This window comes from Nonomuraea typhae, assembly GCF_009760925.1.
Classification (GTDB): domain Bacteria; phylum Actinomycetota; class Actinomycetes; order Streptosporangiales; family Streptosporangiaceae; genus Nonomuraea; species Nonomuraea typhae.
Genome location: NZ_VRLV01000010.1, coordinates 330928 through 388305 on the forward strand (window position 1 = coordinate 330928; position 57378 = coordinate 388305).

The following is a 57378-nucleotide window of genomic DNA, read 5'->3' on the forward strand; positions in this document are numbered from 1 at the left end:
TCAGCGCCACCGCGTGCAGGCAGGCGCCGGTGAATCCGATGACCCCGCCGATCCACCAGCGCGGCCGTTTCATCAGCTTGAGCGTCGCGCCCTGGGCAACCGCCTCATACTGCTGCAGTGCCGCGCCGAGCGCGTATCCCAATGCCCCTGCCAGAGCAATCGCCAGACCGACCCACGTCATGGGCGCCCGCACAGGCGCATGGAACCTTTCAAGAGCATTGACCCAGCTTATGGCCCGGTGTCCGCTCCCGGATCAGTCTTTAGGAGGAGGGGCACACGCAAAAGAGATGCCCTTCGGGATCCTGCAGGACCACCCAGCGCGTCCCCTCGTCCGTCACACCCGGCTGGAACGCGGGCCTGGTGGCCCCCAGCGCCACGTACTCCCCGACCGCCTTCTCCACGTCCGGCACCCGGAAATCGAAGTGGAACTGCTTGTCCGGGCTGGGCCAGGAGACCGGCTTGCGGTCGGGGACGCGGCCGAAGTAGATGCTGACCGTACCGTCGCCGACGGCCGCGTACTCGTCCTCGGAGTACTGGATCTCGAAGCCGAGGACCTGGTGATAGAACGCGGCGAGCTTCTTCGGCTCGGCGCAGTCGAGCGTGATGGCCAGGAGGCTGGCTTTCGTCGTCATGTCCGTCATGGTGTCAGCCATACCTGCCATCTCTTGTCAGGTACTAGGGTGAGCCTCGTGCATCGGAATCCGATCTGCTCCCCGCCGCCCGCGCGCTAGCGGGCGGCCGATCTCCCGATTTTTCCGGACCTCGGTGGTTCCGGTGGTGATGGCTGCCCGCCCACGGGCCCCCTTTTCACCACCTCCCCGATCCGGAGAGATCATCCATGCACCCGATTTCCGCGCGCCGTGGCGCGGTGTACGCCTCCATCGCCGCGGCGGCCTGGGGCACCGGCGGTGCCGCCGGCTCCCTGCTGTTCGCCTCGCTCGACCCCGTGGCCGTCTCCTTCTGGCGCCACCTCCTCGGCGCCGCCTTCCTCCTGCCGTTCCTCCTGCGCCGCCCCCTGATCCGCGCCAGGGGCTGGGCCGGGCACGTGCTGATCGTCGGCGCGGGCATGGCCGTCTACCAGGCCGCCTACTTCACCGCCATCGCCGAGTCCGGCATCGCTCTGGCCACCGTCGTGACCATGGGCGCCACGCCGGTCTTCACCGCCCTCGGCGGCAGGCTCCTGCTGGGCGAGCGCCTCGGGCGAGCCGGCGCGGGCGCGATGGCCGCCGCGATCACCGGGCTCGTCCTGCTCACCGGCCTCAGCCACGCGGGCACCGGCGCCGGCGTCACCTGGTCGCTCCTCTCCGGCCTCGGGTACGCGGGCGTCACCCTGTACTCCCGGCGCCACCACGGCGACCCGGAGGCGACCGCGGTCGGCGGATTCGCGGTGGCCGCGCTCTGCCTCCTGCCGTTCGCGCTGGCCGGCGGCATCCTGCCGGAGTTCACCCTGCTGTCGGCCGGGGCGCTGCTCTTCCTGGGCGCGGTGCCGACGGCCCTGGCCTACGGGTTGTTCTTCCGTTCCCTGACCGCGCTCAAGGCTACGACGGTCTCGGTCATCTCGCTGGGCGAGGCGGCCGGCGCGGCCCTGCTCGGCGTCGTTCTGTTCGGGGAACGGCTGACTCCTCTGGCCTGGTCGGGAGGGCTTCTCTTGCTGGGCGCGGTCGTGGTTCTGACCGTGCACGGGCAAAGGTGAGTTAGGGTCCGGTACGGCGGTGCCTGCCGTACCGGACCCCTTTTGGGGGCATCAGGGGGAACGGTGCCGACGGAGCGCGCGTTGGAGGAACCGTGGCCTCGATTTCGGGAATGCTGAGGAATCTCCTGGACCGTCCAGGAGGGGTGAGCCTCAGCCCGTTCATGAAGATCGTCAAATCGGCGAACACCCGCGCCGACCGGATCGGCAAGCTCGAGGAGCTGCCCGAGCCGTCGATGGACGATCTGGCCGAGTTCTGCGCGGTCGCCCGCGAGGCCGCCGATCGCACCCTCGGGCTGCGGCCGTACGACGTGCAGTTGCTGGGCACGCTGGCGCTGCTGCACGGCCACGTGGCCGAGATGGCGACCGGCGAGGGCAAGACGCTGTCGGGCGCGATGGCGGCGGCCGGGTACGCGCTGCAGGGCAAGCGGGTGCACGTGATGTCGGTCAACGACTACCTCGCCCGGCGTGACGCGGAGTGGATGGCGCCGTTCTACGAGGCCATGGGCGTCACGGTCGGCTGGCTGGGGCAGAACTCGACGCCCGAGGAGCGCCGCGCGGCCTACGCCTGTGACGTCACCTATGGGCCGGTCAGCGAGATCGGGTTCGACGTGCTGCGCGACCGGCTGCGCACCGGCCCGGACGAGATCCTCGTGCCGGAGCCGGAGGTGGCGCTGATCGACGAGGCCGACTCCGTTCTCGTGGACGAGGCCCGGGTGCCGCTCGTGATGGCGGGGGCGGCCGACGCGGGCAGCGCCGTACCCGAGATGGCGGCGCTGGTGCGCACGCTGGTGCGCGGCTACCACTACGAGATCGACGAGGGCGCGCGCAACGTCTATCTCACGCCCAAGGGCGCCGACAGCGTGGAGAACATCCTCGGCGTCGAGCTCTACGACGAGAACGAGCCCGGCACGCTCATCGAGCTGAACCTCGCCCTGCACGCGCACGCGCTGCTGGCCAAGGACGTCGACTACATCGTGCGCGACGGCAAGGTGCAGCTGATCAACCCCTCGCGGGGCCGGGTGGCGCTGCTGCAGCGCTGGCCCGACGGCCTGCAGGCGGCCGTGGAGGCCAAGGAGGCGCTGCCGCCGAGCGAGAAGGGCGAGATCCTCGACTCGATCACCATCCAGGGCCTGATCCGCCGCTATCCCAAGATTTCCGGCATGACCGGCACGGCGGTGGCCGTCAGCGAGCAGCTCGGCGAGTTCTACGGCCTCAAGGTCGCCGTCATCCCGCCCAACACGCCCTGCGTGCGCGAGGACGAGCCCGACCGCATCTACCCCACGGTCCCCGACAAGGACGCCGCCCTGGTCGAGGAGATCCAGCAGGCGCACGAGAGCGGCCGCCCGATCCTCATCGGCACCCTCGACGTGGCCGAGTCGGAGAACCTCGCCAAACTCCTGCAGCGGCGCGGCCTGGAGCCCGTCGTCCTCAATGCCAAGAACGACGCGGAGGAGGCGGCCATCATCGCCAGGGCCGGCGAGCCCGGCGCCATCACCGTCTCCACCCAGATGGCCGGCCGCGGCACCGACATCCGCCTCGGCGAAGGCGTGGCCGACCTCGGCGGCCTCTACGTCATCGGCTCCGGCCGCCACGCCAGCAGCCGCCTGGACGACCAGCTCCGCGGCCGCGCCGGCCGCCAGGGCGACCCGGGCGCCTCCGTCTTCTTCGTCAGCATGCAGGACGACCTCATCACCCAGTTCGTCCCCGACGAGCGCCCGCCCGCCGCCGACCCCGACGGCCTGGTACGGCACCGCCGCGGCGCCTACCTGGTCGGCCACGCCCAGCGGGTGGCAGAAGGCGTCAACCTGGAGATCCACCGCAACACCTGGCGCTACACCCGCCTGCTGGAGCACCAGCGCGAGCTCATCCTGGAGTGGCGCGACAAGGTCCTGCACACCGACGCCGCCGCCACCGCCCTGGCCGAGGCCGACGCCGGACGCTGGGCGGAACTCCCCGAGGACACCCGCGACGAGACGGCCCGCCAGATCGTCCTGCACGCCATCGACACCTGCTGGACGGAGCATCTGGCCTTCCTCACCGACCTGCGCGAGGGCATCCACCTGCGGGCGCTGGGCCGGATGAGCCCGATCGACGAGTTCCACCGGGAGGCGGTGGCCGAGTACAAGTCGCTCCAGGCCGAGATCGAACGCCGCTCGAAGGAGTCGTTCGAGGCGCCGGAACCCGACCTGAAGCGCCCCTCGGCGACCTGGACCTACCTGGTGCAGGACAACCCGTTCGGCACCGAGTGGGACCGCATCCTCAAGCGCGTCACCTCCGCCGCGCGCCGCGGCTAGGACAGGCCGCGGAAACGGCCGAAACCTACAAGACCACGCGCGGCGGCGGGCGGAGGATGGGTTCATGACCGTCAACCTGACCGCGGCCGCCGAGTTCATGGCCACGCACGCCCGTGTGCTGGACCGGCGCCGCTTCGACTTCCTGCTCGGCTCCGGTGACGCCGCCGGAGCGCTGTCCGCCCTGGACGCCTACCGCAACCCGGACGGCGGGTACGGCTGGGGCCTCGAACCCGACCTGCGTTCGCCGGAAAGCCAGCCGGGCGCCGCGCTGCACGCGTTCCAGGTGTTCGAGGAGATCTCCCCGCAGGCCGCCCCGCGGGCGGCCGCGCAGGCAGAGGGCCTGGCCGGCTGGCTGGCGTCGGTGACGCTGCCCGACGGCGGCCTGCCGTTCTCGCTGCCCCTGACCGTGCGCGCCGGAACCGCGCCCTGGTGGTCGGGGGACGACCACACCACGTCGTCGCTGCAGATCACGGCGGTGACCGCGGCGGCGGCCCACCGGGTCCCGTCGCTGGCCGGGCACCCGTGGCTGGCCAGGGCCACCCGGTACTGCCTGGACACGATCGCCGCCCTGGACGAGCGTCCGCACGCGTACGTGCTCTCCTTCGCCGTCCATTTCCTGGACGCCGTGCACGCCACCGAGCCCGAGGCGCCGGCGCTGCTGGAGCGGCTGGCGACGTTCATCCCGGAGAGCGGGGAGATCCAGGTGGAGGGCGGCACCGCCGACGAGAAGCTCACGCCGCTGGACATCGCCCCCTACCCCGGCCGCCCGGCCCGCGCCCTGTTCACGCCCGACCGGATCGCGGCCGACCTCGACCGCCTGGCCGCCGGGCAGCGCGAGGACGGCGGCTGGACGGTGGAGTACGCCAAGATCTCCCCGGCCGGCGCCCTGGACTGGCGCGGCGCGGTCACGGTCGGAGCCGTCACCGTGCTGCAGCGGAACGACCGCCTTTGACCGGCGGCCCCGCCGAGGGCCGATAAGCTCGCGGGATGACCCCTTCTGACCGGCCTGTCGTCGTGCCGTACGATCCCGCCTGGCAGGAGGACGCGGCGGCGTTGTGTGCCGGGATCCGCGACGCGCTCGGGCCCCTGGCGCTGCACGTGGAGCACATCGGCAGCACCTCGATCCCGGGCATGGCGGCCAAGCCGATCTTCGACGTCCAGGTGAGCGTGGCCGATCTGGACGCGGCCGAGAAGGCGTTCGGCGGGCCCCTGGAGGCGCTCGGGTTCGGGTTGTCGCGTTACCGGCGTGACCACGTGCCGGAGGGGCAGGCCGATGAGCCCGGGCGGTGGGCCAAGCGGCTGTGGGTCCGGCCCGGCCGGGTCAACCTGCACGTGCGGGTGGCCGGCGCGCCCAACGACCGGCTCGCCCTGTTGTTCCGTGACTGGTTCCGCGCCCATCCGGAGGCGGTGCCGGCGTACGCGGAGTTCAAGCGGCGCCTGGCCGGGGTGGCGGGCGGCACGGGCGCGTACGCCGACACCAAGGACCCGGTGGTGGACCTGGTGATCGTGGTGGCCGAGCGCTGGGCGGGCGCGACCGGGTGGAGCCCGCACTAGGGTTTGCGCGCGACACCGCCGAGCAGGAGGCGTTCCCAGGTCGCCAGGGGGCCCGGGCTGCTCTCCGGCCGCCATTCCGGCAGGTGGACGACACCCGGGCGGACGAGTTCGAGGCCGTCGTAGAAGCGGATGATCGACTCTCGGCTGCGGAAGTAGCCGGTGCCCATGGTGGCCTGGAGCATCGCCTCCAGCGCCTTGGCCTTGGGGTTGTCGGAGGACATCATGATGGCCGCGGCCAGGTGGCTGCCTCTGGGCAGGGCGTTCATGTACGCCTTGACCAGGCCGTGGGGGTGGTCCCGGTCGGGGAAGAGGTGCAGGAGGCTCATCATGAGCAGCCCGACCGGCCGGGAGAGGTCGATCAGGTTGGCCAGGTCGGGATGGCAGAGGACGGCCTTCACGTCCATCGCGTCCGCGGTGATGGCCGTGGCCCGCAGGTTGGTGCGCAGGATGGAGCGGGCGTGCGGCTCGACCATCGGGTCGAGGTCCACGTAGACGACGCGCGCCTCGGGGTTGGCGAACTGGGCCACCTCGTGGGTGTTCTCGACGGTCGGCAGCCCCGAGCCCAGGTCGATGAACTGGAGGATCCCGGCCTCCCGCACGAGGTAGTCGACGACCCGGCCGCTGAAGGCGCGGTTGCACCAGACGAGGTCCACCACTTCCGGCACGGCGTTGGTCAGCCGCTCGACGACCTCGCGGTCCACGCCGAAGTTCTCCGTCCCGCCCAGCAGCGCGTCGTAAACGCGGGCGAGGCTCGGCCGGGTGGGGTCCACTCCGGGTGGGATCCATTCATGGTGCATCGGCGGCTCCCGGCCAGCGGTCCGTTGCCGCGGATGCTATCAAGGACGTTGCCGTACATGGAGTCCCATGTCACGGGTAGCGCGAGAAAACATGACGCAAACGGACGAGTCACACAAAGATCGGGTCAACCGCGAGCTTCAGGAATTGCTCCAGGGCCTGCGCGTGGCCGTCACCGGGGTGCAGGTGCTCTTCGCGTTCCTTCTGACCGTGCCCTTCCAGATGGGCTTCAGCAAGATCGACACCGTGGGGCTGTGGCTGTTCTTCGTCGCCCTCATGAGTTCGGCGATGGCCTCGGTGTGCTTCATCGCCCCGGCCGCCCAGCATCGGCTGATCTTCCGGACGGGACTCAAGGAGCGCATGCTCAAGCGGGCCAACCGGCTCGGGGTGGCGGGGGCGGCGTTCCTGCTGGTCGCCATGACCGCGGCGGTGGCACTGGTGGCCGAGGTGATCCTGAACGCCTGGCCGGCGACTCTTTTCGGCGCCGCGGTGGCGCTCACGGCCGGGTGGTTCTGGCTGATCCAGCCCCTGGTGGACATTCGCCGGGCCAAGGGGGAGTTACAGCTCGAGACCTGAGGGCAGCAGAATGCCATGGCTACACTTCTCTGGATCATCGCCGTTATCCTCGTCGTCGCCGGGATCTACGTGATCCTGGCCCGACGTGACATTCTGTGGGGCATCGTCCTCATCGTCCTGGGCTTCCTCGTGGGGCCCGGTGGAGTCAGCATTTTCAATGTGTGAGGTACGGCGGGCCGGGCCGACCGGCCCGCCGTCTCTCACCGCGACGCTTCCCAGGTGCTGAGGTACGCCTCGGCACCCTGGGCCATGTCCTGGACGAACGCGTCGCCGGCCAGCGACCTGACGTCCTCGAGCCAGTCGGGGACCAGGCCGTAGTTGGCCACGCCGTCCACGTTGTAATCCCATGTGCGCTGCCCGGTGGCGTGCCGGCCGAAGCTGACCGAGCCGTCGTAGGAGCTGAAGGGGTACGGCACGGCGCTGCCGGCACGCGGCGCGGGCAGCCTTCCGAGCCCGTTGGCGTCCAGGCCGTATCCGAAGCCGGGGCGGCCGGTCGCCTCGCGCAGCGGCTTGGTCTCCCGCCAGGCGTCGGCGAAGCCCTCGGCGCCGTGGCCGTAGGAGGTCACCATGCCGCCCAGCCGGTAGATGCGCGCGTAGTTGGCCGGGTCGGTCCAGCTGTGCGAGGAGATGACGCCCGGGTAGCTCGCCTGCTCCAGCAGGTTCAGCGTCGCCGTGGCCGCCTTGACGCTCATGTGGTCGATCTCGATGAGCATGCCGCGTTGCATCATGCCCTTGACCATGTGCTCGCCGAGCGAGGTGAGCCCGCGCCGGTTGCAGTGCGGTCCCGGCGGGTAGACAGGCAGGCTGACGCCGGGCGGCAGCCACCTGGCCAGTTCGGGCGGAAGGACCGCGGGGGAGATCGTGTTGTCGCGCTGCGGGCCGGTGCACGCCTCGACCTGCCAGAAGCGGCCGGAGGACAGGAAGTTGCCCAGGTTGACGATGGCGCCCTGGGCGCCGGAGTCGAAGCGCACGCCGCACAGGGCGTTGTCGTACTTGTGGCAGACGAACATGGACCGCACGCCCAGGGCGTACATCTCGTCGAGGCCGCTGTCGATCTGCGCCTTGGTGCAGTGCGGGATGCCCAGCGTCTGGCGGCAGCCGAACGGCTCGGAGGTCTCGATGCCGAGGACGACGGCGAGTTTGCCGGCGGCGATGACCGCGCGGGCCTCCTCCGGCGTCTTCACCACGCGGAACCAGCCCTGGCCGGGTCCGCCGCTCTGCTGGTCGATGTAGTCCTGCATCTCGAAGGTGCGCTGGGCCTCCAGGCGGATGGAGCCCATCTCGTCGCAGGGGTTGGACCTGATCGGGTAGATGGCGCAGAGCTGCCGGTTGGCCACGAGGTCGTTGACCATGATGCGCAGCCCGCCGCGCCAGGCCCGCTCGATCCAGGTGTAGTATGCCTGCTGGTGGGTGAGCGAGTCGGCGGCGGGCCAGCTCTTGAAGGTCGGCCAGCCGACCGGGTCGTGGGTGCCGGTCGGCGAGCCGGTGCGGGTGAAGTTCTCGAACCAGGCGGCTTCGCCGTTCGGGAGGTGGTCGAGGCAGTCGACCAGCGCCCTGGCGATGCCGCCCGGGTCGAACGGCTTGCCGCAGAGCAGCTTGCCGCCGAAGGCTTCGTAGGACATCAGGTGGCTGTGCGCGTCGATGAAGCCGCTCACGGGCTGCTCGCTGCGGGATAACGCGGGGGTGGGTAACGCGAGCAGGGCGATGGCGACCAGGACGGCGAGAATGCGGCTGATCACGCCCCAAGACTGAGCTTCTTACACAGCCCGGTCAAGGCCCAATGTGAGCCCTACTCGCCATTGATGTAGACCTCGCCGCCACGCTCGGCGAACTCCGTGGACTTCTCCTTCATGCCCGCCTGCAGCGCCTCCGTGTCGGTCAGGCCGTGCTCCTCCGCGTACCTCCTGACGTCGTGAGTGATCTTCATCGAGCAGAACTTCGGGCCGCACATGCTGCAGAAGTGCGCCGTCTTGGCGGGCTCGGCCGGCAGCGTCTCGTCGTGGAAGGCACGGGCCGTCGGCGGGTCCAGCGAGAGGTTGAACTGGTCCTCCCAGCGGAACTCGAAGCGCGCGTCCGACAGCGCGTCGTCCCACTCCTGCGCCCGCGGGTGCCCCTTGGCCAGGTCCGCGGCATGGGCGGCGATCTTGTAGGTGATGACCCCGGTCTTGACGTCGTCCTTGTCCGGCAGGCCCAGGTGTTCCTTCGGGGTGACGTAGCAGAGCATGGCGGTGCCGTACCAGCCGATCATCGCGGCGCCGATGCCCGAGGTGATGTGGTCGTAGCCCGGCGCGACGTCGGTCACGAGCGGGCCCAGCGTGTAGAACGGCGCGTCGTCGCAGATCTCGCGCTGCAGGTCCACGTTCTCCTTGATCTTGTGCATGGGCACGTGGCCGGGACCCTCGATCATCACCTGCACGTCGTGCGCGTGCGCGATCTTGGTCAGTTCGCCGAGCGTGCGCAACTCGGCGAACTGCGCCTCGTCGTTGGCGTCGGCGATCGAGCCGGGACGCAGGCCGTCACCCAGGGAGAAGGCGACGTCGTAGCGGGCCAGCAGCTCGCACATCTCCGCGAAGTTCTCGTACAGGAAGCTCTCCCGGTGGTGCGCCAGGCACCACGCCGCCATGATCGAGCCGCCCCGCGAGACGATGCCGGTCTTGCGGCGGGCGGTCAGCGGCACGTACTTCAGCCGCACGCCCGCGTGCACGGTCACGTAGTCCACGCCCTGCTCGCACTGCTCGACCAGGGTGTCCCGGTACACCTCCCAGGACAGGTCGGCGGCCACCCCGTTGACCTTCTCTAGCGCCTGGTAGATGGGCACGGTCCCGATCGGCACCGGCGCGTTCCTGATGATCCACTCACGGGTCGTGTGGATGTTGCGGCCCGTGGACAGGTCCATGACCGTGTCGGCGCCCCACCGGGTGGCCCAGGTCATCTTCTCCACCTCCTCGCCGATGGAGGAGGCGACGGCGGAGTTGCCTATGTTGGCGTTGATCTTCACGTGGAAGTTGCGGCCGATGATCATCGGCTCGCTCTCCGGATGGTTGACGTTGGCCGGGATGATCGCCCGCCCGGCCGCCACCTCCTCCCGCACGAACTCCGGCGCCACCCCCTCCCTGACCGCGACGAACTCCATCTCCTTGGTGATCACGCCCCGCCGGGCGTAGGCGAGCTGGGTCACCGGCGCCCCGGTGGCCCGCAGGGGCTTGCGCCCGTCTCCGGGGAACACCTCGACGTTCCTGCGCGCCCAGGCGTCCTGCTCCTTGAAGCCGTCGTCGATCGGCTGGACCTGCCGCCCGCCGTACCGTGCGACGTCACCGCGGTCCAGCACCCACTCCTCCCGCAGGCGCGGCAGGCCGCGGCGGATGTCGGGGTTACCGGGACCGGAGGTGTCGTACAACGTCACCGACGTGCCGTTGCTCAGGTGCACCTGACGCATGGGCACCCGCAGCTCACCGATGTGGACCTTGGAAAAGCGCGCGTCGCTCATCGCGCAAACTCCCTTCGCCGGCATTACCCGGATCAGGTTCTGGCGGTCGGCGGCTGCGATAGCCGTCCTCTCAGCCCGGTGGCACCGGGCTCCCGCGTTGGACGGCGCCACCGTACCCCGGCCACCCCGGGGGGGCGCAAGCCCCCCTACAGAGGCGGCTCGTCCGTACGGCGGCGCTCCTCGTAGACGGTCGTGGTACGGCGGGCGTGGGGATCCTCGTAAACCGGCTCCTCGATGACCCGGCGGGTAACGTGCATGCGGTAGAGACCGAACAGCAGGCCCACCAGACCACCGATCATGAGGACGATGCCGATCACGTTGATGTCGATCCCGGCGAGGTCGAATTCCACGGCCCAGGTCAGGATCGCGCCGAGCATGATGAGGATGATGCCTCCGGCGATAGTCATGACACACCTCCAGAGGAAGTCTCTATCCCCATGTCGAAGAACAAACCTGTCGTCGTGATCGGGCTGATGGGCTCGGGCAAGACCACGGTCGGCGCGCTGGTCGCGCGGGCGCTCGGCGTGCCGCTGCGCGACAGCGACCCGTTCCTGCGCGAGCGCTACGGCAGGAGCGCCGCCGAGATCGCGGCGGCCGAGGGCGCCGATGCGCTGCACCGGCGGGAGTCCGAGCACGTGCTGCACGCGCTGGCCGAGCGCCCGCCTCCGGTGATCGCGGCGGCGGCGAGCACGGTCGAGGATCCGGAGGTGCGCGCGGCGCTGGGCGGGGCGTTCGTGGTCTGGCTGGACGCGCCGGACACGATCCTGGCCCAGCGGATGCGCTCGTCGGACCACCGGCCGGACTTCTCCCCCGCCGCCATGCGCGCCCGGCGCCAGCCATTCTTCGAACAGGTCGCGGACCTGCGGCTGGACGTCTCCACCGCGACCCCGGAGGAGAGTGCGAAAATCATTTGCGACGCTCTATAGGTTGGAGGAATGTTCGCCAGCAAACCCACTCTGACCGGCGACCGGGTGACCTTGCGGCCGGTCGGTCCCGAGCACGTCGAGGGGCTCGTCGAGCTGTGCGCCGACCCCGAGGTCGGCAGGCTGACCGGCTCGCACACGCACACCGATCTCAGCGCCGAGGCCGCCCTGGAGTGGTACTCCACCCGGAGGAACCACCCCGACCGGCTCGACCTGGCGATCATGGCCGGGGCGGAGTACGTGGGCGAGGTCGTCCTCAACGAACTGGACGCCGACAACCTGTCCTGCAACCTGCGCATCGCGCTGGTCGGCCGGCGGGCCTTCGGCAAGGGCTACGGCACGGAGGCGATCCGGCTGGTCCTCGGCCATGCCTTCGCCACCACTCCGCTGCACCGCATCCACCTGGGCGTCTACGCTTTCAATGCGCGTGCCCGGCACGTCTACGAGAAGGTGGGCTTCGTGGAGGAGGGCGTGGAGCGTGACGCCCTGCTGTGGGAAGGCCAGTGGTATGACTCGGTCCGGATGTCCGTGCTACGTACGGAGTGGAAACCCCTGCAATAATGATCATGACGCACGGGTCCCCCGAGGCGCGCGGGGGACCTGTGACGTTCCAATGCCAACCAAATGCCCGTTGTGCGCATCTAAGGGGCAGTGACGATGCGCTTGGTGCCTGGGGACCCCGAACGCCTTGGCGGCTACTGGCTGGCAGGCCGCATCGGCGCGGGCGGCCAGGGCGTCGTCTACGACGCCTACGACGGTGACGGCCGCCGCTTCGCGGTCAAGGTCCTGCACGGCGGCCTGACCGGGCAACTGGCCAAGGAGGCGGGCGCGGCCCGGCGGGTCTCCTCCTTCTGCACCGCCCGCGTGGTCGAGGTCAACCTGGAGGCCGAGCGGCCCTACATCGTCAGCGAGTTCGTCGAAGGGCCCAACCTGCGCCAGGCCGTCGAGCGCGACGGCCCCTACGGCGGCGACGCGCTGCTCCGGCTGGCGATCGCGCTGGCCACGGCGCTGGCCGCGGTCCACGCCTCCGGCGTCGTCCACCGCGACCTCAAGCCGGAGAACGTGCTGCTCGGCCCCGACGGGCCGCGGGTGATCGACTTCGGCGTGGCGCGCACCGCGGACGCCTCCAGCACCAGCTTCATCGGCGGCACCCCCACCTACATGGCGCCGGAGGTCTTCACCGGCCGCCGCGCCGGGCCGCCGGCGGACGTGTTCGCCTGGGGCGGCGTGGTCCTCTACGCCGCCTGCGGCGCGGACCCGTTCCAGGCCGACAGCCTCGGCGGCGTCATGCACCGGGTGCTGACCGTGGACCCCGACCTCGGCGCGCTGGCCGAGCCGCTGCGCCCGCTCGTGGCCCGCGCCCTGGCCAAGGACCCGAACCTGCGCCCGTCCGCCACCGACCTGCTCCTCGGCCTGCTGGGCAGCGCCGAGCCGAGCGCCGGGGCGGAGCTGGCGGCCACCGTCCAGCCGCCCGCGGGCCTGCCCGGCCGCCGCCCGCTCGGCGAGGTCGCCGAGGAGGTCTACGCCTCGCTCACGCCCGAGCAGCAGCAGGCCGTCCCCGGGCTCCTGCTGCGGATGCTCGACGGCGACGGCATCCGCCGCATCCCCCGCGAGGAGGTCGAGGACCCCGGCGTGCTGGCCCGCTTCGCCGAAGCCGGGCTCCTGGTACGGCGCAGCATCAGGGTCAGCCCGCAGGACACCGAGACCGGCAGGCTGGTGGCCGTCTCCGACGACCAGGTGGCCCCGGCCAGCGCCGCGCTGTATCACGCCTGGCCACGGCTGCGCGGCTGGGTGGCCGACGACCAGGCCGGCCTGGCCGTGCACGGCAGGTTGCGCGATGCCGCGCTCACCTGGCGGGCCCACCGCCGCCGCACCGCCGACCTCTACCACGGCAGCGCCCTGGACACCGCGCTCGGCTGGGCCGCCACCACCCGGCGCCACCTGGGACTCAACGCCCTCGAACGCGAGTTCCTGGACGCCAGCGCCGCGCTGGGCCGCCGCCGGCGGCGCCGCCGTGGCATGGCGCTGACCGCGATGGCCGCGCTGGCGGCGGTCGCCGTCTCGGCGTCGGTGCTGGCCGTACGCCAGAGCGGTGACCTCGCCATGCAGTTGTCCGAGGCGAACGCGCGGGCGGTGGCGGCGCGGGCGGAGGCGCTGCGCACCACGGACCCGCGGGCGGCGATGCGGCTGAGCGTGGCGGCGTGGTCGCTGTCGCCGGTCTTCGAGGCCCGCACCGCGCTGCAGCACTCGCTGGCCCAGCCCGAGGTGGGCGTCTTCACCGATCCGGAGATCGTGGCCTCGGCCGAGTACCGTCTGGCCAGCGACGGGGTGAGCCTGGTCAAGCGCTCCGGCGACCAGATCGTCACCTGGGACGTGGCGGCCGGCAAGACCACCGGCCGCATCCGGGTGCCGGGCGGCGGCAAGGTCGAGGCGGTCAGCGAGGACGGCAAGAAGGCGGCGGTCGCCGACGGCTCGCGCGTGCGCACGATCGACCTGACCACGGGCAAGCAGATCGGCGCCGAGCGGCCGCAGGGCGACGTCACCGAACTGGCGGCCGACGGCCGGCTGCTGACCGTCTCCTACGCCGGGCGCACCGTGCTCTACCCGGAGCAGGGCCCGGCCTTCGCCTTCGACCTGAGCGGCCGCAGCTACACCGTCTCGCGCGACGGCCGGTGGGCCGCGTTCGACTCCCGCGGCGGCAGCGGCAGCAGCGTCGAGCTGTGGGACCTGCGCGCCCGCAAGCGCACCGCCCGGGTGGCGGCCGACCCGCCGGCCACCAAGAGCGGCGTGGCGCTGCCGGTCGCGTTCAGCCCGGACGGCTCGGTGCTGGCCATCACCGGCAGCACGGGCATCACGCTGGTCGAGACCGCGACCGGCGGGCGCCGGTTCCTGCAGAGCCTGGACGGCTCGCGCGAGCCGGTCGTCTTCAGCCCGGACGGCAGGTTCCTGGCCGAGCGGACCGACGAGCGGGCGACGCTGTGGCGGCTGTCGGACCTCAGCATCATCGGCTCCTACCCGGTACGGCAGGCCGGCGCGCCGCTGGCGTTCTCCGCCGACGGCCGCTCGCTGCGCTACGTGAAGGGCGCCGGCTCGGTCGTCTCCATCGACATCTCCGGGGCCGTGGCGCTGACCCCCGACGAGGAGGTCGCCGGCACGTCCCTGGTACGGCTGTCGCCCGGCGGCAAGGTGGCGGCCATCCAGGTCACCGGCGCGATCAAGCTCACCGACGCGCTCAAGCGCCGCCAGATCGGCCGGATCACCGGCACGGGCGAGCTGGCCTTCGACGGCGCCGGCAACCTGCTGGCCGTGGCCGGGGACCCGGTCGTGATCTGGGACGTGGCCGCGGGCCGCGGCGCCGGCACGATCGACGTCGGCCACGCGCCGGCGACCGTCCAGCTCTCCCCCGACGGCGGCACGCTCGCGGTCCTGCGCGAGCATGACGTCGACCTCTGGAGCGTGCGCGAGAGCCGCAAGCTCCGCACCCTGGCCGGGGTGGGCGGCTCGGTGCTGGAGTTCAGCCCCGACGGCAAGACCCTGGCCGCGGGCACCGACCTCATCGACCTGACCACCGGCGCGATCACCCACGACCCCGCCGGGGTGCGCAATCTGAAGCCGGACGCCGTCTCCTTCAGCCCCGACGGCCGCACGATCGGCTACGTGCTGGGCGAGGACGCCCGGATGCTCCTGTGGGATCTCGACACCCGGCGTGGCCGCAGCGTGGCGGTCTCCTCCGGCTCGACGATCCTGCGCTTCTCCCCCGACGGGCGCCTGCTGGCGGTCGGCGGCGACCGGGTGGAGCTGTGGGAGGCCGGAACCCTGCGCGAGGTCGGCCAGGCGCCCGTGGACGCCTACCCGGCCGACCTCGCCTTCAGCGCCGACGGGAAGCGCCTGCTGGTCGTGCAGCCGGGCGGCGAGGTGCAGCAGACGCCGATCGACCCCAAGCTGGCCGCCGCGGAGGTGTGCGCACGGGCGGGCGGGGCGCTCAGCGAGGCCGAATGGGCGAAGCTGATTCCGGAAGCCGCCTATCGCAGTAGCTGCTGATCCCTTCGGGTCGGCGGGGACACGGGTGGGCGGGCCGGAGTGTGAGGGAGGCCCCTCTCCTGATCAGGCCGGCACAGCGGCCAGCAGGGCGCGGACGTCCCCCTCCTCCGGGACGCCGAGCCGGGTGAAGATGTCCAGGGCCTCCCGCAGGCAGGCCCGCGACCGCCCCGGCTGGCCCAGTTCCCCGAGGGCGCGGCCGAGCGCGGTCAGGGCCATTCCCTGGCCCCACTCGTCACCCGCCTCCACCAGCACGGCCAGCGCGTCCTCGGCGTGGTCGAGCGCCCGGTCCGGGATCCCGGCGGCGAGGTAGGTCTCGGCCGTGCGGAACAGCGTGGCCCCTTCCCAGGTGCGCAACCTGAGCCGCCGGTACTCCGCGAGCGCGGCCGCCAGCTTGACCAGGGACTCGCTGTGCTGCCCCGCCTGGCACAAGACGATGCCGAACTGGTAGGCGGCCGAGGGGTCCTGGCGGCCGTCGCACAGCTCGAGCATGATCCGCTCGGCCTCGCGGGCCGCGTCGAGCGCTTCGCCGATCCGGCCGAGACCGGACAGGGCACGGGCCATGTTGCCGAGCCCGCTGGCCAGGTCGGCCCTGTTGCCGAGCGAGCGCCACACCTCGACCGCCTGCAGGTACCAGTCGGCCGCTTCGGCCAGTTCACGCCGGCTCATGGCGACGAGGGCGAGCATGTTCAGCGAGTCGCCGTACGTGCCCAGGTCACCGTGCTCGAGGCTGAGGTCGCGGGCGACCACGGCGTCGGCGTGGGCGCCGTCGAGGGCGCTTCTGCTGACCCTGGTGATCCCGCGCAGGTAGCGGGCCCGCGCCTCCAGGACCTTCTCCCCGCGCTGCTCGGTGACGGTCAGGAGCAGGTCGCCGAGCTGCTCGTAACGGGCCGGGTCGGACTCGTAGCCGAGCACCTCGGAGCCCAGGTCGAGCAGCGCCACGAGCTGCGGCAGGTCAGTGCCCGGGCAACCGGCGGCCTGCTCGATGCAGGAGAGCACGCCGGGCTCCTCCTTGTCGGCCCACTCGACGGCGCCGGCCACGTCGGCGAAGCGCAGCCCGGCCGAACGCGTCGGGACCAGGCCGGGGCGGCGGTCTCCGGGGAAGACCAGATCCAGCGCCACGCCCATCGAGGCCAGGTAGAAGTCGAGCAGCCGGTCGAGCGCCGCCTGCCGGGCGCCGGGGTCGTCGCGGCGGGACCTGGCGTAGATCTTGAGCAGGTCGTGGAAGCGGTAGCGGCCCGGCGAGGGCGACTCCAGCATGCTGACGTCCACGAGCGCCTCGCAGATCGCCTCCGCGTCCGGCTGGGGCAGGTCGAGGAGCGCGGCGGCGACGTCCAGCGACAGGTCCGCGGCATCGGGTACGGCCAGCAGCCGGAAGGCCCGGGCGTGCTCGGCGGTCAGCTGTTCGTAGCCCAGCGCGAACGTGGCCTCGATGGCCAGGTCCCCGGCGCGCAGCTCGGCGAGCCTGCGGCGCTCGTCGGAGAGCCGGTCGCGCAGGGTGGCGACGCTCCAGTTGGGCCGGGCGGCCAGGCGGGAGGCCGCGATCCGGATGGCCAGCGGCAGGAACCCGCAGGCGGCGACCAGGTCCATGGCGGCGCCGCGCTCGGCGGCCACACGCTCCTCCCCGGCGATCCTGGCGAGCAGCTGCAGCGCCACCCCGGGCCCCATCACCTCCAGGTCCACCTGGCGGGCGCCGCTGAGCCCGATGAGCCTGGCCCGGCTGGTGACCAGGACGCCGCAGGCGGCCGAACCGGGCAGCAGCGGCCGCACCTGGCCGGTTCCCGCGGCGTTGTCGAGCACGACGAGCACCCGCCGGTCGGCCAGCACGGAGCGGTAGAGGGCGGCCCGTTCGGCGAGCTCGTCCGGCGGTTCCTCCATGCCGAGCGCGCGCAGGAACGAGCCGAGCGCCACCTCCGGCTCCATCGGATGGGCGCTGGAGCCGCGCAGGTCCACGAACAGCTGCCCGTCGGGGTACTCCTCGGCCAGCCGGTGGGCGACGTGCACGGCCAGCGTGGTCTTGCCGACGCCGCCGGCCCCGGCGACGGCCGAGATGACCAGGGCGGCGGTCTCGCCGGAGCGCAGCGCCGCCAGCATGTCCTCGACCTCGCGTTCCCGGCCGGTGAAGTCGGCGGTGTCGGCCGGGAGCTGGCGGGGAGCGTACCCGGCCGCGGCCGGCGCGGGGACGGGACGGGCGGGGGCGTGGCCGAGCGCCGGGTCGGCGCTGATGATCCGCTGGTAGAGCCCGGCCAGCTCCGGCGAGGGGTCCACGCCGAGTTCGTCGGCCAGCAGCTCGCGGGTGTCGGTGTAGACGCCGATGGCCTCGGCCTGCCGTCCGGCCCGGTAGAGGGCGAGCATGAGCAGGGCGCGCAGCCGTTCCCTGGTAGGGTGCTCGGCGCACAGGGCGTTGAGCTCGGAGACGACCTCGCCGTGCCGGCCCTCGTCCAGGTCGGCGTCGAGGCGGTGCTCCAGCGCGGTCAGCCGGCGCTCGGCCAGCCGGGCGCGCTGGGCCTCGGCGTAGAGCCCGTCCAGGCCGGACAACGGCTCGCCCTGCCACAGGGCCAGCGCCTCGGCGTAGCGGCGCTCGCCGTACAGCCGCTCCAGCTCGTCGAGGTCGCGTTCACCGCCGCGCAGCGCGTAGCCGTCGCCGATGGAGAACACCACGCCGCCGCCGAGCACGCCGCGCAGGCGCGAGATGTAGGTGCGCAGCGTGCTGAGCGCCGTGCGCGGCTGCTCCTCGCCCCACACCGCGTCCATGAGCTGCTCGTTGCCGACCGTCCGGCCGTCGGCCAGCAGGAGTACGGCCAGCACCAGGCGTTGCTGGGGCGAGCCGAGCTCGAGTTCCCCGGCCCCGCGCCAGGCGCGCACCGGGCCCAGCAGCGAGAAGCGCAGGTCGTCGGCCATCGTGAGTCCTTCCATCCGTCGGTTCTCTCGTCGTCGTCAGTTCTCGGCCAGGACGATCACCCGGTCGCCGGGCTGGAAGGCCAGCGGGGCGGACTTGCCGGGGTTGAGGGTGACTCCGTAGTGGGGCGCCCGGCCGGACTCCGCGGCCAGGCGGTAGCCGATCGCGGTCTCGCCACGCCGCCGGGCGGCCTCGACGACGGTGGCGAACGTGGCGGTGACGCCGGGCAGGACGTAGTCCCCGGCGGGCTTGAGGTAGATCTCCGCGCCCTCGTGGGAGAAGAGCCGGTCGAAGACCTGGGCCAGGTGCCGGTTCTCGGCCAGCTGGGCGAGCAGGAGGCTGACCAGTTTGCCGCCGACCACGAAGTCGTCGGCCTCGGCGATCTGGGCGAGCCTGCGGTTGCGCTCGTCGTTCATCTCGCTGACGATGGCCGCGCCGGTGCTCATGTCGCGCAGGTGCAGGAGGGTCACGAGCGTCCTGGCGTCGGCCTTCTGCGCGTCGTAGGCGTCCTCCGACAGCACGATCGCGTGGTCGTAGGCGCCGACGCCCAGCGACTCCAGCACGGTGCGGCTGGTGATGTCCACCTGCTTGGCCGAGACCAGCACGCCGGGCGGCGGCGGCACGCCGGGCTCCTCCGGGCCGGCCAGGTGGATCTCCGAGCCGGGCAGCAGGTAGGGCCCGAGGTCGCGCAGGATGCGGGGCCGCCGGGCGTTGGCGCCGAGGATCAACGTCCTGGTCGGCTCGCGGCGGGCGGCGCGCGGATGGCAGATCGCCTCGGGACGCACCACGGGCGGGGAGCTCGCCAGGCGGATCGCCGAGTCGTCGGGGGCGATGAGGACGATCTGGTCGCCCGTGCGCAGCACGTGCTCGCTGGGCGGGTTGAGCAGCACGGCGCCGTCGTCCAGGCGCAGGCCGATCGGGGTGGCGCCGTCGTAGGCGAACAGGGCCTCGCCGTACATCCTGCCGACCAGGGCGGGCTCGACGCGCATGTAGATCTCGTCGCCGTCGAAGTCGAGCAGGTCGCTGTAGACGGCAGAGAGCCCGGACTGCCGCACCGACTGCACGACCAGGCGGGCGGCGAGGTCCTGCGCGTCGACGACCTCGGTGTGCAGTCCTCCGGCCAGGCGGGCGGCGGGCAGGTTGCCGCTCTCGGTGACGGCGGCCACGACCGGCGGCCGCCCGCCTGACCAGGTCCGGTTGCCGAGCGCCAGCAGCGTCTTGATCAGCTCGGCGTCGTCGGCGGGCAGGACCAGGATGGCGTGGGCGTCGTCGGGGTTGACCAGCTCCAGGGCGGACGGCTCGGCGGGGTCGCCGCCGCGCACCACGACGCGGGTGCGCCCGGTGTCGCCGAGGCGGGCCCTGAGCTCCTCCTCCATCTCGACCTTGTCGTGGTCGGCGAGCACCGCCACGACCGATCGCTTCTCGCTCTCCTTGGCCTTCACCAGCTCGGCGACGATCGCGAAGATCTCCTCCGACCAGCCGAGCACGATGGTGTGCCCCTTTTCTGCCACGCGGGAGCGCCCTTTGCGCAGCGAGTCCAGCTTGGCGTCCAGGCCCGAGCTCAGCACGCCCACGAGCGCGCTGACGATGAAGATGCCGCCGATGGTGACCAGCAGCATGACGAGCAGGAAGAGCGGGCTGCCCTCGTCGCCGCCCATGGTGCCCGGGTCGAGCGTGCGCAGCAGGCTCATCCAGGCGATCGTGAGGACGCTCTCGTCCGGGTGCCCGCGGAAGGGGAAGGCCAGGACGGTCGCCACCACGATGAGCAGCGCCGACGCGACGGCCAGCCAGCCGATCAGCGCGGGCGTGCCCTTGGACATCGTGTTGTCGAACCAGTACCGCAGCCGCTCGCGGGACATGGGCTACTGGCCCTCCGTCGGCTGCTCGTCTTCCTCGAGGCGGTAGCCGCAGGGCTCCATCTCACTGAAGTCCGGGTTGAGCTCGATCTTGTCCAGGATCGTGCCCTCGATCGAGCGTCTGATCGTCTTCATCGCGCCGCAGTCGTACAGGACGTAGGCGCCCTCCTTCTCGCCGAGAAGCATCATCGGGTCCCCGTCCATCAGCTTCTTGCCGTCGCCGTCCATGACCCGCGTCCACTGGTTCTTGAAGCCGACCCGCTCCAGGATGGGGTTGCCGTTGCCGTTGGCGTGGATGTCGAGGGCGCCGACGAACATGAAGAGGTTGAGAACGAAGCCGAGCCCGATGCCGAGCAGCACGCCGCTCAGCACCTTGCTGCCGGCCCGGCCGACGCGGTTTCTGCGCATCATGCGGAAGGGGACCAGCAGGCCGACGATCACGACGAGCACGGCGAGGAGCACTGCTTGGATCTCGCTCGGGTCGTCCACGAGGAAGGGGACGCCCATGACGAAGAAGTAGGCCGAGTAGCCTGCGACCGCGATGACCGCGGCGACCGCGGCGGCGATCCAGGGCCGTTCCCTGAGCTGATCCACGCCCCGGCCGACCACGCCGCCCGTCGCCTTGTTGACCAGCCAGCCCAGCCCCGCGACCAGGCCCACGAACGGAGTCAGCAACAGGAACACCTGGACGATCGTGCCCAGCAGGCGGGCGAAGATGGTCGCCTGGTCGAGGCCGGCCTGCTCCGGCGTGATGTTGAAGACCGAGTACATCTCCTGGTAGCCGAGGTAGAGCATGGCGTACAGGCCGACGGCCAGCGGGACGGCCACGCCGCTGACCTTCTCCACGAGCTCCAGCACGCGGCCGTGGGCGTTCTGCGGTTCCTGCGGCTCCTGCGGTTCCTGCGGGGTTTCCGGCTGAGGGACCGGGGGGACATACGTGTGTTCTGGCGAATATGTCATGACTGAAGAGGGTGCGCGGGGGGCGTCGATGGCTGGTTGACGCCGGATAAACGCCACCGTCCATCAGGCATCCATGCCGATGCCGTGTCATGCGGTACAGACCATGATCGGGGGATTTCGGGGGAAGGGCGTGATGTGAGCGGCCTGCGCTTCGCCGTACTCGGGGCAGTGCGCGCCTGGCGCGACGGGTACGAGCTCGACCTCGGCGGGCCCGCGCAGCGCGCCTTCCTCGCCCTTCTGCTCGTCCGGGCCAACCGCGTGGTGCCGATCACCGAGGTGCTGCACGCGTTGTGGGCCGACCGGCCGCCGCCCAGGGCCGCCGCGCAGGTCCGCCTGTATGCCGCGCGGCTGCGCCGTACCCTCGGACCCGAGGTGATCGTCGGCGGGGACGGCCACTTCCTGGCCCGGGTGGATCCGTCGGCGGTGGACCTGCACGCCGGCCGGGCTCCCCTCTGGACGCCCGCGCAGTTGCCCGCCGACCTCGCCGACTTCACCGGGCGGCGCCCCGAGCTCGCCCGGCTGCGGACGGCGCTCACCGCGGACACCGGGCGGGTGTGCGTGGTCACCGGCACGGCCGGGGTGGGCAAGACCGCGCTGGCCGTCCACCTGGCCCACGGCCTGCGCCCGCGTTTCCCCGACGGCCAGCTCTACGCCGACCTCGGACTCGGCGGCGGCGCGGACCCCTCGGCGGTGCTCGGCGGCTTCCTCCGCGCGCTGGGGGTGGCTCCCGGCATGCTGCCCCCGAGCCTGATGGAGCGGGCCCGCCTTTACCGTGCGCTGCTGACCAGGCGGCGCATGCTGGTCCTGCTCGACGACGCCCGCGACGACGAGCAGATCGACGCGCTGCTGCCGGGCACGCCGCGCTCGGCCGCGGTGGTGACCGGCCGCGCCCGGCTGCCCGGCCTCGCCGCCGACGAGCGGGTACGGCTCGGCGAACTGCCCCTCGGCGACGCCCTCACCCTGCTGGCCGCGATCACCGGCGCCGAACGCGTCGCGGTGGAGTTCGAGGCGGCCGTCGACGTGGTACGGCACTGCGGCCGCCTCCCGCTCGCCCTGCGCATCGCCGGAGGCCGCCTGGCCGCCCGCCCCACCTGGACCCTCGCCCGCCTGGCCGCCCGCCTGGCCGACGGCACGCGCCGCCTGGAGGAGCTGCGGACCGGCGACAGCGACGTCGCGGCCGCCTTCCGGACCGGGTACCGCACGCTGCAGCCGCAACCGGCGGCGGCCCTGCGGCGGCTGGCCGGGCATCCGCGCTTCTCGGCGGCCGAGGCGGCCGAGGTGCTCCGGGTGCCGCAGGAACGGGCGGAGGCGCTGTGCGAGACGCTGGTGGACGCCGGCCTGCTGGACTCGCCCGCATCCGGCGTCTACCACAACCCGGAGTTGCTGCGCCTGTTCGCCGCCACGACCGTGGAGCCGGGGCTCTCCCTGTGCCGATGACACGGGCCCGCGGCGGGCCGTGGCCCGGAAAACGTTTACACGCTCTCCAGCAGCCGCAGCGCCTGTTCCCTGATCCGCTGCACGCTGGAGGGCATGCCGTCGAGCGCCGCCTGGCGCAGCACCGGGTGCGCGAAGCGCAGCGGCGCGGTGTCGGCCAGGACGCGCATGCCGACCAGGGCGGGCAGGACGTCGAGCAGGTCGTCCACGCCGATCCCGGCCATGGCGGCCACCGCGGCGGGCTCGGCCCGGTCGCCGAGCAGGGCGACGGCCCTGGCCACCTCCAGCGCCGATCCCCCGGCCTTGCGCAGCCAGTCGCCCAGCCAGCGGGTGACGGTGGGCGGGCAGTCGCCGCCCGCCGTCAGGTACTCGGTGACCAGGAAGGCGTTGCCGCCGGTGTGGCTCAGGCAGGCGGCCAGGTCCGCCGGGTCCGGGTCGTGGCCGAGGATCTCGGCGGCCAGCGCGGCCACGGCCTCCGGCGGCGGGCTGCCGATCGCGGTCCGGCCGAGCAGGGCGCACAGCTCTTCCAGCAGCCCGGGGTCGGCCGCGGGGACGCCGCCGGCCCGCGTGGCCACCACCGCGACGGGCAGGCGGTCGCTGCGCCGTACCAGGTAGGCCAGGAAACGCAGCGACTCCGGGTCGGACCACTGCAGGTCGTCCACGGCCACCAGCAGCGGGCCGCGTTCGGCCAGCCGTACCGCCAGCCAGTACAGGCCGTGCAGGACGGCGGGGCCGCTCGCGGACGGGCCGTTGTCCCAGACCGCGGCGGCGGCGGGCGCCGCGACTCCGTCGAGGACCGCGGCCCGCTCCTCCTCGGGCAGCGCGTACAGCAACGGCTCGAAGACCTGCCGCGCCACCCCGTAGGCGTGCTCGCGCTCCAGCGGGTGGGTCTTGGCGCGGGCCACGCGGAACCCGCGCAGGTGCCCCAGCGCCTCGGCGGCCCGCAGCAGCTCGGTCTTGCCCGCGCCCGGCTCGCCCTCGAAGACCAGGTGCCCGCCCGCGCCCGACTCCGCCGCGGCCAGCGCGGCGCCGGTCGCGGCCAGCAGGTCGTCCCGGCCGAGGCAGCGGATCGGCGCGACGTTCCGCGCGTACGGCCCCGCCACCGCCCCGGCAGCGCCCACCGGATACGCGCCCGCGACCGGCTCGGCCGTCAGCGCGCCCCGCGCCCCGGCCCCGCACGGCCCGGGCGCGTGCTGCGCGCAGCCGTCCTGTGCCGGGGCGCCGTACGCCCCGGCGCCGGGGCCGGTCACGGTCAGCGGCGCGAAGGTCTGGTACGGCTGAGGCAGTTCGAGCCCGGCCGTCTGGGCGAGGATGTCCGCTTCGAGGCGGCGCAGCCCCGGCCCGGGGTCGACGCCGAGTTCGTCGGCCAGATACCGGCGGGCCTCGCGCAGCGCGGCGAGGGCGTCACCCTGCCGCGCCGAGCGGTACAGGCCAAGGGCGAGCAGGCGCCAGCCCTCCTCCCGCGTCGGGTGCGCCCGCGCCTGAACCTCCAGCTCGGGTACGGCTTCCGCGTGCCGGCCCAGCGACAGCAGGGCGTCGAGGCGGCGCTCGGCGGCGCTGAGCCGCAGCTCCTCCAGGCGGGCGGCCTCGCCCTCCGCCCACATGGTGGCGGCGAACTCGACGTAGGCGGGCCCGCGCCACAGCTCCAGCGCCTCCTCCAGCAGCCGCAGCGCGCTCGCGGGGTCGCCCGCGGCGCCGGCCTGGCGGAACAGCCGCTCGAACCGGGCGGAGTCGACATCCTGCTCGGGCAGGTGGAGCGCGTAGCCGCCGGGCTCGGTGACGAGCAGGCCGGGGTCGAGGACGCGACGGAGCTGGCAGACGAAGGTGCGCAGCGACGACAGCGCCTGCGGCGGCGCCTCGCCTTCCCACAGGTCGTCGATGAGCCGGTCGAGCGGGATCACCTTGCCGCGCGAGAGCAGCAGGCGAGCCAGCACGGCTCGGTTGCGCGGTGTGCCGATCTCGGTTCTGACGCCGTCACGCCACGCTTCGACACTGCCCAGTACGCCGAAACGCATGGCCGAAACCCCCCACATAGGTCCTGTCCCAACAAGGGACAAGAGTCGCGGCCCGCTCTCAACAAGACGTATACGAAACGTTTATGCGCAGGTCAGCGCATATATCAACCGGTCGTCAACGCGTCGTCAACCCAGGGTGGCGAGCCTCCCCTGTCATGAAGACCGACATCAGGCATCCGGGTTCGTTCGCCGTGGCCCGCTGCTACCTGAACCCCGGCGAGAGTATCCGGGTCGAGTCCGGCGCGATGTGCATGACCAGCGACGGCGTCCAGTTGCACGCCAAGGTCGAGGGCGGGCTGCTGCGCGGCCTGGCGCGCTCGGCGCTGGGCGGCGAGTCGCTGTTCACCACCCGTTACACCGCGCCGCGGGAGGGCGGCTGGGTGGACGTGGCGGCGCATCTGCCCGGTGACGTCCAGGTCGCCGCGGTACGGCCGGACCGCGCGCTTCTCCTGACCGCGGGCAGTTGGCTGGCCTCCTCCGAAGGCGTGGAGATCGTCACCAAGTGGGGTGGCATGTCCAACCTGATCGGCGGCGAGGGCGGCTTCCTCATCCGGGCCGAGGGCGACGGCGACGTGGTGCTCGGCTGCTACGGCGCGCTCGACGTCATCGACCTGGCGCCGGGCGAGAAGATCGTGGTGGACACCGGTCACCTGGTGGCCTACGACGAGACCGTGCGGAATAACCTGCGCCGGGCGGTCGAGGGCAAGACGATCCAGTCGCTGAAGTCGGGCGAGGGGCTGGTCTTCGACTTCGTCGGCCCCGGCCGGGTGCTCACCCAGACGCGCAACCCGGGGGCGCTGATCTCCTGGCTGACGGGCGAGCTGCCGTTCAAGCGGAACTGAACGTGCCGCTTTTGCCCCTACCTTAGGGGGCATGGAACCCGTGCTCAGCCTCCGGGCGCTCAACCGCACCGCCCTGGAGCGGCAGTTGCTGCTGCGCCGTACCGGCCTGTCCGCGATCGAGGTGGCCGAGCACCTCGTCGGGCTGCAGGCGCAGACCCCGCACACCTGGTACGCCGGGTTGTGGAACCGGATCGAGGGCTTCGACCCGCTCGTGGCCTCGGCGCTGCTGGAGAGCCGCGAGCTGGTCAGGATCGTCCTGCAGCGCGGGACCATCCACCTGGTGTCGGCGCGCGACTGCCTGGGGCTGCGGCCGCTGATCGAGCCCATGATCGAGCGGGGGACGCGCAGCACGTTCGTCAGGAAGCTCGACGGCGTCGATCTCGACGAGCTGGGCAGGTTCGGGCGGGCGCTGGTGGAGGAGAAGGCGCTGACGTTCGCCGATCTGGGCGCGGCGCTGGCCGAGCGGTGGCCGGGCAACGACGCGCACGCGCTGAGCCAGGTGGTGCGCTGGCTGGTGCCGCTGGTGCAGGTGCCGCCGCGCGGGTTGTGGGGGCGGAGCGGGCCGATCGCCCACACCTCGGCCGAGGCGTGGCTGGGCCGTACCGGATCTCCCATGGAGGCGCGGGAGATGGTGCGGCGTTACCTGCGGGCGTTCGGGCCGGCCTCGGTGAAGGACGTCCAGACCTGGTCGGGGCTGACCAGGCTGGCCGAGGTGGTGAAGGGCATGGACCTGGTGCGGTACCGGGGCGAGGACGACCGGGTCCTGTACGACGTGCCGGAGATGAGCCTGACTTCCGCCGAAATTTCGGTACCCGTCCGGTTCATGTATGACTTCGACAACGCCTTCATCGGCTACGCCGACCGCTCCAGGTTCATCACGCCCCAGGCTCTCGAGGTGGCGCCCGCGTTCGTCAAGGCGAACGTGCAGTGGCGCCTCGTCCTCGTCGACGGGTTCACCGCCGGCGACTGGACGACCACCAGCGCCAAGGGCACGACCACGCTCACCGTCCACCAGTGGAAGCCGTTCGCCCCGTCCGATCTGGACGAGGCGATGGCGGAGGGGGCGAGGTTGCTGGAGTTCCTCGCCCCGGAGGACCGGCACGAGATCGTGGCCGCGCTGGGCCCGTCCCGCGCCTAGTTCTTCACCGCGCCGCCCAGCCCGGAGACCAGCTTGCGCTGGACCGCGATGAAGAAGATCAGCACGGGGATCGTCATCAGCGTCGAGGCGGCCATGATCCCTCCCCAGTCGTTCTCGTCCGGCTTGAAGAAGACGAGCAGCGCCGAGGGGAGGGTCTGGTTGTCCTTGGCGGAGATGATGAAGGTCCGGGCGAAGATGAAGTCGTTCCACGCGGTGATGAACGAGAACACGCTGGTGGCCACCAGCCCGGGCGCCACCAGCGGGAAGAGGATCTTCCACAGGATCGTCGTACGGCCGGCCCCGTCGATCATCGCCGCCTCCTCCAGCGCCTCGGGCACCGCCGCCACGAACCCGCGCATCATCCAGATCGCGAACGGCAGCGAGAACGCCAGCTGCACCAGCACCAGCGCCCCGAGCGTGTTGAGCAGCTGCAGGTCGCGCACCACGAAGAACAGCGGGATCGTCAGCGCCTCCACCGGCACCATCTGCGCGACCAGGAACATGATCAGCACAGTGGTGCGGAAGCGGAAGTTGAAGCGGGTCACCGCCACCGCCGCGAGGAAGGCGATCAGCGCCGAGAGCACGACCACGGCCAGCGCCACCATCGCGCTGTTGAGGAAGTAGCGGCCGAAGCCCTCGCCCGTCAGCACCCGGGTGAAGTTCTCCAGCGTCGGGTTGAGCGTCCACGGCCGCGCGTCCAGGGACTGGATCTCGCCGTCGGGCTTCAGCGCCGACAGCACCATCCAGTAGAGCGGGAACGCCGTCAGCACGGCGGTCACGACCGCGACGCCGTTGGCGATCAGCCTGCCTTTCGTCACAGTCGCTCCCCCGTCCGGTAGAGGGCGCGCAGGTAGGCCAGCGTGACCACCAGCAGGATCAGCGCCATCACCACCCCGATCGCGGCCCCCAGGCCGTATTCGGACGACCCGAAGGCCGTCTGGTAGGCGTAGACGTTGAGCACCGAGTTCTGCCCCGCGATACCGCCTCCGTTGGTCATCACGTAGATCTGCGTGAAGATCTTGAAGTCCCAGATGATCGACTGGATCACCACGATGGTGATCAGTGGCCGGAGGATCGGCATCGTGATCCGCCAGAAGGTGCCGATCGCCGAGGCGCCGTCCAGCGCCGCCGCCTCCAGCACCTCACCGGGGATCGCCTTCATCCCGGCGTAGAGCGTCACCATGACGAACGGGAACGAGTGCCACACCACGGTGGCCCCGACCACGCCGAACGTCACCCACTTGTCGTAGAACCAGTTGTAGCCGTCGATCCCGAGCACCTGGTTGACCAGGCCGAGATCGGCGTCGAACAAGAACATCCACACGGTCGAGCCGGTCATCGCCGGAGCGGCCCACGCGCCCATCGCGGCCAGCGACAGCGCGGTGCGCGCCCACGGCGAGGCCTTCTCCATGACGATCGCGAGCGCGGCGCCGACGACGAGCGTCGCCAGTACCAGCGCCGCCGCGAAGACCACGGTCTGGGCGAGCACGCTCCAGAACCGCTCGTCCGCGAAGAGCTTCGCGTAGTTCCCGAAGCCCAGGAACCGGCTCGGCTCCCCGCCGCTGACCTGGGCCTGCCGGTAGTCGAAGACCGACAGCAGGCCCAGCATGTACAGCGGGTAGCCGAACATCGGCCCGAGCACGGCCGCCGTGGGCAGCAGGTACACCCACGGCCTGGCTCGTGAGGCGGTGCGCATCACCCGAAGGCGGCCTTCACGGCGGCAGCGGCCTCGGTGGTGGCCTCCTCGACGGTCGACTGCTTGGTGGCGATCTTCTGCAGCATCGTCGGGATGACCTTGCCGTTGTCGATCTTCACCCAGGCGGGGTCGACGGGGACGAACTTGGTGCCCTTGGCGACCGCGTCCAGGAACGGCTTGACGAAGGGGTCCTTGGCCGCCAGCTCCGTGCTCAGGCCGGTCAGCGTGGGCAGATTGCCCATCGCCTCGTACATCTTGGCCTGATATGCCTTGCCGCCGAGCAGCTTGATGAAGTCGTTGGCCAGGGTGCGGTGCTTGGCGCTCTTCATCACGCCCAGGTTGTTGCCGCCGGCGAAGGCGGGGGCGATCGAGCCGGGCTCGGCGCCGGGCAGCGGGATGACCTTGTACTTGCTGCCCACCGCGCCCGCTTCCACGGCCGAGCGGTTGAAGTTGCCGATGATGCCCATGCCCGCCTTGCCGCTGGCGAACAGCTCGACGGTCTTGCCACCGGTCAGCGAGGCGCACGCCTGGGGCGGGCAGATCTCGTCGGTGAGCAGGTCGGTGTACGCCTTGACGCCCTTGCGGGCCTCGGCGCCGTCGAGCGTGGTGACGTCGCCGCCGGCGTCCCAGACGAACGGCATGGCGCCGAAGGTGTACTCGCCGCCGACGGCGATGCCGTACAGATCGGGCTTCTTGGCGCGGATCGTCTTGGCCGTCTCGGTCAGCTCCGCGATCGAGGTCGGCGGCTTGAGCTTGAGCTCGTCGAAGACGTCGGTGCGGTAGTAGAGGGCGCGGATGCCGATGAACCACGGCAGGCCGTACACCTTGCCGTCGACGGTCGCGGACTTCAGCAAGGTGGGGCTGATGTCCTGGCCGGCCAGGTCGAGTTCGGCGAAGCCGCCGGCCGCGGCGTACTCGGCCAGGTCGGTGTTGCCGTACTCGGCCACGTCCGGGGCGCTGGCCGGGTCGTTGAAGGCGCCCTTGAACTTCTCGTGGCGCGCGGGGGTCGTCGGGACCCAGCTGATCTGGACGGTGACGTCCTTGTGCGACGCCGTGAACTCCTTGATCGCCTCCTGGACGACCTTGTCCTTGGGCGCGCGGTTGGGCTCGTCGAAGAGCCACACGTTGAGCGTTCCGGTCTTTTCGTCGCCTCCGCCCGTGGCCGGCGCGGTGGAGGGCGCGCACGCCGCCAGCGCCAGGAGGGCCACGGCACCGTAAAGAAACTTCACTGTTACCTCCCTTTGGCGCAGACCCTAGGAAGCCCACCGGAAGTCGGAAAGACTTGTCACGACTTGTTGTGCAATGCAGAACAGCGTGCTGCAAAATGTGACATCTATGGTTGCCGAGCCGTAATTTGGCGATCGTGTCTGACCGGAACCAGTCAGCCTCGCTGCGCCGCGCCCTGTTGGTCCTCGACCACGTCCGCCTGCACAGCGGCCTGACGCTCACCCAGCTCGCCGAGGCCCTGGACCTGTCCAAGAGCACCGTCTCGCGGCTGGCCGCCCCGCTCATCGAGGCCCGTCTGCTGGAGCGTGACAGGAAGACCGGCGCCTTCCGGCTCGGCCACGGCACGCTCCAGCTCGGCCAGGCGTACCTGGCCACCCTCGACCTGCGCGCGGTCGCCGCCGAGGAGTCGCACCGGCTGGTCGCCGAGGTCCGCGAGACCGTGCACCTGGTCGTCTACGACCCGCCGCACGTGGTCTACATCGACAAGGTCGAGAACCAGGCGACCGTCCGCATGGCCTCGCGCATCGGCAGCCGGGGCCCCCTGCACTCCACCGCCGTCGGCAAGGCCATCCTGGCCTGGCAGCCCGAGTCGGCGATCCCCGAGGAACTGCCCGCCAAGACCAAGCACACCATCACCGGCCACGAGCAGCTGCGCCGCGAGCTGGTCAGGATCCGGCAGCGCGGCTACTCGGTGGATGATCGCGAGAACGAGCCCGAGGTACGCTGCGTCGCCGCGCCGATCTTCAACCACACCGACACGGTCAGCGCCGCCATCTCGGTCTCCGGGCTCACCTCGCGCATCACCGCCGCGCGGGTGCGCGAGGTCGGACCGATCGTGGCCGCGGCCGCCGCCCGCATCTCGAGAAAGCTGGGTTCCTCACGATGACCGACCTGGTGACCTTCGGCGAGACCATGGCCCTGTTCGCCGCCCGGCGGACCGGGCCGCTGCGCTTCGCCCGGGACTTCGACCTCGGGCTGGGCGGCGCCGAGTCGAACGTGGCGATCGGCGTCAGCCGGCTCGGCCACGAGGCCACCTGGATCGGCCGCGTCGGCCGGGACGAGTTCGGCGAGCTGATCACCGCGACCCTGCGCGCCGAACGGGTGCGCGTCCACGCCGTCGAGGACGCCGAGGCCCCCACCGGCCTCATGATCAAGGGCAGGCGCACCGCCGACCTCATCGACGTGCGCTACTACCGCAAGCACAGCGCCGGCTCCCACCTCTCCCCCGCCGACCTCGACCCCGCGCTGATCGTCTCCGCCCGCGTCCTGCACGTCTCGGCCATCACCCCCGCGCTGTCGGCCTCCGCCCGCGCGGCCGTACGGCACGCCATCGACGTGGCCCGCTCGGCGGGGATCTTCGTCTCCCTGGACGTCAACTACCGCAAGGCCCTGTGGTCGCCGCAGGAGGCGGGGGCGTGGCTGCGCTCGGTGCTCCCCGACGTGGACGTGGTCTTCGCCACCGAGGCCGAGGCCCGCCTGGTCGCCGCCGCCGACGACCCCGTCGCCCTGGCCAAGGCCATGGGTCCGCGCCACGTGCTGCTCAAGTTCGGCGCGCGCGGGGCGCTGGAGCTGTCCGGCGACGAGGTACGGCAGGCCGCGCCGTACCAGGTGACGGAGGTGGACCCGGTCGGCGCGGGCGACGCGTTCGCCGCCGGGTGGCTGGCGGACTGGCTGGCCGGCGCCGACCCGGAGCAGCGCCTGCGCACGGCCTGCGCCGCGGGCGCGTTCGCGGTGACCTCGCAGGGCGACTGGGAGTCGCTGCCCCGGCGGGCCGATCTGGAGCTGCTGGAGGGGTCCGCCGACGGCGTCAGCCGCTGACTACTACTCATCATCGGATTTCATGGCTAGAGTGCTCCCACGACCTCGCATACCCCCCGGAGGTTCCGTGAAGTACCGTGCCGTTCTCGTCTTCCCCCTGCTCGTGGCCCTGGCAGCCTGCGGGCAGAGCGGACAGCAGCAGCCCGTGACCCAGCAAGCCAGAACCGTCACCATCGCGATCTCCTCCGACGAGGGGACCCTGACCCCGTTCACCAACGAGAGCGGCTATCCGGGCGACAACCTGGTCAAGCTCATCTTCGACACCCTCCTCGTGCAGAAGGGCGACGGAGTCGCGCCGTCGCTGGCCACCGCGATCGAGACCACCGACAACAAGGTCTTCAGACTCCCCCTGCGCACCGGCGTCACCTGGCAGGACGGCAAGCCGTTCACCGCCGACGACGTGGTGTTCAGCGTGGAGTTCTACCGCAAGAACATGTCCGGCGACTCGGCCATCGACGTGCGCCCGATCGAGAAGGTCGGCGCCGAGGGCGGCACGGTGACGATGACGCTCAAGGCCCCCGACCCCGAGTTCCCGCTGCGCATCCTCGCGGACATGGCCATGCTGCCCAAGCACCTGTGGGAGTCGGTGACCAAGGTCAACGAGGCCGGCACCGACAAGGCGATCGGCACCGGCCCGTTCAAGCTCACCGCCTACGACAAGGAACGCGGCTACACGCTGACCGCCAACCCCGGCTACTTCGGCGGCACGCCCAAGGTCGAGACCGTCAAGGTCAGCGTCATCCCGCAGGAGACCACCCAGTTCGCCGCCCTGCGCACCGGCGAGGTCTCCATGTCGGTCAGGAACGTGCCGCCGCAGCAGCGCGCCGCCCTGCAGAACCAGCCGGGCATCGGCATCGTGGAAGGCACCGAGTTCGCCTCTACCCTGCTGCAGTTCAACACCACCAGGCCGCCCTTCGACCGGGCGGAGGTACGGCGGGCCCTGTCCATGGCCATCGACGTCCAGGACCTGGTCAAGACCGCCCTGCTCGGCCAGGGCACGCCCGGCAACCCGGGCTTCGTGCACCCCGAGTCCCCGGTCAAGGGCGTCCCGATGCCGCCGCTGTTCGACGCCGCCGCGGCCGCCCGGCAGCTCGACGCGCTCGGCGCCAAGCCGGGGTCCGGCGGCGTCAGGGTGCTGGACGGCAAGCCGATGAGCTACGAACTCCTCGTCCAGAGCACCTCCACCGACCGGCTGCGCAGCGCCGAGCTCATCCGCGACATGCTCAAGACGGCCGGCGTCGAGATCAAGGTCACCGCACTCGACCCCGACTCGCTCGACACCAAGGTCTGGCCCGACTACGACGTCAAGAAGGGCCGCAACTACGACCTGACCATGTGGGGCTGGTCGGCCCCGATCATGCAGACGAGCAGCCAGATCGTCTCGTTGTTCGACGGCGACCCCGAGGACGGCACCCTCAACATCGGCGGCTTCGAGAACGCCGCCGTGGACCAGACCATCGACGAGCTCAGGGCCACCACCACGCCGCAGGCGCGCACCGCCGCCGCGGCCAAGCTCCAGCAGCAGGTCGCCGAGCAGTTGCCCTTCCTCACCCTGTACTACCGGGGCGGCGCCTACGCCTACCGCAAGGACGCCTACTCCGGCTGGAAGTGGCAGAACGGCCTCGGCATCCTGCACAGCGGCTCGTTCCTGCCATGAAACGGCTCCTCGAGTACGGCGCGGTCGTGGCCGTCGCGCTGTTGATCAACTTCCTGCTGCCCCGGGCGCTGCCGGGCGGGCCGATGAAGCTCTTCGGCAGCCCCGAGGCGCTGTCCAGGCTGACCGAGGCCGAACGGCTCCAGATCGCCCAGCAGTACGGCTTCGGCCGTCCCCTGCCCGAGCAGTTCCTCGACTACCTCACCGGCATCCTCACCCTCGACCTCGGCACCTCGCTGTCCGACGGCCGCCCGGTCACCGAGGCCATCGGCGGCGCGCTGCCCTGGACGCTGCTGCTCGTCGGCACCGCCATCGTCATCACCACCCTGCTCGGCGTCGCCCTCGGCGTGCTCGGCGCGCTGCGCCGGCGCAGGGGCGGCGGTGGCGGCCTGCTCGGCACCGCCATCGTCCTCGACTCGCTGCCCGCCTTCTGGCTCGGCATGCTGCTCATCGTGCTGTTCGGGGTCCAGCTCGGCGTCCTGCCGACCTACGGCGCCGGCAGCCCGGCCCACCTCGTGCTGCCCGTCACCACGCTGGTCGTGACCGGGCTCGGGTACTTCTTCCTCTACACCCGCTCGTCCATGCTGGCCGTGCTCACCAGCGAGCCCGTCCAGCACGCCCACGCCCGCGGCGTGCCGTACGGGCAGCTCGTCCGCCGGCACGCGCTGCGCCCGGCCCTGCTGCCCGTGCACACGATCGTGCTCATGGAGATCGGCTTCCTGGCCGCCGGGGCGATCGTCATCGAGACGGTCTTCGCCTACCCGGGGCTCGGGCGGCTGACGTTCGGGGCGATCACCGCCCGCGACTACCCCCTGATGCAGGGGGCGTTCCTCGTGCTGACGCTCATGGTCGTGGTCATGAACGCGATCGCCGACGCCACCTATCCGCTGCTCGACCCGCGGGCCCGGCAATGAGGGCGCTCGGCAGGCAGGGGACGGCCGGCGCCGTCCTGCTGGCCTGCGTCGCCGCCGCCGCCGGCTACGGGCTCCTCCTGCCGGACTCGGCGGGCAGGGAACGCATCGGCCAGCCGTACGCGCCGCCGGGGCCGGGGCTGCCGCTCGGCGCGGACGACCTCGGGCGCAGCCTGCTCGACCAGTTGCTCATCGGCGCGGCGGGCTCGCTCGGCGTCGGGTTCATCGTGGCCGCGATCGTCACCGTGCTGGCCGCGGTCATCGGCGGGGCGGCCGGGATCGGGCCCAGGTGGCTGTCCAGGCTGATCATGCGCTCGATCGACGTCATGCTCATCCTGCCGGAGCTGATCCTGTTCATCCTGGCCGCCGCCTTCCTCGGGCAGTCGTTCGGCATCAAGGTGGCGATCCTGGCCGTGCTCATGTGGCCGGTGCCCGCCCGCGTGCTGCGCGCCGGCGTGCTGACCGCGTGGTCGCGCGGCCACCTGGAGGTCGCCCGGGCCATGGGCGCCCCCCGCTGGTGGCTGCTGCTGCGGCACGGCTCCTACCTGATCGGGCCGCTGCTCATCCCGGTGTTCGTCCGGGCCGCCATGCGCGCCGTCCTCTACGACGCCACCCTCTCCTTCCTCGGCCTCGGCGACCCGACCACGCCGAGCTGGGGAACCACCTTGTACTGGGTGCAGGTCAACGGGGTCTTCCTGTCGGAGGCGTGGCTCTGGTGGGCGTTGCCGCCCGGCCTGGCGATCACGCTGACGGTGCTGTCGCTGGCGCTGATCGGCACCGCCGTCGAGGAACGGCTCAACCCGGCGCTGAAGGAGGTGCCCGCCTGATGCTCTCGATCACCGAGATGTCGGTCCGCTACCACGGGCTGGCCGCCGTGGACCGGGTCAGCCTGGAAGTCGGCGACGGCGAGGTCGTCGCGCTCGTCGGCGAAAGCGGCTGCGGCAAGACCTCGCTGGCCAAGGCACTGCTCGGGCTGCTGCCCGCGGGCGCCGAGGTGACCGGCTCCGCCCTGCTCGGCGACGACGACCTGGCCCGCCGTACCGACTGGACCGGCGTGCGCGGGCGCAAGGTCGCGATCGTGCCGCAGGGGGCGATGAGCGGGCTCAGCCCGGTCCACAAGGTCGGCGGGCAGCTGACGGAGATGCTGACGCTGCACGGCGGCCGAGCCCGGCCCGGCGAACTGCTGGAGCGCGTGGGGCTCGGCGCCGAGCACCTGACCTGCTACCCGCACGAGCTGTCCGGCGGGCAGCGGCAGCGGGTGGCCATCGCGCTGGCCCTGGCCGGCGAGCCCGCCCTGCTCGTCGCCGACGAGCCCACCACCGGGCTGGACGCGATCATCCAGCGCCAGGTGCTCACCCTGCTGACCTCGCTGGGCATCGGCATGCTCATCGTCTCGCACGACCTCGCCGCGCTGGCGCCGCACGCCGACCGGGTCGCGGTCATGTACGCGGGCCGGCTGGCCGAGGTGCGCGCCAAGGGGGCGCCGGCCCGCCACCCGTACACGCTCGGCCTGCTCACCGCCACCCCCGCCACCGACCGCGCGATCCCCTGGGGCAGCGTCCCCGGCGCGGCGCCCGCGCTCGGCCAGGCCCCCGGCGGCTGCCGGTTCGCGCCGCGCTGCCCGCTCGTGCGCGACGTCTGCCACACCGAGGACCCGCCGCTCGTCGACGACCTCGCCTGCCACCACCCCGGCGAACCGGTCTATCCCGTGGTGCCGCGCACCGCCCCCTCCTCCGGTACGGCTGTCGCCGCCCTCACCGGGGTCCGCCACGTCTACCGCGGGCGCGGCGTCGAGGCGCTCAAGGGCGTGGACCTGACGGTGCGGGCCGGGGAGATCGTCGGACTCGTCGGGGAGAGCGGATCGGGCAAGTCCACGCTGGCCAGGATCGTGCTCGGCCTGATCAGGCCCACGGCCGGGCGGGTCGAGGTCGCCGGGGAGGAGCTGACCGGCCGCCGCGGCAGAGCACTGCGGCAGGTGCAGCGGCGCGTCGGCTTCGTCCACCAGGATCCCTACGACTCGCTGCACCCGGGCATGCGCGTGGGCGCCCTGGTGGCCGAGCCCTTGGTGCTCGGCCGCGGACGGCCGGAACGGCTCAGCCGCGGACGGCCGGAACGGCTCAGCCGCGGACGGCCGGAGCCGCTCGGCCGTGCGGGCGGCGATCGGGAGGCCCGGGTGCTGGCGGCGCTGGAGGCCGCCGGGCTGCCGTGCGACCGGGACTTCCTGCGGCGCTTCCCCGGCCAGCTCTCCGGCGGCCAGCGCCAGCGGGTCTCCATCGCCCGCGCCCTGGTCAACGAGCCGGTCCTGCTCATCGCCGACGAGGCCACCTCGATGCTGGACGTCTCGACCAGAGCCGGGATCGCCTCGACCCTGCGCGCCCTGGCGACCGAACGCGGCCTCGCGGTCGTGTTCGTCACCCACGACCTGGGCGAGGCCGTCCAGTCGTGCGACACGATCGTGGTGCTGCGCTCCGGAGAGATCGTCGAGCACGGCCCCGCGGCCGGCCTGGCCGCCGCACCGACCCACCCCTACACCCGGGAGCTTCTCACGTGACCGATGTCTTCGCCCGCCTGGCCTCCTTCGGCGACCGCTACCGGCTGGAGACCGGGCCGTCCGGCGACGGCTGGCTGGCCTGCGACCGCCTCCTCGATCCCGGCTCGGCCGAACTGGGCCGGGTGCTGGAGGCCGAGCGCACGGCCAGCGGCCAGGTCTCGGCGCACGCGACCGCGCTGACCGTCATGGCGGTCTACGCCGGCACCGTGACCGCCTCCGCGCTGCTGGCCTGGGCGCTGGAGGACGTGCTGGTGGACATGCGGCCGGGCAACGTGGCGATCCGGCTGTCACCGCACCACGGCTTCGAGTCGGTGGCGGTGCGCGAGGCCGCCGTGCGCCCCGGCTCCCTGGAGACGCTCGTCGCCTGGACGCTGGACGAGCACCTGCTGCCCCTGGCCCAGGCGATGCGCGTGCGCACCAAGGCGGGGCTGCGCCAGCTCAACGGCGGCGTGGCCCACGGGTGCGCGGCCGCCTTCTGCATCGCCAGCCGCCTGGGCGCCGACGTGGACACCCTGCACGCCGCCTACCTGCGCTTCCTGGCCGCCGCCCCGGTGCTGGACCCGCTCGGGGAGGTGGTACGGCTGCGCGAAGGCGACCGGGAGGGCCTGTTCTACCTGCGCCGCACGTGTTGTCTGTTCTACACCTCGGCCGAGAAGGTGAAGTGCTCGAGCTGCTGCCTGGACAGCGTGGGCGACCGCCTGGCCGCCTACCGCAGGGTCCTGGCGGCCGGGGTCGTCCCCCATTGAAGTCGGTAGCATGTGCGCATGAAGCGCGGGCTGGGAGAACTCGAGTCCACGATCATGGACAGGATGTGGTCGTACCACAAGCCCGCGTCCGTGCGTGACGTGCTCGAGGATCTTCGCAAGGACAGGGAGATCGCCTACACCACGGTGATGACGGTGATGGACAAGCTCCACACCAAGGGCCTGCTCAAGCGCAAGCCGGTCGGCCGGGCCTACGTCTACGAGCCGGTCGCCTCCAAGGAGGCGTACACCGCCGAGCTCATGCGCGACTCCCTGGCCGCCAGCGGCAACCAGGCGGCGACGCTCGTGCACTTCCTGGAGCGGCTGTCGCCGGAGGAGGCCAGCGCGCTGGAGGCGGCCCTGCAGGTGTTCCCGCCCGGGGGCCGCAAGCAGTGATCGTCCCCGCGGCTCTCGCTCTCTACGCGGTCATGGCGGCCGTCGTGCTGCCGCGCGTGCTCGGCCGGGCGTCGTGGACGTCCAGGGCGCCCCGGCTGGCCATCGGGATGTGGCAGGCCGCGGGGTTCTCCGCGGTGGCGGCGGCGCTGCTGGCGGCGATCTCGCTGGCGGTGCCCACCGACCTGATCGGCCACGGCCTGGCCCGCTTCTTCCAGGCGTGCACGGAGCTGCCCGACCTGTCGCTGAACGGGGTGCGCGCCGGTCTGGTCATCGCGGCGCTCATCGCCGCGCGGCTCGGCTGGTCCGTCGCCGACGTCCTGGTCCGCACCCGCCGTGAGCGCCGCCGGCACGCCGAGATGCTGTCGCTGCTCGGCCGCCGCGACGGCGACCTCGGCGCGGTCGTGATCGAGTACGGCGAGCGGGCCGCCTACTGCCTGCCCGGGCGGCACGCGCAGACCGTGATCACCACCGGCGCGCTGGAGTCGCTGAGCCCCGAGCAGGTGGCCGCCGTCCTGGCCCACGAGCACGCGCACCTGCGCGGCCGTCACCACCTGGTGCTGAGCGGGGCGGAGATCCTGGTGCGGGCCTTCCCCCGGGTGCCGTTGTTCGAGCGCTCGCGGGCGGAGCTCGCCCGGCTGGTGGAGCTGCTGGCCGACGACGTGGCCGCGCGCCGCCACCAGCGCATCCACATCGCCACCGCGCTGGTGAGCCTGGCGACCGGCCGGGTGCCCGCGTTCGCGCTGGGCGCGGGCGGGGAGACGGCGCTGGCCCGGGTGCGCCGCATGCTGCACCCGGAGGCGCCGCTGGAGCGGCGCGAGCGCCTGTCCGGCCTGCTGGCGGTGGCCGGCCTGCTGTCCGGCCCGGCCGCGCTGGTGACGGTGCCGGGCGTGACCTCCTTCCTGGCCCACCACTGCCACGGCCTGTTCAGCTGAGCAGGGGCGCCGCCGTACGACCGGCCACGTCCTCGGGTGACACGCCCGGGGCGGTCTCCACCAGGCGCAGGCCGCCGGGGGTGACGTCGAGCACGGCCAGGTCGGTGATGATCCGGTCCACGCAGCCGCGTCCCGTCAGCGGCAGCGTGCACTCGGGCAGGACCTTGGCGGTTCCGTCCTTGGCCGTGTGCTCCATCAGCACCACCACCCGGCGGGCGCCGTGCACGAGGTCCATGGCCCCGCCCATCCCCTTGATCACCTTGCCGGGGATGGCCCAGTTGGCCAGGTCGCCGCGGGCCGAGACCTGCATGGCGCCGAGCACGGCCACGTCGATGTGCCCGCCGCGGATCATGCCGAACGACAGGGCGGAGTCGAAGTAGGAGGCGCCGGGGATGACGGTGACCGTCTCCTTGCCGGCGTTGATGAGGTCGGGGTCCACGTCGCCGGGCACCGGGTAGGGGCCGACCCCGAGGATGCCGTTCTCGGAGTGGATCATCACGGTCCGGCCGTCCAGGTGGTCGGGGATCAGCGTGGGCAGGCCGATGCCGAGGTTGACGTAGGAGCCGTCGGGCAGCTCGCGGGCGGCCCGTGCGGCCATCTCGTGCCGGGTCCAGGTCATGGGCGGCGCACCGTCACCTTCTCGATCGGCTTCTCCGTCCGTCCCACCACGAGCACCCGCTGCACGAACACTCCCGGCAGGTGCACCTGCGCCGGATCCAGCTCGCCCACCTCCTCGACCTCCGCGATCGTGACGCGTCCCGCCATGGCGGCCAGCGGGTTGAAGTTCCGCGCCGCCTTGGAGAAGACGAGATTCCCGTGAACATCAGCCTTCAGCGCCCGCACGAGCGCGAAATCCGTGACGATCGAACGCTCCAGCACGTACGGCCGGCCGTCGAACTCCCGCACCTCCCGAGGCGGCGAGGCCACCAGCACCGACCCGTCGCGCCCGTACCGCCACGGCAGCCCGCCCTCCTCCACGAGCGTCCCGACCCCGGCGGAGGTGTAGAAGGCCGGGATCCCGCAGCCGCCCGCCCGCAGCCGCTCGGCCAGCGTGCCCTGCGGGATGAGCTCCACCTCCAGTTCCCCCGCGAGATACTGCCGGGCGAACTCCTTGTTCTCCCCCACGTAGGAGGCGGTCACCCGCCCGATCCGCCCCGCGGCCAGCAACTCCCCCAGCCCCCGCCCGTCGGTCCCGCAGTTGTTGGAGACCACGTGCAGCCCCTTGCACCCCCGCTCCAGCACCGCCTTGATCAGCACGCCCGGAATCCCCGCCAGCCCGAACCCGCCCACGGCCAGGGAGGCGCCGTCGCCGATGCCCTCGACCGCGGCGCCCGCGCCGTCCACCACCTTGTTCACCACGGCATCCCCACATAGTTCTCCGCCAGCGTGGCGGCCGCCGCCTCCGAGGAGGTCACGTAGTCGAGGTGGGACAGCTGCAGCCGCCGCGCGTAGGCGTCGTCGTCGTCGAAGGTGTGCAGCAGGCTCGTCATCCACCAGGAGAAGTGCTGGGCCCGCCAGACCCGGGGCAGGCGCGCCGCCGAGTACCCGTCGAGCAGCCGGGCCGAGCCGGTGGCGAAGAAGGCGGCCAGCGCCTCGGTCAGCACCCGCACGTCGGCCACGGCCAGGTTGAGCCCTTTGGCGCCGGTGGGCGGCACGATGTGGGCGGCGTCCCCGGCCAGGTACAGCCGGCCGTACTGCATGGGCTCGGCGACGAAGGAGCGCATGGGCGCGACCCCCTTCTCGACGATCTCGCCCGTCGCCAGCGTGAACCCGGGCACGGTCTCCAGCCGGGCCTTCAGCTCGGCCCAGACGCGTTCGTCGGGCCAGTCGCCGGCGTCGGCGTCCGGCGGCACCTGGAGGTAGAAGCGGCTGAGCGCCGGGGAGCGCATGCTGTGCAGGGCGAAGCCGCGCTCGTTGCGCGCGTAGATCAGTTCCCCGGCCGACGGCGGCACCCGGGCCAGCACGCCCAGCCAGGCGAAGGGGTAGTCGCGTTCGTAAACGGTCAGCACGCCCTCCGGGATCGAGGGCCGGGAGACGCCGTGGAAGCCGTCGCACCCGGCGATGACCTCGCAGTCCAGCCGCTCGCCGCCGAAGCTCACGTGCGGCTCGGCACCGAGCCCGTGCACGGCCACGTCGGGCACCTCGAAGCGCAGGTCGCCGCCCGCGGCCAGCCGGGCGGCGATGAGGTCCTTGACCACCTCCTGCTGCCCGTAGACGGTGATCCTCCGGTCGGGGACGAGCTTGTCGAAGGCGATGCGGTGGGCGGCGCCGCCGTACCTGAGCTCGATGCCGCTGTGCGGCAGGCCCTCGCGCAGCAGCCGCTCGCCCACGCCGGCGGCGACGAGCGTGTCGACCGTGCCCTGTTCGAGCACGCCGGCTCTGACCCGCTGTTCGACGTGGGCGCGGCTGCGCCGTTCGAGCACCACCGAGGAGATCCCGCGCAGGTGCAGCAGATGGGAGAGCAGCAGCCCGGCGGGCCCGGCGCCGATGATCCCGACCTGGGTTCGCATGGGGAGAGCATCCTTCCGGCTGACCGGCAATCCCCAGAGATGTCTTCCGCTGGGCGGAAAATCCCGACACAATTGCCCGATGGGAGCCACCGTCACGTCGAAGGTGCTGGCCATCCTGGCGGCCTTCGACGCCGACCACCCGCAGCTCACGCTCACCGAGGTGGCCAAGCGCAGCGGGCTGGCGCTCAGCACCGCCCACCGGCTCGTCGGCGAGTTGCTGGCCTGGCAGGCGCTCGGGCGCGGCCCGGACGGACGGCTGCGCATCGGCCTGCGCCTGTGGGAGCTCGGCCAGCTCGCGCCGGGCAAACTGCAGGACGTCGCCCGCCCCTGGCTGCAGGACCTGTTCGCGGCCACGGGCGAGAACGTGCACCTGGCCGTCCGCGACGGCCTGGAGGTCCTCTACGTCGACAAGGTGTACGGCAGGCGGGCCGTGCCCATCATCAGCCGGGTCGGCAGCCGCCTGCCCATGCACCCGACCGGCGTCGGCAAGGCGCTGCTGGCCCACGAGCCGGGCTGGTTCGTCGACGCCTACCTCTCCCGCAAGCTCGAACGCCCGACCAGCCACACGATCACCGAACCCGGCCGCCTGGCCCGCGAGCTGGCCACGGTGCGTGCCCAGGGGTACGCGCTGACGTACGAGGAGATGACGCTGGGCTCGTGCTCGGCCGCCGCGCCCATCCTCGTGGACGGCCGGGCCATCGCCGCGGTCGGCATCGTGCTGAGCTCGCGCCGGGCTCGTGAACTGCCGCGGCTCATCGACCCCCTGCTCAAGGTCGCCACCGGTGTGGCCCTGGCGTGGGACGCCGCAGGCGGCTGACCTCCTCGAACGCGTATTTCGACGCGGACACGACACCTCTCCGATGGTTTGGTGGGATTCGCCAGCCTGAACAACTGTTGCTCCGGATTGACGTCCGTCGAGCCTTTTCCGGCGAACTAGGGGGAGTCATGCAATCGGCAGAGGAGAGACCGATCCATGCTGACGTTCGAGGCCGGGCGGCCGGCCGAGCCGCCCTTTCCCCGGGCCGGCGGCACTGGTCCGATGGATATGGAACGTTCCACTAATCCCTGCATACGGGCTGACCGAAACCACGGTTCTGCTGGGCCTGGCTCCTGGCCGGTCGTGCCCGGCTTCGCGGCGCCGTATCCCATGACGAGGAGCGAGGACATGTTCGACGACGACCGCCACTACGAAGTCGTCCGCAACGACGAGGAGCAGTACTCCATCTGGCCGGAAGGCCGCCGCATCCCCGACGGCTGGCACGCAGTCGGCGTGCGCGGCCGCAAGGAGGAGTGCCTGGAGCACATCCGCGAGGTCTGGACCGACCAGCGTCCGCGCAGCCTGCGCCTGGCCATGGGCGACTGAGATGGGCCTGCTCCGGTTCGGGCGCCCCTCCCTTCCCGGGTTCGGCTCCGGGTCCCGTGAGAGCCGGCCGGGGACGAGCCCGGCCGGGCGGCATCCGGTTCGACCACCTCATCACCGACCTCATGGAGAACTGACATGTACACACCCGTTCACGAGCTGGTCGCCGCCCGCGCGCGGTCCGCGCCCGGCCGGGTCGCGATCGTCCACCAAGGCACGGCCCTCACGTACGGAGCGCTTCACACACGCGCCCAGCGGCTGGCCAGGCAACTGGTCGCCCGCGGCGTCGGGCCGGAGACCGCGGTCGGGGTGTTCCTCGACCGCTCGCCGGAGTTCGTGCTCACCGCCCTGGGCGTGCTCCACGCCGGGGGCGCCTACGTCCCCCTCGACCCCGCCTACCCTCCCGACCGGCCGGCGTTCATGCCGGCGGCCACCTCGATCGTGATCACCACGTCCGAGCTGGCCGACCGGCTGCCGCCGGGGACCCGCGTGCTGACGCTGGACGCCGACGGCCCGGTCGCGCCGGGCCCGCTGCCCGCCGTCCATCCCGAGAACCTCGCCTACACGATGGTCACCTCCGGATCCACCGGCGTGCCCAGGGGCGTTTCCGTACGGCACGCCGGAATCACCCGGCTGGTCCGCGACCCCTCCTACGTCAGGCTGACCGAGGAGGAGACCGTGCTGCACGCCTCGCCGGTCTCCTTCGACGCGGCCACGTTCGAGATCTGGGGCGCGCTGGCCGGCGGCGCCCGCCTCGTCGTGGCCCCGGCGGGCCCGCAGTCGGCCGCCGACCTGGGCGCGCTGCTGCGCACGGAGCGGGTGACCACCGCCTTCTTCACCACCGGGCTGTTCCACCTGCTGGTCGACGAGTGCCTGCCGGACCTGGCCGGGCTGCGCCAGGTGCTGGTCGGCGGCGACGTGCTCTCGCCCACCCACGCCCGCGCGTTCGTGCGCGCCCTGCCCGCGACCCGCCTGATCAACGCCTACGGGCCCACCGAGGTGACCACGTTCACCACCAGCCACCACGTCGCCCTCCGCTGGGGCGAGGGCATCCCCATCGGCCGCCCCATCGACGACACCTGGATCCGCATCCTCGACGACGACCTGCAGCCGACCGGCACCGGCCACCTGTACGCCGGGGGCGCCGGGCTGGCCCGCGGCTACCACGGCGACCCCGCGCTGACCGCGGAACGCTTCATCCCCGACCCGTACGGCACCGGCGAACGCCTGTACGCGACCGGCGACCTGGCCAGGCTGCTGCCCAGCGGCGCCATCGAGTTCCTCGGCCGGGCCGACCAGCAGATCAAGCGGCGCGGCTTCCGCATCGAGCCGGGCGACATCGAGGAAGCCCTGCGCACCGATCCCCGCGTCCGCGACGCGGCCGTGATCGCGTCGGGCACCGGCGCCGAGCACAAGATCCTGACCGCCTGCGTCGTCCTGGACGCGCCCGCCCCCGACCTGCGCGAACGCCTGCGCGAGCGGCTGCCCGACTACCTCATGCCCGACCGGTGGGCCGTCCTCGACGCCCTCCCGCTGAACCCCAGCGGCAAGGTGGACCGGGCCGCGCTGGCCACCGTCGCCACCCGCCCGGAACTGGCGGCCGGCGCCGGGCCCGTCGGGGAACTGGAGTCGGCCATCGCCGCGATCTGGGGCGAACTCTTCGAGGTGGAACGGGTCGGGCGGCATGACGACTTCTTCGACCTCGGCGGGCATTCCCTGCTGGCCAGCCGCATGTCGACACGGCTGCGCCGTACCCTCGGCTCCGCCGTACCGGTGAGGGCGATCTTCGACCATCCCACCGTGGCGGAACTCGCCGAGCACATCCGGTGCGACGAGCCCTAAGCTGTGCGCGTGACCCCCGGACAAAAGGTGATCGACGGTCGTTTCGAGCTGCTGGAGCGGCTCGGCAGCGGCGGCATGGGCACGGTGTGGCGGGCCCGCGACCTTGCGCTCCACCGTGACGTCGCGCTCAAAGAGGTCCGCCCGCCCGGACCGGCCGACGACGACCCCGATCGTGCGCAGATGATGCGCGACCGCATCCTGCTGGAGGCGCGGGCGCTGGCCAGGCTCCACCATCCGAACGTGGTCACCGTCCACCACATCGTGGACAGCCCGGAATATCCCCATCCGTGGATCGTCATGGAGCTGGTCCCCGGCCGCTCCCTCCAGGACCGCGTCAGCCAGGGACTCCTCACCCCGCCGGAAGGCGCCCAGCTCGGCCGCGGCATCCTCGCCGCCCTGCGCGCCGCGCACGCCGCCGGGATCCTGCACCGCGACGTCAAACCGGCCAACGTCCTCCTGCGGGCCGACGGCAGCCCCGTCCTGACCGACTTCGGGATCGCCGCCCTGTACGACTCGCCCGGGCTCACCGCCACCGGAGAACTCGTCGGCTCACCCGAGTACATCGCGCCGGAACGCCTGCGCGGCCAGGAGGGCAACCCGTCCTCCGACCTGTGGTCGCTGGGCATGCTGCTGTACGTCGCCGTCGAGGGCGTCCACCCGATGCGCCGCGACACGCCGCTGGCCACGCTCGGCGCCGTCCTGGACGGCCGCATCCCGCCGCCGCGCCGATCCGGGCCGCTGACGCCGGTCCTCAACGCCCTCCTCATCCCCGACCCGGCCCTCCGGCCCAACGCGGAACAGCTCGACGCCATGCTGGCCGACGTCGCCATGGCCAGGCCGTACCCGCCGGGTGGGGACGGTGCGGCGGGGCCGTACGGACCGGGTGGGAGCGGCGCGGCGGGACCGTACCCGCCGCAGAGTGCTCCCCCCGCCTACACCACGCAGCCCCCGGCGTACACGCCCGCGCCGCCGGCCTACAGCGGCCCTCCTCCGGGATACGGCGGCCCTCCCCCGGGGTACGGCGCCGCCCCCGTGAAGAGCATGCCCACCGGCCCGAACGTGCACGGCTGGGCCACCCAGTCCACCCGGCGCCGGCGCTCCGGCCCGCTCGTGGCCGGGATCGTGGCCGCCGTCGCCGTGGCGGTCACGGCCGCGTTCCTGGTGCCCCAGTGGATCGCCGCGCCGTCCGGCGGCGAACCGCGTGACCCGGTCGCCGGGGGCACCACCGGATCCAGGCCGGAGCCCTCGTCGGAGGAAGAGCCTTCAGAGGAGATCTCCGAGGCGCCCACCCCCGACACCAGCCCCCTGCTGACCCCGGCCCGGATCCGCCAGGTGATCGCGGCCTTGGAGAAGGAGTCGGGCAGCAAGGTCTTCACGGCTTTCTCGGTGCACGAGCAGTTCGCCTCGGCCAACGCCCCGATCGCCGGCAAGAAGATCTACGACACCTACGACTACCGCGACGGCCAGGTCAGCAGGCGCAAGGGCAGCACCATGTCCTTCTCCGACCGCGCCATCAAGCTCAGCTCCCTGAACTGGGAGGCGCTTCCGGCGTTGTTCAAACGCGCGGAGAAGAGCCTGGGCATCGACAAGCCGACCTCCCGGTACGTCATCGTCCAGCCGGCCTGGCCGTTCAGCGGCACACCCCAGCCCGCCATCCTCGTCTACCTGAGCGACGACTACGGCGGCGCATACCTGGCGGCCAACAAGAACGGAAAAATCATGAAAATGTACGCCAGGGACAGCTGAACATGGACTCACCTCTCCCGGGTAGCTGACACACCATCGTCTATCCGTGGGAGGCGTCATGGACCTTTCCCGCAGCCCGATCCAGCTCTCGTCCATGGTCATCGGCGTACTCTTCCTGCTGGTAGGGGTGCTCGGCTTCATCCCCGGCATCACCACCGGCCTGGACGGAATCACGTTCGCCGGTCACCAGTCGGACGCCATGCTCTTGGGCGTCTTCGAGGTCTCCATCCTGCACAACGTCGTACACCTGGCGTTCGGCCTGGCCGGCATACTCCTGGCCCGCACCTGGCAAGGGGCTCGAGGCTTCCTCGTCGGCGGCGGCGTGATCTACCTGCTGCTCGGGGTATACGGCCTGCTCATCACCCACGACAGCGCCCTGAACTTCGTCCCCGTCAACAGGGCCGACAACTGGCTCCACCTGGGCCTGGCCCTGGTCATGGTCCTCCTGGGCGTAGTCCTCGGTCGCCGCCAGCCCGTAACGAGCTGACGGGGGGTCAAATGCGGACGACCTGACATTCACCTGAGAAGGCTCCCCCAGGGCTGCCAAGCTGACCGGGATCATGCCCGACCACAGCGCAGCCCAGGAGACCCTCGCCCGCGTGACCGCGCTGGCCGTCGCCCACCACACTCTGCTGGACGGCGCCGCCCGCCTGATGGCCGCCCACGCGTGGACAGGCGGCGGCGCCCCCGCGTTCGCCGCCACACTCGAGCGCCACCGCAGGGCCCTCCAAACGTCCCTGGCGGACGCCTGCCGCGCCCTGGCCACCACCGCAACCGCACCCCCCGCCCTCTCCACCGCCATCCCCCCGGCCCACCTGGCACCCGGCGCCTTCCACGGCATAGACCCGCAAGCCATGGCCGCCCTCATCACCACCCTCGACGAGGCCGCCCACGCCCTCCCCGCCCTGGCCACCCAGGTGTCCACCGCCCTGACGGCTCACGGCCTGTCCCCCACCCCCGCCCACCGCCTGACCGACGTGGCGACCTGGTCCGCCACCCAAGCCACGGACCTCCGCCGCCGCCTGTCCCGCATCCGATCAACCGCCCCCGGCGCCCCGATCCCGGCAGCCCTGGCCGCACACACGCTCTTCGCCGCGCACACCACCACCGCCCCCCTCCTGTCCCGCCTGACCGGCGGAGACCAGAACGCCCTGCAGTCCCTGCTGAACCTGCAGGAAACCGCCCAAGACCCAGCCCTGGCAGCCCGGATCAACGCCTGGTGGCACGACCTGGACGCCCCGCCGTACCTCCCCCGCATGGGCCTCCTGAACGGCCTCCCCTCGAAGACCCGCGACCAGGCCAACCGCCACCTGCTCGCCACCGAGAAAACCCGCCTGACCACCGCCCTGAACGAGATTTCCCATCACCCAGCCGACATGGGCCAATGGGAGAAGATCGCCAACCAGCTCCGCCGCCTGACCCTCATAGAGGAGCAACTCCGCCCCCACGACGGCTACCCCGCCCCGCTCCTCCTGGCCTTCGACCTGACCGGCCAGGGCCGCCTCATCATCTCCTGGGGCAACCCCGACACCGCCGACACGACAGTCACCGCAGTCTCAGGTCTGACCTCCGGCCTGGACGCCGCGAAAGGCGACCTCCAACGCTCCCGCGCCCTATGGCTCCAAGCCAGCAAAACCAGCGGCGAGCAGACGATCGCCACCATCACCTGGCTGGGCTACGACGCCCCACAGATCGACCCCGGCCTCTGGCACCCCGCCCGCTCCGTAGCCTTCGAAACCGCCGCCAAGACCGGCGCCGCCGCCCTCGCATCCTTCACCGACGGCCTGCGCGCCTCCCACCAACCCTCGGGTACGGCTCGCGCCGTCCTGATCGGCCACAGCTACGGCTCCCTCACCACCGGCCACGCCGCCACCCTCCGCCCGGGCAAACTGGCCGACACCCTCATCCTCATCGGCAGCCCCGGCGTAGGCGTCAACCACGCCGGCGACCTGGGCCTCAACCCGAAACACGTCTGGGTAGGCGAAGCCGGCGGCGACCCGGTCACAACCTTGGGCAGATTCGGCACCGACCCAGGCACCCCCGCCTTCGGCGCCCAACACATCCCCATCGGCCGAACCACCTGGACAACCGCCCACAGCAGCTACTGGGACCCCGACTCACCGTCACTACGCAACATGGGCCACATCATCAACGGCCAGTACGAGGACCTCATCCAACCGGCTCCGCTCAACACAAGGCCCCAACTCCTGATGCCGGAAGCCTTTCCCGACATCGCCCTGGAATCGGGGTAATGCCATGGTTCGCGCCGTACTCATAGTCCTCCTCACCCTGTCTCTTCCGGGATGCACCGTGAACGATCAGACGCTCACCCCTGACCAGGCTCTCGCTCGTGTCGACCACTTGATCCGCGACACCGCCACAGTCCTGACCCCCATGCCGCGACTCGAACTCATTACCTTCGGAACGGAAGCCAACGAATGCCCCTCCCCTGCTGCAGAGGGGTCCATCACCATCAATCGCGCCTATTGGCTCCGCGACATCCCGAAACACGAGAACCTGCGCATCTCCCAGCAGGTCCGAGACCATTGGCAAGCCCGAGGCCATCGAATCACCGGCTTCGGCGGGGAAGGCAGCCCCAATCTCAGCGGCGAGTCACAACCCGACCGCTACATCCTGGCTCTGAGCCGGGCCGAAGGCGACAACCTCTACCTAGCCGCCACTTCCCCCTGCATATCACCCACCCAACCCACACGATAAGCACGGGCAGTGTCCTTAACGGAACGCCTGTTCGGCACCTGGATGCGCCCAACAGCCTCACTCCTCCATCAGGGCCGCTGCCTCCTCCTCGGACAGTTGGTCGATCTCGGCCGCAAGATGGGCTTCCACCGCGGTGGCCAGGCGGCGGACGGTGCGGGTCAGGAACAGGGTGTTGAGGGGGAGTTCGATCTCCACCTCCGAGCAGATTCTGGCCACGACCCGGGTCCCCAGCATCGAATGGCCTCCGAGGTCGAAGAAGTCGTCGTCCACGCCGAACCCGGTCCGGCCCAGGACGTCGGCCCAGATGTCGTGGACCAGTTCCTGTGCTGCGGTTTGCGGGGCCGTGGGCGTGGTGGTGGGGAGGGTGGTCTGGGGGGCGGGGAGGGCTGCGCGGTCGAGTTTGCCGTTGGGGAGCTTCGGGAAGGCGGCGACGGCGATGTAGTGGCTGGGGACCATCGTGGACGGCAGGCGGTCCTGGAGGTAGGCGCGGAGGTCGGGTAAGGGGGCCTGGTCGTCTACGTACGCGACCAGGGCGCGGCCGCCGGGGGCGTCGTCGCGGACGGCGGCGGCGGCGCGGGTGACGTGGGGATGGGTGGCCAGGGCGGCTTCCACTTCGCCGAGTTCTATGCGGACGCCGCGGACCTTCACCTGGTCGTCCGCGCGGCCGAGGAATTCCAGGGTGCCGTCCTGGGCGCGGCGGACCAGGTCGCCGGTGCGGTAGAGGCGGCCGCCTGCCGTACCGAAGGGGTCGGGGACGAAGCGGGCGGCGGTCAGGGCGGGGCGGCGGTGGTAGCCGCGGGCCAGGGCGTCGCCGCCCAGGTACAGTTCGCCGGCCACCCCGGGCGGGACGGGGTCCAGGGAGGGGCCCAGGACGTAGGCGGTGGTGTTGGCCACCGGGCGGCCTATGGAGATGGCGTCCGAGGCATGGATGCGGTGGGTGAGGGACCAGATGGTGGTTTCGGTGGGGCCGTACATGTTGTGGAGTTCAGTGGTTTTCGTCAGCAGGCGGCGGGCGAAGGGGAGGCTCAGGGGTTCGCCGCCGCTCAGGATTCTGGGGATGCCTTCCGGCAGGTCGTCGTACATCTCGGCCAGGACGGACGGCGGGGCCTGGATGGTGGTGACGCCGGCCAGGATCGGGGCGACTCGGCCGTACGGCGGGGCGATCACGACGGCCCCGCCCCGGAGCAGCGGGCCGAAGAGTTCGAGGGCGGCGATGTCGAAGGAGAGCGGGGTCAGCAGCAGCACGCGCTCGCTCGCGGGGAAGGCGAGGCTTTCTACGAGGTTGACCACGCCGCGGTGCGGGACCATGACGCCTTTGGGCACGCCGGTGGAGCCGGAGGTGTAGATCACGTAGGCGAGGTGGTCGAGGCTGACGTCGGGCAGCGCCGCCGGGCGCGTCCCCGCCAGGTCCGTCATCACGGGGACGCCGGGGAGGCGTTCGGCCAGGCCGGGGGTGGTGAGGGTGAGGGCCGCGCCGGAGTCGTCGAGCATGAAGCGCAGGCGGTCCGCCGGGTAGCGCGGGTCGAGGGGGACGTAGCAGGCCCCGGCCTTCAGCACGGCCAGCAGGGCGATCACCAGGTCGGCGCCGGGCGGGAGGCAGACGGCCACCGGGGTCTCCACCTCGATGCCGGCGGTGATGAGTGTCTGGGCCAGGGCCGCGGCGTGGGCGTCGAGTTCGCCGTAGGTCAGGGTGCGGTCCTCGTGGGGGACGATCACGGCGGGCGCGTCCGGGTGCTCGGCCGCGCGATCCGCCACGAGGGCGTGCAGGGGGCGAGAGGGGTACGGCCGGCGTGGCCCGTGCCAGGAGCCGGCCACCTCCGCCACCCGCGAGTCCGGCATGAGCGGCAGGGCGGACAAGGGGAGCAGGGGGTCGGCGGTGGCGGCGTCGAGCAGGGCCAGGTAGCCTTCCGCCAGCCGGGTGATCGTGGCGGGGTCGTAGAGGTCGGTGCTGTATTCGAGCCAGCCGCTCATGTCCCCCTGCGAGTTCTGGAGTTCCAGGGTGAGGTCGGTCTTGGCGGTGCCGGTGCCGATCTGGCCGCGGGCGTCGAAGGGGAGCTGGTTGAAGGCGACCTGGTAGAGCGGGGTGCGGGCGGGGTCGCGGGGCGGGTTCAGGGCGCCGACGATGCGGGCGAAGGGGACGTCCTGGTGTTCGAGCGCCTCCAGGACGGTGGTGCGCACCCGGTCCAGGGCCTCGGCGAAGGTGGGGTCGCCGGCCAGGTCGGCGCGGAGCGGCAGGGTGTTGACGAACATGCCGATGAGCGGGTTGAGCTCGGGTTGTTCGCGCCCGGCGACGGGTGAGCCGATGACCACGTCGTACCGGCCGCTCCAGCGGGCGAGCAGGGCGGCGAAGGCGGTGAGCAGCACCATGAAGGGGGTGGCGCCGGACTGTTTGGCCAGGGCGGTGACCCGGCCGGTGAGGGAGGCCGGGACGGTGAAGGGGTGGTTGGCGCCGCGATAGCCGAGTTCGGCGGGGCGGGGACGGTCGGGGGGCACCTCCAGGGGGACGGATCCGGCCAGCCGTTCGCCCCAGTACTCCAGGTCGGCCGCGAAGGGCTGCGCGCGCTGCCAGACGGCGTAGTCGGCGTACTGCACGCGGAGTTTGGGCAGGGCGGGCGTGCGGTGCTCGCGGAGCGCGAGATACGCCTCGGCCAGGTCGTCGGCGAAGATCGTCGCTGACCAGGCGTCGTAGACGGCGTGGTGGAAGACGACCACGAGCCGCCACTGGCCGCCGGGGAGCTTCACCAGCCTGGCCCGCCAGAGTGGGGCGCGGTCGAGGGCGAACGGCTCGGCGGCATCCGCGGCGGCCAGGGAATCCAGGGCATCCGATGACGAGAGGTCCGTGTAGGCCAGTCGTACCGGCACCGAGGGGGCGACGAGCTGCATGACCTTCTCATCGCGCAGCTCGAAGCGGGTGCGCAGCGGCTCGTGCCGGTCGGCGACGAGCCCGAGGGCCTGCTCCAGCAGCTCCGGGACGATGCGATCGCCGAGCCGCTCCAGCCGGGAGACGGCGGCGATGTTGTACAGCGGCAGGCCGGGCTGCAGCGTGGAGAGGAACCAGACGCGTTCCTGCGCGGAGGAGGCGGGGAAGGCGTCTTCTGTCACAGACATGCGCGGATCTCCCGGGTGATCGGCTCCAGCGCGCTGACCTCGCCGATCGTGGCCAGCCAGTGCCATTGGTCGAGCGCGTGGTAGAGCCGGTAGAAGGCCAGCCGCTCGGCCGAGTCCGCGGGCAGCGTGCCGTACCCCTCCAGGAGGGCGCGGCGGCGGACGGGGTCGTCGCGGACGGCGAAGTAGTCGGTGCGGGCCAGGTCCATGAGGGGGTCACCGGCGAGGGCGTTCTCGACGTCGATGACGCCGGTCAGCTCCCATCGCCCGGCGCGTTCCTCGACCATGACGTTGCGCTCGTGGAAGTCGTGGTGCAGCAGGACGGGGGTGGTGCAGCGGGCCAGCAGGTGGCGGCCGGCCTCCACCCGGGCGGCCAGCGCCGCGTGCAGGTCCGGGTCGCCGCCGAATTCGGCGAACCGGGTGACCTTGAGCGCGAACTCGCCCCCGAGGTAGCGGGAGTTGCTGAGCTCCGGCAGGCCGTCCAAAGGCCCGAACGTGGTGAGTTCCACGCCGTGGATGGCACGCAGCAAGCGCCCCATGTCCCGATAAATCCGCTCAATGGCGGCTGGGTCGAGCGAGGCCGAGACCTGTGACAACGGCCGGCCGGGGATCTTCGTCATGACCAGGTACGCCTGCGGCAGCGCCCGTTTGGAGTCGTCGGCCAGGACCACGCGGGGCGCCACCGCCCCGGTACGGCCCAGCAGCGAGTAGACCCGCTCCTCCTTGCGCATCCGGTCGGTGAACATCCCCGGATAGAGCTTGAAGATCACGGTACGGCTTGCCGTGGCGACCTCGTAGACCGCGCTGATCTCGCCACCGGTGCGCAGCAGCACCTGCTCGACAGGCTCCCCCAGCAGTTCGGCGGCCTTGGCGGCGCTCAGCGGCATGGTCAGCGCCTTGGCGAAGGCGGGTGCGCTCCAGGCGAGGCTGACGGTGTTGCCCGCGCGGGCCCGCAGCGCCTGGGCGCCGACGAGGTCGTCGGGGTCGGCCTCGGGCACGTCGCGGTCGAAGGTGGCCAGCACCGGCAGCCGCATGGACACCAGCGCGTGGACGGCGATGCCGACGCCGAGCAGGACGTACATGAACGCGATCCCGCGGCCCGGCCCCACCCCGATGACCGCGCCGACGCTGGACGCCAGCGTGCCTCCCGGCATGAGCAGCGGCTCCAGCAGCCGCTCGCCGAGCGGCGCCACGACGGCCATGCCGACCGGCAGCGTGGACCAGGAGATCATCTGGTTGAACGCCATGACCCGGCCGTGGAAGCGTTGCGGCACCTTCACGTGGATGATCGTCATGAAGACGCCGTTGACCACGGACAGGCTGCACCACAGCCCGAACGCGCCCAGCCCGACCACCAGCGGCGAGGCGTGCAAGCCGGTGACGACGGCGAACAGGCTGAGCAGCAGCGTGCCCAGCAGCACGGCGCGCATGCGGCGCCGCCGCGGCCCGCCCCACAGGGCGACGATCATGCCGCCGAGCGTGGCGCCGAGGCCGCCGGCGACGGAGACGCGCCCGGCGGTGCCGAGGTCGGCGAAGGACAGCACCAGCGGCGAGATCGACATCAGGACCGCGGCCAGCATGACGTTCAGCACGGCGAAGTAGAGCAGCGCGGCCCGCAGGTGCCGGTTGCCGAGCGACATGCGGAACCCGCCGGCGATCTCGGCGGCCAGCGTCTCGCGCCGTTCCAGTCCCAGGGTCGCGGGGAAGCGGATGAGCGCCAGCACGGCCAGGACGACGCCGAAGCTGGCCAGGTCGATCACCAGGATACCGCCCAGCCCGACGCCGGCCAGGAGCGCGACGGCCAGCAGCGGGGCGGCGAACTGGGAGGTGCCGATGAGCATCTGCACGACGCCGGCCGCGTGCCCGAGGTAGCGCTTGGGCACGAGTTGCGGCAGCGCCGTCGAGTAGGCGAGGCGCTGGAAGACGAGCATGACCGAAAGCGCGGCGACGAGCGGATAGATGTGCCAGGTGGCCAGGTTGCCGGTCCACAGCAGCGCGCCGAAGATCAGCTGGACGCCGCCGGCCAGGCCGTTGCCGACGATCATCATCCGGCGTTTGCCCGAGCGGTCGACGACGGCGCCGATCAGCGGGGCGGCCAGCACGCCCGGCATGATCGCCAGGGCGACCAGCAGGGCGAAGTTCAGCAGGGAGCCGGTCGTGGTGTACACCCAGATCGGGATCGCGAAGTCGGTGACCGCGGTGCCGACCATGGAGACGAGCTGGGCGGCCGAGACGGTCAGGAAGCGCCGCATGCTCGGCGGGGGCGCGCCCGTCGACGGCATGGCCGCTGACGAGGTCTCCTCGATCCACCAGCCGGCGGACGGTCCTCTGGCGGGGCGGCTCAGCGCGTCGGCCGAGCCGTACTCCATCGCGATGTGGGTGTTGGTGAGGATCTGGGCGAGGTCGTCGGCGCGGTACTTCAGGTAGTAGTGCCCGGCCTCGTCGAGGATGACCAGCGCGGTGGCGGGCGACAGGAAGTGCCATTCCCGGTAGCGCTCACGGTAGTAGTCGGTGGCCGGGTCCTGCTCGCCGACGACCGCGATGACCGGGGCGCGCAGGGGCTCGGACCGCTCGGCCAGCATGCGGGTGAACGACTCCTCCGCGATCAGCGTGTCCCGGCGCTGGTTGCGGACCATGAACCTGACCTGTTCCTCGTCCAGGCCGGAGATGTCGTTGCCCATGGCCTTCATGCGGTTCTCGTAGGTGCGGTCGCCGCGCAGCCGGTCGGTGCGCAGCAGCCTGCCCAGGGGCCCGGCGACGCGGCCTTCCGGACGGGTGAAGGGGAAGATGGCGCCGATGTAGACGGCCCGCAGTTCGCGGCCCTGTGCTTCCAGCCGTCTGGCGACCTCGGCGGTGACGGCGCCGCCGATGCCGCAGTGGCCGTAGAGGGCGATCGGGCCGTCGATCCGGTCGAGGATCTCGCCCACGCACTGGTCGATGACCTCCTCCAGCGGCATCACCGGCTCGTCGGGGCGTCCGGGGTCGTGGCCGGGGAAGGCCATGGAGTACAACGCGCACTCCTCCGGCAGCGCGTCGGCCAGCGGCTGGTAGACCAGGGCGCTGCCCCCGCCGTACGGGAAGCAGACGAGGGTGAGCGCGGGCGTGGCGGCCGAGCGCGTGAGGCGGTGCAGCAGCTCGCGCGGCCGGTCCTCGGCCGGGGCGGGCCCTTCGATGAGCTCGGCCAGCGCGCGCACGGTCGAGTGCCGGAACAGGTCCATGACGCCCACCGACCGTCCTTCGACCGGCGCGAGCAGCTTGCGCAGCCGGGCCACCGCCTGGATGGCCACCAGCGAGTGCCCGCCCAGCTCGAAGAAGTCGTCGTCGGCCCGGATGTCCGGCACGCCGAGCAGCTCGCTCCAGATCCCGGCGACGGCCAGCTCGGCGGGCGTGCTCGGCGGCGCCCCGCCCCCGCCGGCCCGGGTGGGGGCGGGCAGCGCGGCGCGGTCCACCTTGCCGTTGGGGCTGAGGGGCAGCGCGTCCAGCGTCACGTACGCCGTGGGCACCATGTGGTCGGGCAGGGTCTGCTTCAGCGCGGCGCGGAAGTCGAGGCCGGGGACGTCGGTGACGACGTAGGCCACCAGCCCTTCCGCGTCGGCGACGACCAGCGCCTCGCGCACCTGCGGCCGCTCGCGCAGCACCGCCTCGATCTCGCCGAGCTCGACCCGCTGGCCGCGGATCTTGACCTGGTTGTCCATGCGCCCGAGGAACTCCACCGCGCCGTCCCGCCGCAGCCGGGCCAGGTCGCCGGTGCGGTAGAGCCGCGAGCCGGGCGGGCCGTAGGGGTCGGCCACGAACCGTTCGGCGGTCAGCGCGGGCCGGTCGTGGTAGCCGAGCGCGACCTGGACGCCGCCGATGTGCAGCTCGCCGGGCACCCCGAACGGCACCGGCCGCAGGTGCCCGTCGAGGATGTGGATCCGCGTGTTCTGCACCGGATGCCCGATCGGGATCCGGCTCTCGCCCGGCGCGCAGCGCCAGGCGGTCACGTCCACGGCGGCCTCGGTGGGGCCGTAGAGGTTGTGCAGTTCCGCGTACGGCAGGCGGTCGAAGAACCGGGCGGCCACGGAAGGCGGCAGTTCCTCCCCGCTGCAGATGACCCGCTTCAGCGAAACGCAGCGCTCGATGCCCTCCTCCTCCAGGAAGGCGGCGAGCATGGAGGGCACGAAGTGCAGGGTCGTCACGCCGCTGCCGATGACGAGGTCGCGCAGGTAGACGGTGTCCCGGTGACCGTCGGCCTCGGCCACCACCAGGCGGGCGCCGGTGATGAGCGGCCAGAAGAACTCCCAGACCGACACGTCGAAGCCCGCGGGCGTCTTCTGCATGACCGCGTCGGCGCCGGTCAGCCCGAAGCGGCGCTGCATCCAGTCCAGGCGGTTGACGATGGCGGCGTGGCTGTTGGGCACGCCTTTGGGCCGGCCGGTCGAGCCGGAGGTGTAGATCATGTAGGCCGGGTGCTCCGCCGTGAGCGGGACGTCCGGCGCCTGGCGCTTCTCGCGCACGGTCTCCTGCGGCAGCAGGATCGCGGCCTGCGCGTCCTCCAGCATGAAGTCCAGGCGATCCTGCGGGTAGTCGGGGTCCAGGGGCACGTAGGCGGCTCCGGCCCTGACCACGGCCAGCAGGCTCACGACCAGCTCGAGCGAACGTTCCATGCCGACCGCGACCCTGACGCCGGGTCCCGCGCCCAGCTCGCGTAATCGCCGGGCCAGCAGGCCCGAGCGCCGCTCCAGCTCGGCGTAGGTGAGGCGCTGCCGGCGGTACTCCAGGGCGGTCGCGCCGGGCGTGCGGGCGGCCTGCTCCTCGAACAGCTCCCCCAGCGTCTTCTCGCCCGGGTACGGCTCACGCGGCCCCTCGGCCAGGGCCAGGATGCGCCGGTGTTCCTCCGGGCTCAGCATCTCCAGGCCGGACACCCGGACCTGCGGCCCGGCGACGGCGGCGCGCAGTAGGTTCTCGAACCGCGCGCCCAGTTCCTCGACCGTCTCCTGGGCCAGCAGGTCCCGGTTGTAGACGAAGTACGCGTCGAGCCCGTCGCCCCGTTCGGTGAGGAACAGCTCCAGCTCGAAGGGCGCCGCCCTGGCGGCCAGGGGGTACGGCTCGGCCACCAGCCCCGGCCAGGCGAAGCTCGCCTCGTCATAGCTCTGCAGGGTGAGCGCGGCCTGGAAGACGGCGGTGCGCGAGACGTCTCTGGCCGGCCCGAGCTCCCCGATGAGCTGCTCGAACGGCAGGCGCTGGTGGGCGAAGGCGGCCAGCGTGCTCTCCCTGACCCGGGCGAGCAGGTCGGTGACGGTGGGGTCGCCGTCCAGGTCGGCGCGCATCGCCATCATGTTGACGAACATGCCGATGAGGGGTTCGAGCTCGCTGCGCGGCCGCCCGCCGACCGGGGTGCCGACGGCGAAGTCGGTCTGCCCGGTGTGGCGGCTGAGCAGCACCTGGTAGACGGCGAGGACGACCATGTACAGCGTGGCGTCGTGCTCCCTGGCCAGGCGGTTGGCGGCGGCCAGGAGGTCCGGGCCGAGCCGGAACGCGTGGGAGGCGCCCTCGAAGGTGACCACGGCCGGGCGCCGGCCCTCGACGGGCAGGTCGAGGGGCGGCACACCGGCCAGCCGCTCGCGCCAGTACGCCAGGTCGGCCTCGTCGGCCGGGCGGCTGCGCTGCCAGAGGGCGAAGTCGC

At 72.0% G+C, this 57378-nt stretch carries 46 protein-coding genes and 1 riboswitch (2 of these 47 cut by a window edge); of the genes, 28 read left to right on the plus strand and 18 right to left on the minus strand.

Translation table 11 applies throughout. The annotated features are described in order from the left end of the window. A protein-coding gene (locus FVE25_RS34570; RefSeq protein WP_157251346.1) for a DMT family transporter crosses the window boundary here: on the minus strand, positions 1-181 show its start. It extends 701 nt beyond the left edge of the window; 181 of the gene's 882 nt are visible here — the first part of the coding sequence; the start codon lies at positions 179-181; the stop codon falls past the left edge of the window. 79 nt (positions 182-260) lie between these two features. Further along, positions 261-632 (minus strand): VOC family protein, encoded by a 372-nt coding sequence (locus tag FVE25_RS34575; RefSeq protein WP_157251347.1) that lies wholly within the window; start codon positions 630-632, stop codon positions 261-263. Between the two features lie 206 nt (positions 633-838). Here FVE25_RS34575 and FVE25_RS34580 point away from each other — a divergent pair, with 206 nt between their 5' ends. The 4 genes from FVE25_RS34580 (at position 839) to FVE25_RS34595 (ending at position 5541) form a co-directional block, all read left to right on the plus strand. Continuing rightward, positions 839-1693: a DMT family transporter gene (locus FVE25_RS34580; protein WP_157251348.1), complete on the plus strand. Its 855-nt coding sequence runs from the start codon at positions 839-841 to the stop codon at positions 1691-1693. Between the two features lie 161 nt (positions 1694-1854). Continuing rightward, the gene (gene secA2 / locus FVE25_RS34585; protein WP_246267846.1) at positions 1855-3987 is read left to right on the plus strand and encodes an accessory Sec system translocase SecA2; all 2133 of its coding nucleotides are present in this window, start codon (positions 1855-1857) and stop codon (positions 3985-3987) included. 64 nt (positions 3988-4051) lie between these two features. Then, positions 4052-4939, plus strand: coding sequence for a hypothetical protein (locus FVE25_RS34590; protein ID WP_157251350.1), 888 nt, complete (start codon positions 4052-4054; stop codon positions 4937-4939). Between the two features lie 35 nt (positions 4940-4974). Beyond that, on the plus strand, positions 4975-5541 hold the full coding sequence (locus FVE25_RS34595; protein ID WP_157251351.1) for a GrpB family protein: 567 nt from the start codon (positions 4975-4977) through the stop codon (positions 5539-5541). Here the strand turns inward: FVE25_RS34595 and FVE25_RS34600 are convergent. Continuing rightward, on the minus strand, positions 5538-6338 hold the full coding sequence (locus tag FVE25_RS34600) for an SAM-dependent methyltransferase (protein WP_157251352.1): 801 nt from the start codon (positions 6336-6338) through the stop codon (positions 5538-5540). The genes FVE25_RS34595 and FVE25_RS34600 overlap by 4 nt on opposite strands. Positions 6339-6429: 91 nt before the next feature. On the opposite strand from FVE25_RS34600, the gene FVE25_RS34605 reads away from it, so the two are divergent. Together FVE25_RS34605 and FVE25_RS54020 are read left to right on the plus strand one after the other, a co-directional pair. Further along, positions 6430-6912, plus strand: a complete 483-nt coding sequence (locus FVE25_RS34605) for a DUF6328 family protein (RefSeq protein WP_246267847.1) — start codon at positions 6430-6432, stop codon at positions 6910-6912. 15 nt (positions 6913-6927) lie between these two features. Then, positions 6928-7077: a GPGG-motif small membrane protein gene (locus FVE25_RS54020; RefSeq protein ID WP_181019798.1), complete on the plus strand. Its 150-nt coding sequence runs from the start codon at positions 6928-6930 to the stop codon at positions 7075-7077. A 35-nt stretch (positions 7078-7112) separates the two neighbouring features. Here FVE25_RS54020 and FVE25_RS34610 read toward each other — a convergent pair whose 3' ends face one another. The 3 genes from FVE25_RS34610 to FVE25_RS34620 form a co-directional block, all read right to left on the minus strand. Further along, complete coding sequence (locus FVE25_RS34610) at positions 7113-8651, minus strand: amidohydrolase family protein (RefSeq protein WP_246267848.1); 1539 nt, start codon at positions 8649-8651, stop codon at positions 7113-7115. Positions 8652-8701: 50 nt separating this feature from the next. Then, the gene (gene thiC, locus FVE25_RS34615) at positions 8702-10399 is read right to left on the minus strand and encodes a phosphomethylpyrimidine synthase ThiC (RefSeq protein WP_281367939.1); all 1698 of its coding nucleotides are present in this window, start codon (positions 10397-10399) and stop codon (positions 8702-8704) included. Continuing rightward, a riboswitch (TPP riboswitch) is annotated at positions 10392-10505 on the minus strand. Its footprint overlaps the gene before it by 8 nt. A gap of 40 nt (positions 10506-10545) precedes the next feature. Next, entirely contained in the window at positions 10546-10806 is a 261-nt protein-coding gene (locus tag FVE25_RS34620; RefSeq protein ID WP_157251355.1) for a DUF6458 family protein, read from the minus strand. A gap of 30 nt (positions 10807-10836) precedes the next feature. On the opposite strand from FVE25_RS34620, the gene FVE25_RS34625 reads away from it, so the two are divergent. The 3 genes from FVE25_RS34625 to FVE25_RS56500 all read left to right on the plus strand — a co-directional run bounded on the left by FVE25_RS34625 (position 10837) and on the right by FVE25_RS56500 (position 15363). Next, positions 10837-11325 (plus strand): shikimate kinase, encoded by a 489-nt coding sequence (locus tag FVE25_RS34625; RefSeq protein WP_219825754.1) that lies wholly within the window; start codon positions 10837-10839, stop codon positions 11323-11325. A gap of 9 nt (positions 11326-11334) precedes the next feature. Next, entirely contained in the window at positions 11335-11883 is a 549-nt protein-coding gene (locus tag FVE25_RS34630; RefSeq protein WP_157251356.1) for a GNAT family N-acetyltransferase, read from the plus strand. A gap of 96 nt (positions 11884-11979) precedes the next feature. After that, a complete protein-coding gene (locus FVE25_RS56500) occupies positions 11980-15363 on the plus strand; it encodes a serine/threonine-protein kinase (protein WP_157251357.1) in 3384 nt (1127 codons plus the stop codon). A gap of 63 nt (positions 15364-15426) precedes the next feature. Here FVE25_RS56500 and FVE25_RS34640 read toward each other — a convergent pair whose 3' ends face one another. Genes FVE25_RS34640 through FVE25_RS34650 form a run of 3 tightly spaced genes read right to left on the minus strand, consistent with a single transcriptional unit; the run spans position 15427 to position 21075 of the window. Then, positions 15427-18261, minus strand: a complete 2835-nt coding sequence (locus tag FVE25_RS34640; protein WP_219825755.1) for an AfsR/SARP family transcriptional regulator — start codon at positions 18259-18261, stop codon at positions 15427-15429. Between the two features lie 36 nt (positions 18262-18297). Beyond that, a complete protein-coding gene (locus tag FVE25_RS34645) occupies positions 18298-20118 on the minus strand; it encodes a CASTOR/POLLUX-related putative ion channel (protein WP_157251359.1) in 1821 nt (606 codons plus the stop codon). A gap of 3 nt (positions 20119-20121) precedes the next feature. Next, on the minus strand, positions 20122-21075 hold the full coding sequence (locus FVE25_RS34650; RefSeq protein ID WP_157251360.1) for a hypothetical protein: 954 nt from the start codon (positions 21073-21075) through the stop codon (positions 20122-20124). A gap of 135 nt (positions 21076-21210) precedes the next feature. On the opposite strand from FVE25_RS34650, the gene FVE25_RS34655 reads away from it, so the two are divergent. Next, positions 21211-22512 (plus strand): AAA family ATPase, encoded by a 1302-nt coding sequence (locus FVE25_RS34655; RefSeq protein ID WP_181019799.1) that lies wholly within the window; start codon positions 21211-21213, stop codon positions 22510-22512. A 35-nt stretch (positions 22513-22547) separates the two neighbouring features. Here FVE25_RS34655 and FVE25_RS34660 read toward each other — a convergent pair whose 3' ends face one another. Next, positions 22548-24524 (minus strand): ATP-binding protein, encoded by a 1977-nt coding sequence (locus FVE25_RS34660; protein WP_157251362.1) that lies wholly within the window; start codon positions 24522-24524, stop codon positions 22548-22550. 155 nt (positions 24525-24679) lie between these two features. Between FVE25_RS34660 and FVE25_RS34665 the strand changes: the two genes are divergently transcribed. Beyond that, complete coding sequence (locus FVE25_RS34665) at positions 24680-25366, plus strand: TIGR00266 family protein (RefSeq protein ID WP_157251363.1); 687 nt, start codon at positions 24680-24682, stop codon at positions 25364-25366. Between the two features lie 31 nt (positions 25367-25397). Then, on the plus strand, positions 25398-26504 hold the full coding sequence (locus FVE25_RS34670) for a winged helix DNA-binding domain-containing protein (RefSeq protein ID WP_157251364.1): 1107 nt from the start codon (positions 25398-25400) through the stop codon (positions 26502-26504). Here the strand turns inward: FVE25_RS34670 and FVE25_RS34675 are convergent. The 3 genes from FVE25_RS34675 to FVE25_RS34685 are packed head-to-tail and all read right to left on the minus strand — an operon-like array spanning position 26501 to position 29429. Then, positions 26501-27322, minus strand: coding sequence for a carbohydrate ABC transporter permease (locus tag FVE25_RS34675; RefSeq protein ID WP_157251365.1), 822 nt, complete (start codon positions 27320-27322; stop codon positions 26501-26503). The two genes, FVE25_RS34670 and FVE25_RS34675, sit on opposite strands and share 4 nt — an antisense overlap. After that, positions 27319-28200: a carbohydrate ABC transporter permease gene (locus tag FVE25_RS34680; RefSeq protein WP_157251366.1), complete on the minus strand. Its 882-nt coding sequence runs from the start codon at positions 28198-28200 to the stop codon at positions 27319-27321. Before FVE25_RS34680 ends, FVE25_RS34675 begins: the two co-directional genes overlap by 4 nt. Continuing rightward, positions 28200-29429, minus strand: coding sequence for an extracellular solute-binding protein (locus tag FVE25_RS34685; protein WP_157251367.1), 1230 nt, complete (start codon positions 29427-29429; stop codon positions 28200-28202). The genes FVE25_RS34680 and FVE25_RS34685 overlap by 1 nt, the downstream gene beginning before the upstream one ends. Before the next feature lie 134 nt (positions 29430-29563). On the opposite strand from FVE25_RS34685, the gene FVE25_RS34690 reads away from it, so the two are divergent. The 9 genes from FVE25_RS34690 to FVE25_RS34730 all read left to right on the plus strand — a co-directional run bounded on the left by FVE25_RS34690 (position 29564) and on the right by FVE25_RS34730 (position 38432). Further along, the gene (locus FVE25_RS34690) at positions 29564-30313 is read left to right on the plus strand and encodes an IclR family transcriptional regulator (protein WP_246267850.1); all 750 of its coding nucleotides are present in this window, start codon (positions 29564-29566) and stop codon (positions 30311-30313) included. Beyond that, positions 30310-31245: a sugar kinase gene (locus tag FVE25_RS34695; protein WP_157251369.1), complete on the plus strand. Its 936-nt coding sequence runs from the start codon at positions 30310-30312 to the stop codon at positions 31243-31245. Before FVE25_RS34690 ends, FVE25_RS34695 begins: the two co-directional genes overlap by 4 nt. A gap of 67 nt (positions 31246-31312) precedes the next feature. Next, the gene (locus tag FVE25_RS34700) at positions 31313-32902 is read left to right on the plus strand and encodes an ABC transporter substrate-binding protein (RefSeq protein ID WP_157251370.1); all 1590 of its coding nucleotides are present in this window, start codon (positions 31313-31315) and stop codon (positions 32900-32902) included. Next, positions 32899-33813, plus strand: coding sequence for an ABC transporter permease (locus FVE25_RS34705; RefSeq protein WP_157251371.1), 915 nt, complete (start codon positions 32899-32901; stop codon positions 33811-33813). Before FVE25_RS34700 ends, FVE25_RS34705 begins: the two co-directional genes overlap by 4 nt. Beyond that, the gene (locus FVE25_RS34710; protein ID WP_157251372.1) at positions 33810-34637 is read left to right on the plus strand and encodes an ABC transporter permease; all 828 of its coding nucleotides are present in this window, start codon (positions 33810-33812) and stop codon (positions 34635-34637) included. Before FVE25_RS34705 ends, FVE25_RS34710 begins: the two co-directional genes overlap by 4 nt. Beyond that, positions 34637-36361, plus strand: a complete 1725-nt coding sequence (locus tag FVE25_RS34715; RefSeq protein ID WP_157251373.1) for an ABC transporter ATP-binding protein — start codon at positions 34637-34639, stop codon at positions 36359-36361. Before FVE25_RS34710 ends, FVE25_RS34715 begins: the two co-directional genes overlap by 1 nt. Further along, positions 36358-37107 carry a (2Fe-2S)-binding protein gene (locus FVE25_RS34720; RefSeq protein ID WP_157251374.1) on the plus strand — a complete coding sequence of 250 codons (750 nt, stop codon included), beginning with the start codon at positions 36358-36360 and terminating at the stop codon, positions 37105-37107. Before FVE25_RS34715 ends, FVE25_RS34720 begins: the two co-directional genes overlap by 4 nt. A gap of 18 nt (positions 37108-37125) precedes the next feature. Further along, entirely contained in the window at positions 37126-37500 is a 375-nt protein-coding gene (locus FVE25_RS34725) for a BlaI/MecI/CopY family transcriptional regulator (RefSeq protein WP_157251375.1), read from the plus strand. Then, complete coding sequence (locus FVE25_RS34730) at positions 37497-38432, plus strand: M56 family metallopeptidase (protein WP_157251376.1); 936 nt, start codon at positions 37497-37499, stop codon at positions 38430-38432. The genes FVE25_RS34725 and FVE25_RS34730 overlap by 4 nt, the downstream gene beginning before the upstream one ends. On the opposite strand, the gene FVE25_RS34735 is transcribed toward FVE25_RS34730, so the two are convergent. The 3 genes from FVE25_RS34735 to FVE25_RS34745 are packed head-to-tail and all read right to left on the minus strand — an operon-like array spanning position 38425 to position 40942. Further along, positions 38425-39051 carry a CoA transferase subunit B gene (locus FVE25_RS34735; protein WP_157251377.1) on the minus strand — a complete coding sequence of 209 codons (627 nt, stop codon included), beginning with the start codon at positions 39049-39051 and terminating at the stop codon, positions 38425-38427. The two genes, FVE25_RS34730 and FVE25_RS34735, sit on opposite strands and share 8 nt — an antisense overlap. Further along, positions 39048-39788 carry a CoA transferase subunit A gene (locus FVE25_RS34740; protein ID WP_157251378.1) on the minus strand — a complete coding sequence of 247 codons (741 nt, stop codon included), beginning with the start codon at positions 39786-39788 and terminating at the stop codon, positions 39048-39050. Before FVE25_RS34740 ends, FVE25_RS34735 begins: the two co-directional genes overlap by 4 nt. Then, positions 39785-40942 (minus strand): 4-hydroxybenzoate 3-monooxygenase, encoded by a 1158-nt coding sequence (locus FVE25_RS34745; RefSeq protein WP_157251379.1) that lies wholly within the window; start codon positions 40940-40942, stop codon positions 39785-39787. The genes FVE25_RS34740 and FVE25_RS34745 overlap by 4 nt, the downstream gene beginning before the upstream one ends. A 79-nt stretch (positions 40943-41021) precedes the next feature. Between FVE25_RS34745 and FVE25_RS34750 the strand changes: the two genes are divergently transcribed. The 7 genes from FVE25_RS34750 to FVE25_RS34780 all read left to right on the plus strand — a co-directional run bounded on the left by FVE25_RS34750 (position 41022) and on the right by FVE25_RS34780 (position 48608). Further along, positions 41022-41759, plus strand: a complete 738-nt coding sequence (locus FVE25_RS34750; RefSeq protein ID WP_157251380.1) for an IclR family transcriptional regulator — start codon at positions 41022-41024, stop codon at positions 41757-41759. 348 nt (positions 41760-42107) lie between these two features. Next, positions 42108-42305, plus strand: coding sequence for an MbtH family protein (locus tag FVE25_RS34755; protein ID WP_157251381.1), 198 nt, complete (start codon positions 42108-42110; stop codon positions 42303-42305). A gap of 135 nt (positions 42306-42440) precedes the next feature. Next, positions 42441-44144, plus strand: coding sequence for a non-ribosomal peptide synthetase (locus FVE25_RS34760; RefSeq protein WP_157251382.1), 1704 nt, complete (start codon positions 42441-42443; stop codon positions 44142-44144). A gap of 9 nt (positions 44145-44153) precedes the next feature. Continuing rightward, complete coding sequence (locus FVE25_RS34765; RefSeq protein WP_246267852.1) at positions 44154-45890, plus strand: serine/threonine-protein kinase; 1737 nt, start codon at positions 44154-44156, stop codon at positions 45888-45890. Between the two features lie 58 nt (positions 45891-45948). Continuing rightward, the gene (locus tag FVE25_RS34770) at positions 45949-46377 is read left to right on the plus strand and encodes a DUF4383 domain-containing protein (RefSeq protein ID WP_157251383.1); all 429 of its coding nucleotides are present in this window, start codon (positions 45949-45951) and stop codon (positions 46375-46377) included. Positions 46378-46450: 73 nt separating this feature from the next. Then, a complete protein-coding gene (locus tag FVE25_RS56505; RefSeq protein WP_157251384.1) occupies positions 46451-48142 on the plus strand; it encodes an alpha/beta hydrolase in 1692 nt (563 codons plus the stop codon). Between the two features lie 58 nt (positions 48143-48200). Continuing rightward, the gene (locus tag FVE25_RS34780) at positions 48201-48608 is read left to right on the plus strand and encodes a hypothetical protein (RefSeq protein ID WP_157251385.1); all 408 of its coding nucleotides are present in this window, start codon (positions 48201-48203) and stop codon (positions 48606-48608) included. Between the two features lie 57 nt (positions 48609-48665). On the opposite strand, the gene FVE25_RS34785 is transcribed toward FVE25_RS34780, so the two are convergent. Together FVE25_RS34785 and FVE25_RS34790 are read right to left on the minus strand one after the other, a co-directional pair. Beyond that, positions 48666-51716 (minus strand): non-ribosomal peptide synthetase, encoded by a 3051-nt coding sequence (locus tag FVE25_RS34785; RefSeq protein ID WP_181019800.1) that lies wholly within the window; start codon positions 51714-51716, stop codon positions 48666-48668. After that, a protein-coding gene (locus FVE25_RS34790) for a non-ribosomal peptide synthetase (RefSeq protein ID WP_157251387.1) crosses the window boundary here: on the minus strand, positions 51707-57378 show its 3' portion. 616 nt of this gene lie beyond the right edge of the window; only the last 5672 of its 6288 coding nucleotides appear in the window; its start codon lies off the right edge, out of view; the stop codon is at positions 51707-51709. Before FVE25_RS34790 ends, FVE25_RS34785 begins: the two co-directional genes overlap by 10 nt.

What these genes read in the sequence shown, in the direction of transcription:
- thiC (WP_281367939.1), bottom strand. Translation starts at nt 10,399, where the DNA reads ATGAGCGACGCGCGCTTTTCCAAGGTCCACATCGGTGAGCTGCGGGTG.
- FVE25_RS34575 (WP_157251347.1), bottom strand. Translation starts at nt 632, where the DNA reads ATGACGACGAAAGCCAGCCTCCTGGCCATCACGCTCGACTGCGCCGAG.
- FVE25_RS34605 (WP_246267847.1), top strand. Translation starts at nt 6,430, where the DNA reads ATGACGCAAACGGACGAGTCACACAAAGATCGGGTCAACCGCGAGCTT.
- FVE25_RS34695 (WP_157251369.1), top strand. Translation starts at nt 30,310, where the DNA reads ATGACCGACCTGGTGACCTTCGGCGAGACCATGGCCCTGTTCGCCGCC.
- FVE25_RS34590 (WP_157251350.1), top strand. Translation starts at nt 4,052, where the DNA reads ATGACCGTCAACCTGACCGCGGCCGCCGAGTTCATGGCCACGCACGCC.
- FVE25_RS34580 (WP_157251348.1), top strand. Translation starts at nt 839, where the DNA reads ATGCACCCGATTTCCGCGCGCCGTGGCGCGGTGTACGCCTCCATCGCC.
- FVE25_RS34705 (WP_157251371.1), top strand. Translation starts at nt 32,899, where the DNA reads ATGAAACGGCTCCTCGAGTACGGCGCGGTCGTGGCCGTCGCGCTGTTG.
- FVE25_RS34630 (WP_157251356.1), top strand. Translation starts at nt 11,335, where the DNA reads ATGTTCGCCAGCAAACCCACTCTGACCGGCGACCGGGTGACCTTGCGG.
- FVE25_RS34595 (WP_157251351.1), top strand. Translation starts at nt 4,975, where the DNA reads ATGACCCCTTCTGACCGGCCTGTCGTCGTGCCGTACGATCCCGCCTGG.
- FVE25_RS34640 (WP_219825755.1), bottom strand. Translation starts at nt 18,261, where the DNA reads ATGGCCGACGACCTGCGCTTCTCGCTGCTGGGCCCGGTGCGCGCCTGG.
- FVE25_RS34750 (WP_157251380.1), top strand. Translation starts at nt 41,022, where the DNA reads ATGGGAGCCACCGTCACGTCGAAGGTGCTGGCCATCCTGGCGGCCTTC.
- FVE25_RS34645 (WP_157251359.1), bottom strand. Translation starts at nt 20,118, where the DNA reads ATGTCCCGCGAGCGGCTGCGGTACTGGTTCGACAACACGATGTCCAAG.
- FVE25_RS34710 (WP_157251372.1), top strand. Translation starts at nt 33,810, where the DNA reads ATGAGGGCGCTCGGCAGGCAGGGGACGGCCGGCGCCGTCCTGCTGGCC.
- FVE25_RS34735 (WP_157251377.1), bottom strand. Translation starts at nt 39,051, where the DNA reads ATGACCTGGACCCGGCACGAGATGGCCGCACGGGCCGCCCGCGAGCTG.
- FVE25_RS34680 (WP_157251366.1), bottom strand. Translation starts at nt 28,200, where the DNA reads ATGCGCACCGCCTCACGAGCCAGGCCGTGGGTGTACCTGCTGCCCACG.
- FVE25_RS34670 (WP_157251364.1), top strand. Translation starts at nt 25,398, where the DNA reads ATGGAACCCGTGCTCAGCCTCCGGGCGCTCAACCGCACCGCCCTGGAG.
- secA2 (WP_246267846.1), top strand. Translation starts at nt 1,855, where the DNA reads ATGAAGATCGTCAAATCGGCGAACACCCGCGCCGACCGGATCGGCAAG.
- FVE25_RS34625 (WP_219825754.1), top strand. Translation starts at nt 10,837, where the DNA reads ATGTCGAAGAACAAACCTGTCGTCGTGATCGGGCTGATGGGCTCGGGC.
- FVE25_RS34665 (WP_157251363.1), top strand. Translation starts at nt 24,680, where the DNA reads ATGAAGACCGACATCAGGCATCCGGGTTCGTTCGCCGTGGCCCGCTGC.
- FVE25_RS34785 (WP_181019800.1), bottom strand. Translation starts at nt 51,716, where the DNA reads ATGTCTGTGACAGAAGACGCCTTCCCCGCCTCCTCCGCGCAGGAACGC.
- FVE25_RS34760 (WP_157251382.1), top strand. Translation starts at nt 42,441, where the DNA reads ATGTACACACCCGTTCACGAGCTGGTCGCCGCCCGCGCGCGGTCCGCG.
- FVE25_RS56500 (WP_157251357.1), top strand. Translation starts at nt 11,980, where the DNA reads ATGCGCTTGGTGCCTGGGGACCCCGAACGCCTTGGCGGCTACTGGCTG.
- FVE25_RS34770 (WP_157251383.1), top strand. Translation starts at nt 45,949, where the DNA reads ATGGACCTTTCCCGCAGCCCGATCCAGCTCTCGTCCATGGTCATCGGC.
- FVE25_RS34745 (WP_157251379.1), bottom strand. Translation starts at nt 40,942, where the DNA reads ATGCGAACCCAGGTCGGGATCATCGGCGCCGGGCCCGCCGGGCTGCTG.
- FVE25_RS34715 (WP_157251373.1), top strand. Translation starts at nt 34,637, where the DNA reads ATGCTCTCGATCACCGAGATGTCGGTCCGCTACCACGGGCTGGCCGCC.
- FVE25_RS34650 (WP_157251360.1), bottom strand. Translation starts at nt 21,075, where the DNA reads ATGACATATTCGCCAGAACACACGTATGTCCCCCCGGTCCCTCAGCCG.
- FVE25_RS56505 (WP_157251384.1), top strand. Translation starts at nt 46,451, where the DNA reads ATGCCCGACCACAGCGCAGCCCAGGAGACCCTCGCCCGCGTGACCGCG.
- FVE25_RS54020 (WP_181019798.1), top strand. Translation starts at nt 6,928, where the DNA reads ATGGCTACACTTCTCTGGATCATCGCCGTTATCCTCGTCGTCGCCGGG.
- FVE25_RS34620 (WP_157251355.1), bottom strand. Translation starts at nt 10,806, where the DNA reads ATGACTATCGCCGGAGGCATCATCCTCATCATGCTCGGCGCGATCCTG.
- FVE25_RS34660 (WP_157251362.1), bottom strand. Translation starts at nt 24,524, where the DNA reads ATGCGTTTCGGCGTACTGGGCAGTGTCGAAGCGTGGCGTGACGGCGTC.
- FVE25_RS34725 (WP_157251375.1), top strand. Translation starts at nt 37,126, where the DNA reads ATGAAGCGCGGGCTGGGAGAACTCGAGTCCACGATCATGGACAGGATG.
- FVE25_RS34755 (WP_157251381.1), top strand. Translation starts at nt 42,108, where the DNA reads ATGTTCGACGACGACCGCCACTACGAAGTCGTCCGCAACGACGAGGAG.
- FVE25_RS34600 (WP_157251352.1), bottom strand. Translation starts at nt 6,338, where the DNA reads ATGCACCATGAATGGATCCCACCCGGAGTGGACCCCACCCGGCCGAGC.